This is a genomic window from Streptomyces sp. LaPpAH-108, from assembly GCF_000373625.1.
Classification (GTDB): Bacteria; Actinomycetota; Actinomycetes; order Streptomycetales; family Streptomycetaceae; genus Streptomyces.
In genome coordinates, this window is the sequence record NZ_KB891999.1 from 115,344 (window position 1) to 170,463 (window position 55,120).

At 72.1% G+C, this 55,120-nt stretch carries 54 protein-coding genes, 3 pseudogenes and 3 riboswitches (2 of these 60 only partly in view); of the genes and pseudogenes, 20 read left to right on the plus strand and 37 right to left on the minus strand.

Annotated elements, in window-relative coordinates:
* The 8 genes from B079_RS0129270 to B079_RS35355 form a co-directional block, all read right to left on the minus strand.
* On the minus strand, positions 1–613 hold the 5' portion of the coding sequence (locus B079_RS0129270; RefSeq protein WP_018549412.1) for an LLM class flavin-dependent oxidoreductase. Its footprint begins 596 nt before the window's first position; the window shows 613 of its 1,209 coding nt (coding positions 1–613); its start codon is at positions 611–613; the stop codon falls past the left edge of the window.
* Positions 614–737: 124 nt separating this feature from the next.
* Positions 738–902 carry a putative leader peptide gene (locus B079_RS36650; RefSeq protein WP_018549413.1) on the minus strand — a complete coding sequence of 55 codons (165 nt, stop codon included), beginning with the start codon at positions 900–902 and terminating at the stop codon, positions 738–740.
* Between the two features lie 84 nt (positions 903–986).
* Positions 987–2,009 carry an ABC transporter substrate-binding protein gene (locus B079_RS0129280; protein ID WP_018549414.1) on the minus strand — a complete coding sequence of 341 codons (1,023 nt, stop codon included), beginning with the start codon at positions 2,007–2,009 and terminating at the stop codon, positions 987–989.
* 80 nt (positions 2,010–2,089) lie between these two features.
* Entirely contained in the window at positions 2,090–2,878 is a 789-nt protein-coding gene (locus tag B079_RS0129285) for an amino acid ABC transporter ATP-binding protein (RefSeq protein WP_018549415.1), read from the minus strand.
* On the minus strand, positions 2,875–3,849 hold the full coding sequence (locus B079_RS0129290; protein WP_026249203.1) for an amino acid ABC transporter permease: 975 nt from the start codon (positions 3,847–3,849) through the stop codon (positions 2,875–2,877). The genes B079_RS0129285 and B079_RS0129290 overlap by 4 nt, the downstream gene beginning before the upstream one ends.
* Positions 3,850–3,999: 150 nt before the next feature.
* Entirely contained in the window at positions 4,000–4,146 is a 147-nt protein-coding gene (locus B079_RS35350) for a hypothetical protein (protein WP_018549417.1), read from the minus strand.
* A 35-nt stretch (positions 4,147–4,181) separates the two neighbouring features.
* Positions 4,182–4,291: riboswitch (SAM riboswitch) on the minus strand.
* Between the two features lie 77 nt (positions 4,292–4,368).
* Positions 4,369–5,271: a glutathione S-transferase C-terminal domain-containing protein gene (locus B079_RS0129300; RefSeq protein WP_018549418.1), complete on the minus strand. Its 903-nt coding sequence runs from the start codon at positions 5,269–5,271 to the stop codon at positions 4,369–4,371.
* A 103-nt stretch (positions 5,272–5,374) separates the two neighbouring features.
* On the minus strand, positions 5,375–5,515 hold the full coding sequence (locus B079_RS35355; RefSeq protein ID WP_018549419.1) for a putative leader peptide: 141 nt from the start codon (positions 5,513–5,515) through the stop codon (positions 5,375–5,377).
* A 132-nt stretch (positions 5,516–5,647) separates the two neighbouring features.
* On the opposite strand from B079_RS35355, the gene B079_RS0129310 reads away from it, so the two are divergent.
* On the plus strand, positions 5,648–6,502 hold the full coding sequence (locus B079_RS0129310; protein ID WP_018549420.1) for an alpha/beta fold hydrolase: 855 nt from the start codon (positions 5,648–5,650) through the stop codon (positions 6,500–6,502).
* 157 nt (positions 6,503–6,659) lie between these two features.
* Here the strand turns inward: B079_RS0129310 and B079_RS0129315 are convergent, their stop codons facing one another.
* From B079_RS0129315 to B079_RS36165, 3 genes and pseudogenes are all read right to left on the minus strand, one after another.
* Complete coding sequence (locus B079_RS0129315) at positions 6,660–7,373, minus strand: GvpL/GvpF family gas vesicle protein (RefSeq protein ID WP_018549421.1); 714 nt, start codon at positions 7,371–7,373, stop codon at positions 6,660–6,662.
* 3 nt (positions 7,374–7,376) lie between these two features.
* Positions 7,377–7,838: a gas vesicle protein GvpJ gene (gvpJ, locus tag B079_RS0129320; protein ID WP_018549422.1), complete on the minus strand. Its 462-nt coding sequence runs from the start codon at positions 7,836–7,838 to the stop codon at positions 7,377–7,379.
* Positions 7,839–7,886: 48 nt separating this feature from the next.
* A pseudogene (locus B079_RS36165) lies at positions 7,887–8,013 on the minus strand (gas vesicle protein); the annotation flags it as partial.
* A 153-nt stretch (positions 8,014–8,166) separates the two neighbouring features.
* Between B079_RS36165 and B079_RS35360 the strand changes: the two are divergent.
* On the plus strand, positions 8,167–8,349 hold the full coding sequence (locus B079_RS35360) for a hypothetical protein (protein WP_158685062.1): 183 nt from the start codon (positions 8,167–8,169) through the stop codon (positions 8,347–8,349).
* A gap of 1 nt (position 8,350) precedes the next feature.
* Here the strand turns inward: B079_RS35360 and B079_RS36655 are convergent.
* The 4 genes and pseudogenes from B079_RS36655 to B079_RS0129340 all read right to left on the minus strand — a co-directional run.
* Positions 8,351–8,434: pseudogene (locus B079_RS36655) on the minus strand (hypothetical protein); the annotation flags it as partial.
* A 301-nt stretch (positions 8,435–8,735) separates the two neighbouring features.
* Entirely contained in the window at positions 8,736–9,653 is a 918-nt protein-coding gene (locus tag B079_RS0129330; RefSeq protein ID WP_018549424.1) for an aminoglycoside phosphotransferase family protein, read from the minus strand.
* A 164-nt stretch (positions 9,654–9,817) separates the two neighbouring features.
* Positions 9,818–11,992 carry a hypothetical protein gene (locus B079_RS0129335; RefSeq protein ID WP_018549425.1) on the minus strand — a complete coding sequence of 725 codons (2,175 nt, stop codon included), beginning with the start codon at positions 11,990–11,992 and terminating at the stop codon, positions 9,818–9,820.
* A 112-nt stretch (positions 11,993–12,104) separates the two neighbouring features.
* A complete protein-coding gene (locus tag B079_RS0129340) occupies positions 12,105–12,698 on the minus strand; it encodes a TetR/AcrR family transcriptional regulator (protein WP_018549426.1) in 594 nt (197 codons plus the stop codon).
* 53 nt (positions 12,699–12,751) lie between these two features.
* Between B079_RS0129340 and B079_RS0129345 the strand changes: the two genes are divergently transcribed.
* Both B079_RS0129345 and B079_RS0129350 read left to right on the plus strand, forming a co-directional pair.
* Complete coding sequence (locus B079_RS0129345; protein WP_018549427.1) at positions 12,752–13,339, plus strand: GNAT family N-acetyltransferase; 588 nt, start codon at positions 12,752–12,754, stop codon at positions 13,337–13,339.
* A complete protein-coding gene (locus B079_RS0129350; RefSeq protein WP_026249204.1) occupies positions 13,332–13,823 on the plus strand; it encodes a YbaK/EbsC family protein in 492 nt (163 codons plus the stop codon). The genes B079_RS0129345 and B079_RS0129350 overlap by 8 nt, the downstream gene beginning before the upstream one ends.
* Before the next feature lie 4 nt (positions 13,824–13,827).
* On the opposite strand, the gene B079_RS0129355 is transcribed toward B079_RS0129350, so the two are convergent.
* Positions 13,828–15,060, minus strand: a complete 1,233-nt coding sequence (locus B079_RS0129355; RefSeq protein ID WP_018549429.1) for an MFS transporter — start codon at positions 15,058–15,060, stop codon at positions 13,828–13,830.
* A 60-nt stretch (positions 15,061–15,120) separates the two neighbouring features.
* Here B079_RS0129355 and B079_RS0129360 point away from each other — a divergent pair, with 60 nt between their 5' ends.
* Together B079_RS0129360 and B079_RS0129365 are read left to right on the plus strand one after the other, a co-directional pair.
* A complete protein-coding gene (locus B079_RS0129360; protein WP_018549430.1) occupies positions 15,121–15,630 on the plus strand; it encodes a MarR family winged helix-turn-helix transcriptional regulator in 510 nt (169 codons plus the stop codon).
* A gap of 30 nt (positions 15,631–15,660) precedes the next feature.
* On the plus strand, positions 15,661–16,074 hold the full coding sequence (locus B079_RS0129365) for a cytidine deaminase family protein (RefSeq protein ID WP_018549431.1): 414 nt from the start codon (positions 15,661–15,663) through the stop codon (positions 16,072–16,074).
* 28 nt (positions 16,075–16,102) lie between these two features.
* Here B079_RS0129365 and eno read toward each other — a convergent pair whose 3' ends face one another.
* Genes eno through B079_RS0129380 form a run of 3 tightly spaced genes read right to left on the minus strand, consistent with a single transcriptional unit; the run spans position 16,103 to position 18,657 of the window.
* A complete protein-coding gene (gene eno, locus B079_RS0129370; protein ID WP_018549432.1) occupies positions 16,103–17,377 on the minus strand; it encodes a phosphopyruvate hydratase in 1,275 nt (424 codons plus the stop codon).
* A 34-nt stretch (positions 17,378–17,411) separates the two neighbouring features.
* Entirely contained in the window at positions 17,412–18,167 is a 756-nt protein-coding gene (locus B079_RS0129375) for a 2,3-bisphosphoglycerate-dependent phosphoglycerate mutase (protein ID WP_018549433.1), read from the minus strand.
* Complete coding sequence (locus tag B079_RS0129380) at positions 18,160–18,657, minus strand: inorganic diphosphatase (RefSeq protein WP_018549434.1); 498 nt, start codon at positions 18,655–18,657, stop codon at positions 18,160–18,162. The genes B079_RS0129375 and B079_RS0129380 overlap by 8 nt, the downstream gene beginning before the upstream one ends.
* A 564-nt stretch (positions 18,658–19,221) precedes the next feature.
* Here B079_RS0129380 and B079_RS0129385 point away from each other — a divergent pair.
* Positions 19,222–19,566 (plus strand): hypothetical protein, encoded by a 345-nt coding sequence (locus B079_RS0129385; protein WP_018549435.1) that lies wholly within the window; start codon positions 19,222–19,224, stop codon positions 19,564–19,566.
* A gap of 22 nt (positions 19,567–19,588) precedes the next feature.
* On the opposite strand, the gene B079_RS33410 is transcribed toward B079_RS0129385, so the two are convergent.
* Both B079_RS33410 and ettA read right to left on the minus strand, forming a co-directional pair.
* Positions 19,589–19,915 (minus strand): hypothetical protein, encoded by a 327-nt coding sequence (locus B079_RS33410; RefSeq protein ID WP_018549436.1) that lies wholly within the window; start codon positions 19,913–19,915, stop codon positions 19,589–19,591.
* A 27-nt stretch (positions 19,916–19,942) separates the two neighbouring features.
* On the minus strand, positions 19,943–21,601 hold the full coding sequence (gene ettA / locus B079_RS0129395) for an energy-dependent translational throttle protein EttA (RefSeq protein WP_018549437.1): 1,659 nt from the start codon (positions 21,599–21,601) through the stop codon (positions 19,943–19,945).
* A gap of 478 nt (positions 21,602–22,079) precedes the next feature.
* Here ettA and B079_RS0129400 point away from each other — a divergent pair, with 478 nt between their 5' ends.
* Complete coding sequence (locus tag B079_RS0129400) at positions 22,080–22,571, plus strand: inorganic diphosphatase (protein WP_018549438.1); 492 nt, start codon at positions 22,080–22,082, stop codon at positions 22,569–22,571.
* Between the two features lie 91 nt (positions 22,572–22,662).
* Here B079_RS0129400 and B079_RS0129405 read toward each other — a convergent pair whose 3' ends face one another.
* Entirely contained in the window at positions 22,663–23,229 is a 567-nt protein-coding gene (locus tag B079_RS0129405; RefSeq protein WP_051095370.1) for a hypothetical protein, read from the minus strand.
* Positions 23,226–23,510 carry a DUF211 domain-containing protein gene (locus B079_RS0129410; RefSeq protein ID WP_018549440.1) on the minus strand — a complete coding sequence of 95 codons (285 nt, stop codon included), beginning with the start codon at positions 23,508–23,510 and terminating at the stop codon, positions 23,226–23,228. Before B079_RS0129410 ends, B079_RS0129405 begins: the two co-directional genes overlap by 4 nt.
* A gap of 62 nt (positions 23,511–23,572) precedes the next feature.
* A riboswitch (Fluoride riboswitch) is annotated at positions 23,573–23,635 on the minus strand.
* 135 nt (positions 23,636–23,770) lie between these two features.
* On the opposite strand from B079_RS0129410, the gene B079_RS0129415 reads away from it, so the two are divergent.
* Entirely contained in the window at positions 23,771–25,087 is a 1,317-nt protein-coding gene (locus B079_RS0129415) for a PP2C family protein-serine/threonine phosphatase (protein WP_018549441.1), read from the plus strand.
* Between the two features lie 28 nt (positions 25,088–25,115).
* A riboswitch (Fluoride riboswitch) is annotated at positions 25,116–25,193 on the plus strand.
* Positions 25,194–25,320: 127 nt separating this feature from the next.
* Positions 25,321–25,527: a DUF2180 family protein gene (locus B079_RS0129420; RefSeq protein WP_018549442.1), complete on the plus strand. Its 207-nt coding sequence runs from the start codon at positions 25,321–25,323 to the stop codon at positions 25,525–25,527.
* A 240-nt stretch (positions 25,528–25,767) separates the two neighbouring features.
* Here the strand turns inward: B079_RS0129420 and B079_RS0129425 are convergent, their stop codons facing one another.
* Positions 25,768–26,388, minus strand: coding sequence for a TetR/AcrR family transcriptional regulator (locus B079_RS0129425; RefSeq protein WP_018549443.1), 621 nt, complete (start codon positions 26,386–26,388; stop codon positions 25,768–25,770).
* Positions 26,389–26,591: 203 nt separating this feature from the next.
* On the opposite strand from B079_RS0129425, the gene B079_RS0129430 reads away from it, so the two are divergent.
* The 4 genes from B079_RS0129430 to B079_RS0129445 all read left to right on the plus strand — a co-directional run bounded on the left by B079_RS0129430 (position 26,592) and on the right by B079_RS0129445 (position 30,452).
* On the plus strand, positions 26,592–27,356 hold the full coding sequence (locus B079_RS0129430; RefSeq protein ID WP_018549444.1) for an SDR family NAD(P)-dependent oxidoreductase: 765 nt from the start codon (positions 26,592–26,594) through the stop codon (positions 27,354–27,356).
* Between the two features lie 66 nt (positions 27,357–27,422).
* Positions 27,423–28,466: an NAD(P)-dependent alcohol dehydrogenase gene (locus B079_RS0129435; protein ID WP_018549445.1), complete on the plus strand. Its 1,044-nt coding sequence runs from the start codon at positions 27,423–27,425 to the stop codon at positions 28,464–28,466.
* Positions 28,467–28,630: 164 nt separating this feature from the next.
* A complete protein-coding gene (locus B079_RS0129440; RefSeq protein WP_026249206.1) occupies positions 28,631–29,554 on the plus strand; it encodes an LLM class F420-dependent oxidoreductase in 924 nt (307 codons plus the stop codon).
* 73 nt (positions 29,555–29,627) lie between these two features.
* A complete protein-coding gene (locus B079_RS0129445) occupies positions 29,628–30,452 on the plus strand; it encodes a DUF1684 domain-containing protein (RefSeq protein ID WP_018549447.1) in 825 nt (274 codons plus the stop codon).
* Between the two features lie 71 nt (positions 30,453–30,523).
* Here the strand turns inward: B079_RS0129445 and B079_RS0129450 are convergent, their stop codons facing one another.
* From B079_RS0129450 to B079_RS0129470, 5 genes are all read right to left on the minus strand, one after another.
* Positions 30,524–31,543, minus strand: a complete 1,020-nt coding sequence (locus tag B079_RS0129450) for a LacI family DNA-binding transcriptional regulator (protein ID WP_018549448.1) — start codon at positions 31,541–31,543, stop codon at positions 30,524–30,526.
* A 79-nt stretch (positions 31,544–31,622) separates the two neighbouring features.
* On the minus strand, positions 31,623–32,708 hold the full coding sequence (rhaS, locus tag B079_RS0129455) for a rhamnose ABC transporter substrate-binding protein (protein WP_018549449.1): 1,086 nt from the start codon (positions 32,706–32,708) through the stop codon (positions 31,623–31,625).
* Positions 32,709–32,721: 13 nt separating this feature from the next.
* Complete coding sequence (locus B079_RS0129460) at positions 32,722–33,729, minus strand: ABC transporter permease (protein ID WP_018549450.1); 1,008 nt, start codon at positions 33,727–33,729, stop codon at positions 32,722–32,724.
* Positions 33,722–34,780, minus strand: a complete 1,059-nt coding sequence (locus B079_RS0129465) for an ABC transporter permease (protein ID WP_018549451.1) — start codon at positions 34,778–34,780, stop codon at positions 33,722–33,724. The genes B079_RS0129460 and B079_RS0129465 overlap by 8 nt, the downstream gene beginning before the upstream one ends.
* Complete coding sequence (locus B079_RS0129470; protein ID WP_018549452.1) at positions 34,777–36,273, minus strand: sugar ABC transporter ATP-binding protein; 1,497 nt, start codon at positions 36,271–36,273, stop codon at positions 34,777–34,779. The genes B079_RS0129465 and B079_RS0129470 overlap by 4 nt, the downstream gene beginning before the upstream one ends.
* Before the next feature lie 201 nt (positions 36,274–36,474).
* On the opposite strand from B079_RS0129470, the gene B079_RS0129475 reads away from it, so the two are divergent.
* From B079_RS0129475 to B079_RS0129490, 4 genes are all read left to right on the plus strand, one after another.
* Positions 36,475–39,726, plus strand: coding sequence for an alpha-L-rhamnosidase (locus B079_RS0129475; protein WP_026249208.1), 3,252 nt, complete (start codon positions 36,475–36,477; stop codon positions 39,724–39,726).
* Positions 39,727–39,760: 34 nt separating this feature from the next.
* Entirely contained in the window at positions 39,761–40,960 is a 1,200-nt protein-coding gene (gene rhaI / locus B079_RS0129480) for an L-rhamnose isomerase (RefSeq protein ID WP_018549454.1), read from the plus strand.
* Positions 40,961–41,025: 65 nt separating this feature from the next.
* Positions 41,026–43,062: a bifunctional rhamnulose-1-phosphate aldolase/short-chain dehydrogenase gene (locus B079_RS0129485; RefSeq protein ID WP_037802256.1), complete on the plus strand. Its 2,037-nt coding sequence runs from the start codon at positions 41,026–41,028 to the stop codon at positions 43,060–43,062.
* A complete protein-coding gene (locus tag B079_RS0129490) occupies positions 43,059–44,528 on the plus strand; it encodes a rhamnulokinase (protein WP_018549456.1) in 1,470 nt (489 codons plus the stop codon). Before B079_RS0129485 ends, B079_RS0129490 begins: the two co-directional genes overlap by 4 nt.
* A 12-nt stretch (positions 44,529–44,540) precedes the next feature.
* Here the strand turns inward: B079_RS0129490 and B079_RS36175 are convergent.
* The 3 genes and pseudogenes from B079_RS36175 to B079_RS0129500 all read right to left on the minus strand — a co-directional run.
* Positions 44,541–44,734: pseudogene (locus B079_RS36175) on the minus strand (hypothetical protein); the annotation flags it as partial.
* 96 nt (positions 44,735–44,830) lie between these two features.
* Positions 44,831–46,165 carry a diaminopimelate decarboxylase gene (gene lysA / locus B079_RS0129495; RefSeq protein ID WP_018549457.1) on the minus strand — a complete coding sequence of 445 codons (1,335 nt, stop codon included), beginning with the start codon at positions 46,163–46,165 and terminating at the stop codon, positions 44,831–44,833.
* Between the two features lie 13 nt (positions 46,166–46,178).
* Entirely contained in the window at positions 46,179–46,526 is a 348-nt protein-coding gene (locus B079_RS0129500; protein WP_018549458.1) for an SAV_915 family protein, read from the minus strand.
* A gap of 314 nt (positions 46,527–46,840) precedes the next feature.
* On the opposite strand from B079_RS0129500, the gene B079_RS0129505 reads away from it, so the two are divergent.
* Both B079_RS0129505 and B079_RS0129510 read left to right on the plus strand, forming a co-directional pair.
* Positions 46,841–47,359, plus strand: coding sequence for a hypothetical protein (locus tag B079_RS0129505; RefSeq protein ID WP_018549459.1), 519 nt, complete (start codon positions 46,841–46,843; stop codon positions 47,357–47,359).
* A 91-nt stretch (positions 47,360–47,450) separates the two neighbouring features.
* The gene (locus tag B079_RS0129510; protein WP_018549460.1) at positions 47,451–48,293 is read left to right on the plus strand and encodes a DUF4097 family beta strand repeat-containing protein; all 843 of its coding nucleotides are present in this window, start codon (positions 47,451–47,453) and stop codon (positions 48,291–48,293) included.
* On the opposite strand, the gene B079_RS0129515 is transcribed toward B079_RS0129510, so the two are convergent.
* The 5 genes from B079_RS0129515 to kdpA form a co-directional block, all read right to left on the minus strand.
* Positions 48,274–50,793, minus strand: coding sequence for a sensor histidine kinase (locus tag B079_RS0129515; RefSeq protein WP_018549461.1), 2,520 nt, complete (start codon positions 50,791–50,793; stop codon positions 48,274–48,276). The genes B079_RS0129510 and B079_RS0129515 overlap by 20 nt on opposite strands.
* Before the next feature lies 1 nt (position 50,794).
* On the minus strand, positions 50,795–51,478 hold the full coding sequence (locus tag B079_RS0129520) for a response regulator (protein WP_018549462.1): 684 nt from the start codon (positions 51,476–51,478) through the stop codon (positions 50,795–50,797).
* 131 nt (positions 51,479–51,609) lie between these two features.
* Positions 51,610–52,278 carry a potassium-transporting ATPase subunit C gene (locus tag B079_RS0129525; protein ID WP_018549463.1) on the minus strand — a complete coding sequence of 223 codons (669 nt, stop codon included), beginning with the start codon at positions 52,276–52,278 and terminating at the stop codon, positions 51,610–51,612.
* 5 nt (positions 52,279–52,283) lie between these two features.
* A complete protein-coding gene (gene kdpB / locus B079_RS0129530; protein WP_026249210.1) occupies positions 52,284–54,383 on the minus strand; it encodes a potassium-transporting ATPase subunit KdpB in 2,100 nt (699 codons plus the stop codon).
* A 29-nt stretch (positions 54,384–54,412) separates the two neighbouring features.
* Positions 54,413–55,120, minus strand: partial view of a potassium-transporting ATPase subunit KdpA gene (gene kdpA / locus B079_RS0129535; protein WP_018549465.1) — the 3' end only. 960 nt of this gene lie beyond the right edge of the window; only the last 708 of its 1,668 coding nucleotides appear in the window; the start codon falls outside the window, past its right edge; it ends in the stop codon at positions 54,413–54,415.

Genomic DNA, 55,120 nt, shown 5'->3' on the forward strand with positions numbered 1-55,120 from the left:
TGAAGCGCCCTGTGGCCGCGTCCCGGATCTCGGCGTCGTCCTCCCAGCTGTCCCAGAGCCTGCGGATCACCTCCACGTAGTCGGCGGCCTCGTCGAACAGGGGAGTCACCGCTTCCTGGGCGGCGGGGGTGTCGTAGGCGTCGAGGGGGTCGAAGACCCGGCGGCCGAAGTGAGCGGCTTCGTCCTGGCGGGCGCTGATCCGCACCCGGACGCCCGCGCGGCCGGTGCTGACGTAGTCGAGGGTGGCGATGGCCTTGGAGATATGGAACGGCTCCGTGTGGGTGACCACCACCGTCGGGACGAGACCTATGTGGCGGGTGACCGGGGCGACGCGCGCGGCGATGAGGACGGCGTCGAGCCTGCCGCGCACCTGGTCGGTGCGGTCGTCGGGGCGGAGGGGGTGCGCGGACTGCGGGGTGAGGCCGTCCTCGATGGTGACGAAGTCGAGCAGTCCGGCCTCGGCCTCGGCGACCTGGTCGGCCCAGTACGCAGCGGTGAACAGCTCGGCGGGGCGGGCGGCCGGGTCGCGCCAGGAGGCGGGGTGCCAGCCGGTGCCGTCGAGGGCGACGGCGAGATGGAGTGGGGAAGCGGGGGGCGCGGAAGCAGAGGGCACGAGGAACGCCTTCCTTGAGGGTCCTTGCGTGGGCGAGAGGAGAAATGCGGGGGCGGTGCGGGCGAGCGCGGACACACCGGCCCGGGGCGCGCGTGCGCGGTGGAGCGGAGGTCGGAGATACGCGTCAGGCGCGACAGAGCGCGCCGGCCACCCTCTGCAGGTCTATGTGCGGCCGGGAGTGCAGCAGGACGGAGCGGGCGGTCCGCAGCAGGCGCGGGCACGGCACGCGGTCGAGTCCCCGCTGCATGTCCCCCACCCCCTCCGGCTGTGGCTCTTCGCGTCTCGTCATCAGGGCCAACGCCCGGGTGCCGGAAGGTGTTCCCGACACGCCGGACGTCACCCGTTCGCTCTTCCGCAGCAGGTCGGCGGCGGGTCAGGAGTTGTCGAGCGGCAGCCCGGGCGGGTTGATCTCCGCCTTGGTGACGGACTCGTCGGTCAGGTTGTAGGCGGCGAGCCACTTGGCGTACTGCCCCGAGTCGATCAGATGGTTCAGGGCGTCCGCGAGCGGCTTCACGAGCCCGCTGTCCTTCTTCGTGGTGGCCGCGATCAGGCCCTGGAGCCGGGCGCCCGCACCGGAGAACGTGCCCGCGCTGCGGGTCGGGGAGGGCGACCCGGCGGACCGCTTCACGTGGTAGGCGATCCCGGGGTTGGCCGCGAAGTAGGCGTCGATCCGGCCGCCGGTCAGCGCGAGGTAGGTGGCGTTCTTGCTGGCGAAGTTCTTGACGGTGAGGGTCTTGCCCTCCTTCTTCAGTTTGTCCCGCCATTCGAGGAGGATCTTCTCCTGGTTGGTGCCGTTGTCCACGGCGACCGTCTTCCCGGCCAGGTTGCGGTAGTCACCGCCGAAGTCCCAGGTGCTCTTCTTCAGCACCTCGAAGCCGACGTTGTCCTTGCGGTAGGAGGCGAAGTCGTACTTCCGCTTGCGTTCCTCGGTGTCGGTGATGTTGGCGAAGCCCACGTCGGCCTTGCCGCTGTCGATGCCGACGAACATGTTCTCCCAGGTGTAGTTGCGGATCTCGGGCCGCAGTCCCAGCACGGCGGCGACCAGCCGGGCGAGGTCGGGTTCGGCGCCGGTGAGGGTCTTCTGGTCGGAGCCGACGAAGGCGAGCGGCGGGAAGCCGTCGGGCAGTGCGCCGACCGCGACCTTCAGCGTGCCGTTCTCCCGTACGACGGCGGGGAGTTCGGCGCGGATCGACTTCACTTCGGCGACCTCGAGCCGGGTCTCGGTGGCGGCGCCGTTGGACACCTTCCCCACGGTGACCGCGCCCCGGGCGTCGGTCGTGGTCGCGGCGTCGCTCTCCCCGCCGCAGGCGGCGAGCAGGGTGGCGAGGAGGGCGGCGGTGGTCGCCGCGACGGTACCGCGCACCGCACGGCGGCGGGAGAGAGGGTGACGGGGCATGGCTGTCCTTGTCGTTCGGGTGGGAGGGCATCAGTAAGGAGCAGGGACGGGAGACCGGACCGTCCGCGAAAGGGGAGGGTTCAGAGCACCTTGCTCAGGAAGTCGCGGGTGCGTTCGTGCCGTGGCTTGTCCAACACCTCAGCGGGCGGCCCCTGTTCGACGATCCGGCCGTCGTCGATGAAGACGATCCGGTCCGCGACCTCGCGGGCGAAGCCGATCTCGTGGGTGACGATGACGAGCGTGGTGCCGCTGGAGGCCAAGTCCTTGATGACGGCGAGGACTTCGCCGACGAGTTCGGGGTCGAGCGCGGAGGTGGGCTCGTCGAAGAGGATGATGCCGGGGCGCAGCGCGAGGGCGCGCGCGATGGCCACCCGCTGCTGCTGCCCGCCGGACAGCTGGCGCGGGTAGGCACCGGTGCGGTCCGCGAGCCCGACCCGGCCGAGGAGTTCACGGGCGAGTTCCCTCGCCTCGGGCTTGCCGAGGCGCCCGGTGGCGACGGGCGCGGCGGCGACGTTGTCGAGAGCGGTCAGATGCGGGAACAGGTTGAAGTTCTGGAAGACGAACCCGATCCGGCCGCGCTGCGCGAGGATCGCCCGCTCGCTCAGCTCCTTGAGCCGACCCCGGCTTCCGCGCCGTACGCCGATCAGCTCGCCGCCGACGCTGACATGGCCGATCTCGGGCTTCTCCAGATGGTTGACGACGCGCAGCAGCGTGGACTTGCCCGAGCCGGAGGGGCCGAGGATGACGGTCACCTCGCCGGGCCGTACGGTCAAGTCGATGCCGTCGAGCACGCGTTGGGCCCCGTACCACTTGTGCACGCCGTGGATCTCCAGCGCGGCGGGGGCGGTCTCCTGGGCGGCGGTGGTCATACGGCGCTCTCCTCACGCAGCTTGGCGCGGAGTCCGGCGAGGGCGGTGCGGGCTCTGCGCAGCGGGGTCGGGGGCAGGGCGCGGGTGGCGCCGCGCGCGAAGTACCGTTCGACGTAGTACTGCACGACGGAGACCGCGCTGGTCAGGATCAGGTACCAGACGGTGGCGACGAGCAGCAGCGGCACGATGTCGCCGGGGTAGGTGCTGCCCATGCTCTGCACGGTGCCGAAGAGGTCGAGCAGGGAGACGTAGAAGACCAGGGACGTGCTCTTGACCAGGCCGATGAGCTGGTTGACGTAGTTCGGCACGATGGAGCGCAGCGCCTGCGGGAGGACGATCCGGGTGAACTGGTAGCGCCGGGGCAGGCCGAGGGCGGCAGCGGCCTCGTGCTGGCCCTGGTCGACGGAGAGCAGTCCGCCGCGCACGACTTCGGCGGCGTAGGCGGCCTCGTTGAGGGCGAGTCCGACGACGGCGACCGTCATGTCGGTGGCGAGCCGGGACTCGTCGAAGGTGACGAACGCGGGCCCGAAGGGGACGCCGAGGCTCACCGTGCGGTACAGCGCGCTGAAGTTGTAGAGGAAGATCAGGACGACGATCAGCGGCACCGAGCGGAACAGCCAGACGTACGTCCAGCTCACCACCCGCAGCACCGGGCTCCCGGAGAGCCGTCCGAGGGCGAGCACGACGCCGCCCAACAGCCCCAGTACGGCGGCCAGTCCGGTCACTTCGAGGGTGACGAGGAGTCCGTCGAGCACGGCGGGCCGCAGGAACCAGTAGCGGAAACGGTCCCATTGGTAGAAGGGGTTGGTGGCGAGACCGTGCCCGATCTGGGCGACCAGCACGAGGACGACGGCGGTGGCGATCCACCGCCCCGGCCTGCGCAGGGGCTGAACTCGCTGCGCTTTCAGTTTACTTGATGGAGTGTCAGATATAGGCGCGGCGGTGACGACGACGCCTGGTGGTTCGCTCATGGGAGGGCGGCTCCGGCGGATTCGGGTGTCCCGGGGATGCGCGGGGCCGTACGGCGGTCACGACGGCGTACGGCACACGGCGAGGCGGACGGCACACCGGTGCGCGGGGTGCGTCACGAAGAAGCGCGAAGAGAGGGGGAAAGGGGGCTGTCAGCCCTGACAGCGGCCCGGCGCCGTACACAGCGCGCTGCTGACCCGGAGCAGATCGACGGCGCGGTCGGCGACGAGGAGCCCGGCGGACGCCGGGACGCGACGGCCGTGGGAGCGGCCGTCGGCCCTCCTGGGGGTCGCGTTCATGGCGTCACCTGTTCACTGTCCAGGCCCCGCGGGGCCCCTCGCGCTTACCGAAGTCGTCGTCGGTCCGGTCGTCACCTGGGGCACCCCACCGCGATGCGAGGGTTGCCGGTCAGCGAGCCAGGGCTTGGCGCTGACGCTCATGACCGTTCTGTGCGGCAAGTAAGGCATTCGGCCGCTCGAATGTCAACGGTTGTCCGGCAGTTGGACGCTGCCGGACCGCTCTCACCTGCGCGGAGTGCGCGGAAGGTCGGCCGAGTGCGCGGCCCAGTCCAGGATCTGGACGGCCGCGCCGGCCGCTTCGAGTCCCTGGCAGTGGCCATGGTGCCTGCGGGCGATGCCGTCGAGATCGAGGTGGGTGCCGAAGGCGGGGTGGGCGGCGAGTCGGCGGGCGTACGACCACAGGGCCGGGTGGTCCGCGATGCGGTGGACGGCGGAGGCGTCGAGATGGCAGCGGTGCACGGTGTCGAGCTGGACCAGGCAGACCCAGAGGTGGAGGTCGGCGGCCGTGATCCGGCCGTCGACCAGGTACTCCTCGCCGGTCAGCCAGCGCTCCAGGCGTCCGAGGGCGTCCAGCAGGACGTCGAGCGCGGCGGTGCGCGCGGCGGGGTCCGTGTCGGCGGCGCCCGCGTACTGCGCGCTCTGCTCGATCTCCTCGGCGCAGAGGCGTTCGACGGCCTCGATGGTGGACTCCCAGCCGACGGGGTGGAGGGGGCCGCCGTGGTGCGGGAGGTGGTCGAGGTCGCGCAGGATGTCGGGGGCGTGGGCGCTGACGATGCGGCCGGACCAGTCGTCGCTGAGCACGGGGGCGTGGGCGGGGCCGGTGTAGCGGTGGGCGCTGGCGTCGTAGAGCGGGCGCAGCGCGGCGTGGCCGCCCCCGGGACAGTCGGGGACGGCGGCCAGGAGGGTGACCGGACAGGCGTCGCCGAGGCCGAGGAGGCTGTGGCCGATGGCGAGCCGGAGGCCGTCGGCGCAGGCGGTGGACAGATGGAGCCGGTAGCGGTGCGCGACGGCGTAGTGGCCGCTGCGCGCGTCCCGGCCGATACGGCCCCGGAAGGGCGCGGCGGCGGTGCGGTGCGCGGCCGGGACGGCGGCGAGCGCGGTGGAGGACAGCGGAGTGATGGACATACGTCTCCCCTGGATGGATGGGCACGCGGAGAAGCGCGCGACGGCGGAAACGGCGTCGGTTGGGGGCGTCGTCGCCCCGGCTGGGACCGGCTGAGAAAGAGCGTCAGACCAGGCTGATCGCGCTGGAGACGCGCAGGAGGTCGATGTGCCGACGGGAGGTGAGCAGGGGGGAGTTGGCGATCCGCGGCGGCACGCACGACGCCCCGCGGCCCATCGGGCCGGAGACCGTCACCAGGCGCACCATGTTTCCCTACCTGTTCACTAGGCTTCCCTATGGGGAGTGTCGGGGCGCCCCGGCCCGGCGTCAAGGGGGCGTTCACACACCGAGCGGCACACTCATGGCGCCCGCCACCGGAGGCTTACGTAGCATCGCCCCATGAGCCAAGTCCTCACCATCGCCCGCCCGCCCGGTGTCCGGGGAGTCCGGCTGGAGACCGGGCGGGGTGTCTTCGCCGCGCTCACGGCCGCGCCGACCGGGTCCGCGCGGCGCGGTACCGCGCTGCTCGTGCCGGGGTTCAACGGGAGCAAGGAGGACTTCCTGCCGTTGCTGCCGGGGCTGAGCGAGGCGGGGTACGCGGTGTACGCCGTGGATCAGCGCGGGCAGTACGAGACGGGTCCGGCGTCCGCCGCCCCGGCCTACGACAGCGACTCCGCCGCAGCGGACGCGAGGGCGCTCGCCGAAGCGCTCGGCGCGGGTCCGGTGCATCTCGTGGGGCACTCGTACGGCGGGCTCGTGTCCCGCCTCGCCGTGCTCAACAGCGGTGCCCCTGAGGAGACTTGGGCCTCTCTCACGCTGATGAACTTCGGCCCGGCCGAGGTCGGGACGCCCACGCGGGAGCGGCTGGAGCTGCTGCTCGACGCCCTCGGCAGCATGGCCGTACCCGACCTGTGGCCGTATCTGCGCCCCGCCGAGGACGGCATCCCGGCGGACGTGCTGGCGTTCCTCTCCGACCGCTGGGCGCGCAACGAGCCCGAGGCGCTGCGGCTCGCGGCCCGGCAGTTGCTGACCGAACCCGACCGCACAACCGACCTCAAGGACAAGGGAGTTCCGCTCTCCGTCGTCTTCGGCACCCCGGACGACACCTGGGCGGAGCAGGAGGCCGAGGCCATGGCGAAGACTCTCGGCGCACCGTTCACGAGGATCCCCGAGGGGGGCCACTCCCCCAACGTCCAGCGCCCGGGGGCGGTCATCGAGGCGCTGACGGGCTTCTGGTCGTCACTCGCGAGGTAGGCGCCCGAAAGGAACCCTTCACGCACTCGTCGGCGGTTCCGGACGCCGCTGGTCGTACCTGCGCGCCGCCCGGTCGTTCAGGACGCTCCCGGCCGGGCAGCGCACCGGCGCGAGCGGCAGGGTCACGAGCTGTGTGGAGCGACCCGTCGGGCGGTTCTCAGACGAAGCTGTAGGGGGGCAGGGGGCCGTGCAGCCGCAGGTCGAGGTCGTCGCCCAGCTGGTGCGCGACACTCAACTCGGTGGTCAGGAAGACCTCTTCCTGATCTTCGGGCACCAGGAAGGACACGCTGAGGAAGTCCTCACCGGTCGGCTGGGTGGAGTCCACGTCCCGCGCGAACGGGCGCAGCGCCTCCACCACCCCGATGGCCAGCGCCTCCTGCCGCGCCTGGATCTCCCGCGCGATCATCTCGCCGAGGCGCACCGGGGCGCCCACGTCGGCGGTACCGGCGCGGATCGCGTCGTTCAGCTCCCGGGCGGCGCTCGATTCCTCCAGGATCAGCCGCAGCAGGCTGTCCTCGTCCTGCGTCGCCTTCAGGTGGTACTCGGCGCACCCTCCGAGTGCCCGCAGTCGCTCGGTGTACGCGTCGGCGCGCTCCTCGAGGGCGGCCCGTACGGCGTCGTCACCCTCCGCGACGAGCCCAAAACGCAGCGGCAGTACGGTGCCGTCGGCCATGAGCCGTTCCTGTACCTCCTGGTGCACACCGATGTCGCGGCACTCGGGGCGCAGATCGTCGGGCGCGTCGCTGACGACCGCGCACAGACCGCCCGCGGTCAGGGCGCGCAGGCCGGACGGGGACTCCCCGACGCCGCGCAGGCCGTCGAGACGCAGAGGATGCCGCTTCTCGGTGACGGAGTAGATGTATACGGCCATGGCTCATTCCTTCTCGCGGGCCGAACTCCGCTCCCGCGGGGAGGTCCACCGAGCCGGGTACCGCTCCCTCTCCACGGGCTGCTCCTCCGCTTCCTCGTCACCGTCGGTCACACCCTTGGAGGAGTCGGTGACCGCCTCTACGGCACCGGTGATCGCGCCCTTGGACTTGCCCTGAGCGCCGCTCTCCACCGAGTCGCCGACGATGTCGGTCGGCTGGGCGGGGGCCTTCCGGCCGGATTCGAGGTCGAGCCGGTTGCACGCCTCCGCGAACCGCAGATACGTGTCGACGCCGGCCACGACCACGCGGGCGTCGATCTCCAGGGTCTCGATCCCGGCCAGGGGCACCCGTACGAACCCGTCGATGACGAGTCCGCGGTCGAGGATGAGTTCCAGGACGTCGTAGAGGTTTCCGCTCCCGCCACCGCCTTGGGCGACCGGTCCTCCGCCTTGTGGCACCAGGCTCATGGCGCCTCTCCCTTCACCGGCCGCCTCGCCTCAGCCTCGCCGGTCGATCTATCCTCGGGTGTAGCGACGGGTCCTCTCGTACGCCATCAGAGGACTCGCCCGGTTCGAGTACCTCGACATCGGCTTCCCACCCGTCCTCCGCGGGTTTCCCTGCGGAGACCGACTCCGGGGGTCGGATCGCTCCGCTGGTTCGGAGGGGCGCCAGCATTCCCACGCGAACATATATTTTCATCATAACGGCGCATATGTCGCATGATCACGGGTTGGCCCCAGGGCTGTCGGCCGGGAGAGCGGGCACCCCGTCCTGCCGCTCTGGAGCGACCGTTTCATGAACGACACGACCAAGATCGCTCTCAAGAAAGCGCCGCTCGCCTTCGGCCTGGCGGCATATCCCGCCGGACGCCGCTTCGGGCTCAACCCCCAGCAGCTGCTGAGCCCGGGCCGCAAGGCCCTGGCCGCCACTCCTGGCGGTACTCAGGGTGCTCGGCATACGCCTGCGCGAGCACCCTGAGCGCGTACGTCAGCCCTTGGTGCCGAGCGTCCCCCGGGTCCATCCCCTCGTACTCCCTGGCCAGCATGTCGACAAGGTCGAGCATCGGCAGGTGACTGTCGAGAAGCGCGCCACCCGGCTCACCCTGGCGCACCCGCGTCCTTCCACCAAGTGCCTTTCATGGACGGCCAGTTCCTCCACGCTCCCCACGAAAGCCGGGCCGCAGTGCGGTGGCAGCCGTTCGGCCACCGTCGCCACCGCCATCCGCGCACTGTCCGTCTCGGCGATGCGCGGGCTGTTCCGACTCGGGTGCCCTTCCGGAGGGGCCGGTTCGCCGTAAGCGGTGCGCAGCGCGCGCCAGGCCGCTTCTGCAGGGCTTCATCTCTCGCCCCTCCCTCGGACCCTGCTCACCGACGCGCCGCCCCGGTGAGGCGTGCCAGTGACGCCCGACCCGGAGGGCCCCAGGTCGGTTTGCCGCCGGGGCGGCCCTCGTCGCCCGCGTGGCCGATGTGGAGGCAGGCCAGGGCGCGGAGGACGGCCCAGCCGCGGGCGCGGCGGAGGGTGGCGGGGTCCGGGGTCGGGTGGTACGCGGCGTGGAAGAGGTCGGTCGTGCCGTTCGGCAGGAGGATCCACGCGGCGGCGAGGTCGAAGGCGGGGTCGCCTGCGAAGAGGTCGCCGAAGTCGATGATGCCGCAGAAGGTGCCGTCGGCGGTGAGGACGTTGGCCGGGTGAAGGTCGCCGTGGAGCCAGAGGCGGGGGCCGGTCCAGGCGGGCGCGGCGGCGGCGTCCTCCCAGACGGCGCGGACGGCGTCCGGGTCGGGGACCAGGCCGAGGTCCGCGGCGGAGCCGAGCGCTCGGGCGAAGTGTTCGGCGGTGTCGGCCAGTCGGCCCCCTCGGTCGCGGCCCGAGGGCGCGTCGTCGGGGGCGGGCCGGTGGAGCGCGGTCAGGAAGGCGGCCAGGATGGACGCGGCCTCGGCGGGACGCGTCGCGGGGGCGCGGTCGGCGGGTTCGCCCGGTACCCAGGTGGTGACGAGCCAGGGGCGCGGGAACCGCTCGGAGGGCTCACCGAGGCGCTGCGGTACGGGAATCGGCAGCGGAAGGTGCGGTGCGAGCCCCGGGAGCCAGGTGTGTTCCTTGCGCAGCAGCGCGTCCGCCGATTCCGTCGCCCATGGCATCCGGACCGCGAGGTCGTCGCCGAGCCGCCACACCTGGTTGTCCCAGCCGAGCGCCCCGAGTTTCAGCGGGAGTTCCGCGAGGTCGGGGTGCTGCTCGCGCAGCAGTTCCCTGATCAGTTCCTCGGTGATGTCCGTCGGGGTGGCCGTCATGCGGAGCAACGGTAGCGGGACGGCGGCCGATCCGGGCCGCACCCTCGGCCGCCCGCTCACACGCAGCAGTGAAGTCGAGGACGAGGAAAGCGAAAGGGCTGGGTTCATTGAGAGTGAATGAGAAGGAAGCCCCTTCATGGCCTCGTCACCGGCGACTCTAACAGTCACGCCGGTATCAAGTCGCGCAGATTTTCCGGGGTGATGACCACCGAGTCCGGGTGCAGCCCCTCCGGCCGCTCCAGGCCGATGTACGTGACGGGCCCGGCGGGAGGCGCCGCCTCACCGTCCCACAGCGTGACGTCCGCCGCGCGGTCGGACATCAGGTCCACCACATGACGCACCGTCAACTGCGCCCGCTCGACGATGCCGCGCAGCAGCGCCGCCACCGACACCTGGTTGTCCTCCACCCGGTTGTACGCCGGGCTCCCCTTGAGGTACAGGTGCAGCCACTTCGCGCGCCAACTCCCGTCCGCCGCCCGCACGAACGCGAGCGGCAGCGCCACCCGCCCCGGCCCCCGCAGCTCCGACTTCATCCGTACCGTACGCGGCTCGAACGGACGCCCCGACTGCTCGGCGTCCCGCAGCATGAACCCGAAGAAGGACTCCTCGGCCTCCTCGAACCCCTCCCCCGAGTAGATGTGGACCTGCGGCACGATGAAGTCGCCGCGCACCGCGCCCAACCGCAGGTTGATGAACTCCGAGGCCCCGTACGGCGCGTCGATGATGTCACCGGAGTGCTCGCCCTCGACCTCCGCGAGCGAGGTGTACGACAGCCAAGTGACCGTCTCGTAGCGGGAGTTCAGCAGCAGGGCGGAGAGGTCGTAGTCCGTGCGGCGCCGCTTCTGCCTCCAGTGCACGAAGAAGCGCAGCAGATCCCCCTCCACTGCCGAGAGGGAGCCGCGCGGCAGCACCCCGAGCCCGGCGGCCGTCGCCCTGCCGCTGAGCGGGAGCGCCACATCGAGGACGGCCGGGTCGACGAGCAGCCGGCCCGGGTCGGGCAGACGGCGGCGCGTCTCGGTGTCCAGGACGGCGAGCAGGCGCTCGCGCGTGGACGCGGACAGCGCGGGCCGGGTGTCGGACTCGGCCCAGGCACCGCCGTACCGGTTGACGAACACCCGCTGCCCGTCCGGCTTCTCACGGTTGCCGATGTGCTCGCGCACCGACAGCAGGACCCGCCCCGAGACCTCCGGCGCGGCCGACTCGACGGCGGCCACCACGGCCTCCAGTTCCTCCGCGGTCGCGGCCGTACGCAGCAGCCGGTCCAGGGCACGGAACAGCCTGCCCGGCGCCGCCCCCAACAGCCGTGCCGCGCCGACGACATCACCCGCACCGAGCAGTTTCTCGACGCGGCCGTCGAACGTCGGTGCTTCCCGCTCGCCCCGCGCGACCGCGAACACCCCGGCGGCATACGGCCACCGCTCCGCGTACTCGTGCGCGTGCAGCCGCTCACCGAGCCGCTTCCACCGCTCGCGGTGCGGGTGCACGTCCGCGAGCTTGGCGGGGTCCGTCGCCACCACCGAGTCGAGCGCCGCGAGCAGCGCACGCCGTACGGGCCGGGACGCCGAGCGGAACCGGGTCGGCTCGGCCAGGGTCACATCACCGTCCGACAGCGCGCACGCCAGGCGGAGCACATCGGTGACGGTGTCCACGTCGAGATCCGCGCCCGCCTTCAGCCGGGCCCGGTTGACGACGGCCCGGTTCTCGCGGACCGGGATCGCCTCGGGCTGCGGCCCCGTCGCACAGCGCCCGGCGAGGGTGCCGAGGTCGCGCAGGCCCTCCTCGCCCAGCGGTGTGACGCTGCCCGCGAGGGCGAGGTAGAGCGCGGTGACCTCGTCGTCCAGCGGGCCACCGAGGTGCAGCACGGTCATACGGTCGCCCGCCGCGCCGATCAGTTCGTCGTGGGCGGCGAGCATCTCGGCGTATGAGTGGCGGTAGGTGCCGTACGCCGGGAGGGTCAGCAAGTCGACCAGACCGGTGCGGAGTTGAGTGAGCGTGTGCGCGCGGGACGCCTCGTCGGCGAGCGCGTCGGTGAGGCAGCGGGTCCAGAAGTCGTACGTGTCCGGCACGTTGGCCGGGAAGTCGACGAAGTAGACGTTGTGCCGGACGTGGTCGCCGACCCTCTCGCGGACGGTGCCCAGTGTGCGCCGCGCGATCGCGGTGACCGTCTTCGCCTCCAGCTCCGACAGCCGGGCCAGCAGCTCCGCCGAGAGCTTGAAGCCCACGGACATCAGCGCGGCGTCGAACTGCCGGGCCACGACGTCCCCTTGACCGGCCGGGCCGGTGGGGGCCGGGAGTCGGAGGGTGTGCCGGACGACCAGGGATTCGAGGCGGTGGATCATCGGAGCATCATCGCAGCGCCCACCGGACCGGGTCATGGGAGTTTTCCCGCACCAGCACCGGCACCCGCACCGCCATCAGACCGGGCCCGGCACCGAAACCGCCCCCGCCGAATCAGGCCGTCACGAGCGACGCGAGAAAGTCGTCCAGCATCGCCACCTGCACCCCCTCCGGAAACCGTCCGGGATCGAAGAGCGCCTGGACGACAAGCCCGTGCGTGAACGCGACGGCCGTGGCCGCGAGTTGGTCCGGATCGGCCCCGGCGGGAATCTCCCCCGCCTCCCGCGCGGCGTCGAGATGAGGACGCAGCGTCGCGCGCAACCGCGCGTAGCGGTCGGCCTGTTCGGCGGCGAGGGCGTCGTCGGCCAGCGACAGGTCCCACGAGCTGACCCAGATGCGGTTGCGGGCGGTGTCGTCGGGGGTCAGCGGCAGGATGTCGAGCAGCATGGCCCGGACGGTGGCGAGTCCGGGCGCGGGGTGCGCGCGGCGCGGGCGCCCGGCCGTGTTGCTCTCCAGCAGGCTCAGGGCGTGTGCGATCAGGGCGCGCTTGGCCGGGAAGTAATGCATGAGCATCCCGGTCGAGACGCCCATCGCGGTGGCCACGGCCCGCAGGGTCAGCCCGCCGAACCCCTTCTCCGCGAGCACCTGCCACACGGCACGGCTGACGTCCTCACGGCGGGATTCATGGTCGACGGGTGCGGGCGGCATGCTGTTACCTTACATACCGAACGTTTGTTACGTATCCAGGGAACGAGGTGCCCGTGTTCGCTCTGCCGCTCGGTGACGAGGCTCAGCTCCGCCCGCTGGAGCCCTGGCAGGCCCAGGAGTTCCTGGAGCACATCGACCGCGCCCGGCCCACGGTGGACCCGTGGATACCGTGGGCGTCCTTCAGCACGGACCTGGAGACCGCCACCGCCACGCTCCAGCGGTACGCCGACCGCCAGGCCGAGGACTCCGGCCGGATCTACGGCATCTGGCTGGCGGGCACCCTGGTCGGCGGTGTCATGTTCACCCACTTCGACAGCGCCTCCGGGGTGTGCGAGATCGGCTGCTGGCTGGAGGCCGCCGGGGAGGGGCGTGGCCTGGTGAACCGGGCCTGCCGCGTCCTGATCGACTGGGCCTTCCGTGAGCGCGGGATGAACCGTGTCGAGTGGATGGCCGCGTCGGGCAACACCCGCAGCACCGAGGCCGCGCGCCGCCTCGGCCTGACCCGCGAGGGCGTGCTGCGGCAGCGCTATCCGCATCGGGGGGTGCGCCTCGACAAGGAGGTATGGTCGGTCCTCGCCGAGGAGTGGCCTGCCGCCGCGGCCGGAACATCCGGGGAACGAGAGGAAGCCACCCGTGCATGAGCGAGTGGAACGCGTCCGTGCGGCCCTGCGCGCCTACGGCAGCACCGCCGACGTGGTCGAGCTACCGGCCCCCGCGCCGACGGCGGCGACCGCAGCCGCTCAGCTCGGCTGCCCGGTGGGGGCCATCGCCAACAGCCTGGTCTTCACCGCCGACGGCGCGCCCCTGCTCGTCCTGACCAGCGGTGCCCACCGCGTGGACACCCGGCTCCTGGCCCGCCTCCTCGACGTGGGCCGGAAGAAGATCCGCCACGCGGACCCCGCCTACGTCCTGACCGTGACCGGCCAGGAAGTGGGCGGCGTGGCCCCGGTGGGTCACCCGGCTCCCGTACGGACGCTGATCGACACCGCGCTGGCCGAGTACGACCACGTATGGGCGAGCGCCGGGATGGCGCACGCGGTGTTCCGTACGTCGTTCAAGGAACTGGTGGGCCTGACGGGCGGGGAGCCCGCCGTGGTCGCGGACGAACGGGACGCGTCGGCCTGACGGTTCAGGCCGCGCGGGCCACGTCGACGCCCCGGTCGGACCGCAGGTTGCGTACGCCCGGCACGAGGGCCGTACCGGCGCAGACGACGGCGACCAGGACGGCCGAGGCCGCGAACGGCACGCGTGCGCCCCACAGGTGCAGGGCGAGGGGGGCGATGATCACGCCGAGCGGCTGTGCGGCGAGGGAGAGCAGCCAGTCGTAGGAGCTGACCCGGGCGAGCACGTGGTGCGGGATGGCCTCCTGGACCGTGGTCTGCCAGGTGGGGCTGAGGAAGCCGAGGCCCGCCATGGCGATGCCGTATCCGGTGACCAGCAGCGGAACGGGGGCGTCGGCCGCGAAGAGGGCCAACGGCAGGGCGTACGTGGCCAGGACGAGGTTTCCGGCGAGCACCGGGCGCCGGGGGCGGGCCCGTCCGGCCAGCAGTGATCCGGCGAGCAGGCCGATGCCGCCCGCCTGGGTCACGGCGATCCAGGCGCCCTGGCCGCCGAGCCGGGTGACCGCGATGAGCGGGCCGAGGGTGAGCAGCACGTTGGCGACGAAGTTCCAGGCGGCGTGGGCGATGAGGCTCGTCCAGTACCAGTCCCGGGCCTTCACCTCGACCCAGCCCTCCACCAGCCCGGCGCGGATGGCCCGGCGCGCGGGCGCCGAACTCGCCTTCTGCCGCAGCCGGATGAACGGCATCAGGGACGCGCTGAGGGCGAAGGCGGCGGAGTCGAGCACGAAGACCCAGCCGATGCCGACCGCCCAGATCAGCAGGCCCGCGAGGGCGGGACCGGCGAGCAGGGAGACGCTTTTGGCCACGCCCATCAGCGAGTTGGCCTTCTGCCGCGCCGGACCGGAGTCCGGGGCCACGCGGGTGAGGAGCGGGGAGAGGTTGGACAGGCTGACGGCGGAGGCGGCGCCCGCCACCGCCTGGGCCGTGGCGATCACCGCGATCGAGGCGTGGCCGGTGAGGAGTTGGAGGGCGACGACGGCCTGGGTGAGGACGCGGGTCGTGTCGGCGGCGAGGGCGACCCAGCGGGGGTTGTAGTGGTCGGCCAGCACTCCGGCCACGGGCAGCAGGAGCAGCCGGGTGCCGAGCGCGCAGCCGAGCACCAGCGCGAGGGAGGTCGCCGATCCGGTGAGCTGGACGACGGCGAGACTCAGTGCGGTCGGCACGAGCGCGTCGCTCAGGGTGGACAGGGTGCGGCTGATCAGGAGCAGACGGAAGCCCGGAAGGCGTAGTGGATGCGTCACGCCCGCATGGTATTTCGGCTCCGTAATATTTGGCACCGTAGTTTACGGCAAGGAAGTAAAATGGCCGCCGTGACCGCACAGGACTCCGTGGACGAACACCTCGACCGCTGGCTCAAGGTGCTGCCCTCGCTCGACCCCGTGGTCGAAGGGGTGGTGAAGCGTATGTGGGTGCTGGTCAGGCATCTGGGCGCGGTCAAGGAGGAGTCGCTGGCCGCCCACGGCCTCCAGAGTTTCGAGTACCTGACGCTGCACGCGCTGGCCGGCCGCGCCGGTTCGGCCTCTCCGACCGAGCTGGCCGGCGATCTCAAGCTCTCTCCGTCCGCGATGACCGGCCGCCTCGACGGCCTGGAACGGCGCGGCTTCGTCCGCCGCCGCCCGAGCAGCGTCGACCGCCGCAAGCTCGACATCGAACTCACCGACGAGGGCCGCGCCGCGTGGCGGTCCGCACTGGAGACCCAGGGCGCGGAGGAACACCGCATCCTGAGCGGCCTGAGCCCGGCGGAACGCGACCAACTGACGGACCTGCTGCGCCGAGTCCTGATCGAGGCCGAGCACCGCGACCCGCACTGACCGGACGAACAGCCCCCCTGAGGTGGAGAGTTGAGCACACAGACCCCTGACGTCGACCACGAACTCGTCCAGGCCGCGACCCACCTCGCGCGCACCCGCTGCCACGGCGACAACCACACCGTCGCCGCCGCGGGCCGCGCCCCGGACGGCCGGATCGTCACCGCGCTCAACGCCTACCACTTCACCGGCGGCCCCTGCGCCGAACTCGTCCTGATCGGTACGGCCGCCGCCCAGGGCATCTACGCCCTGGACACCGTCGTCGCGGTGGGCGACCGCGAACGCGGCGTGATTCCCCCCTGTGGCCGCTGCCGCCAGGCCCTCCTCGACTACTTCCCCGCCTCCCACGTCATCGTCGGCACCGGAGCCGACCTGCGCACCCTCCCGATCACCGCCCTGCTTCCCGAGAGCTACGTCTGGTCGGACCACCAGCTCGACGCCGACTGAGCACGCCGACCAGTGAATTGATGATCCGTCAGAGATCGGCCAGTCCGAACGGCAGTCCCGGATTCGCCTCCGCGATCTCCAGGAGCCGGTTGTACTTGGCGACCCGCTCGCCCCGGGCCGGGGCGCCGGACTTGATCTGGCCGCAGCCGGTGCCGACGGCCAGGTCGGCGATGAAGGAGTCGTCGGTCTCGCCGGAGCGGTGGGAGACCATCTGGGTGTACCCGGCCTCGCGGCACAGGCGCATGGCGTCCAGGGTCTCGGTGACCGTGCCGATCTGATTGACCTTGATGAGGGCGGAGTTGGCGATCCTCCGGCCGATCGCCTCGGCGATGACGAGCGGGTTGGTGACGAAGATGTCGTCCCCCATGATCTGCGCGCGCTCCCCGAGGCGGGCGGTGAGCCGGACCCAGCCGTCCCAGTCGTCCTCGGCGAGACCGTCCTCGATGGACCACACGGGGTAGTGGCCGACGATCTCCTCGTAGCGGCCGATGAGTTGGTCGCTGGTCAGCGACTCCCCCACCACCCGGTAGCGGCCGTCCGGGGCCCGGAACTCGCTCGCGGCCGGGTCCAGGGCGATCGCCACGCCCTCCCGGCCGGGAACACGGCCCGCGTCCGCGATGGACTCCACCAGCAGGTCAAGGACGTCCTCCGGGCGGCTCACCGCGGGCGCGAAACCGCCCTCGTCACCCAGGCCCGTCGCGAACCCCTCCGCAGAGAGGCGGGACTTGAGCCGCGCGTACACCTCGGCGCCCGCGCGCACCGCCTCCGGCAGGCTCGGTGCGCCGAGCGGGGCGAGCATGAACTCCTGGAAATCGAGATCGTTGGCGGCGTGCGCACCGCCGTTGACGACGTTGAAGTGCGGTACCGGCAGGCGGGGTCGGGTGCCCGCCACGTCCGCGATGTACTGCCACAGCTCCCGGCCCGCGAGCACCGCCGCCGCGCGCCACACAGCCAGGGAGACACCGACCACCGCGTTGGCGCCCAGCCGGGACTTGGTCTCGGTGCCGTCCAGTTCGCGCAGCGCCCGGTCGACGTCGGCGGGCGAGGCGACGTCGCGGCCGGTCAGGGCCCGGGCGATCTCGCCGTTCACGTGCCCGACGGCACCCAGCACCCCCTGCCCGCCGTACCGCCCCGCGTCCCCGTCCCGGAGTTCGGCGGCCTCCCGGGTTCCGGTGGAGGCCCCGGCGGGGACACCGGCCCGCACCCGGGTGCCGTCCTCGGTGGTGAGCGTGACCGCGAGGGTCGGCCGGGCGCGGGAGTCCAGGATCTCCACGGCGTGCAGGTCGGTGATCCGCAAAGTCATGAGCTTTCCCAACTCGGTTGTCGTACGGCGGGGTTCATGAATGGCCTTCGGCCGCGACCGCCGCCGCTCCCGCCCGGGCGGCCACGGGGTCCAGATAGGTGCCGCCGCGCACACACGGGCGCAGGGCACGGTCGAAGTCGTAACGCAGGGGTGCGCCGGTCGGGATGTCGAGTCCCCGGACCTCGTCGTCGGTGAGCCGGTCGAGGACGGTGGCCAGCGCGCGCAGGGAGTTGCCGTGCGCGACGACCAACACCGTGGCCCCCCTGCGTACTTGGGGTGCGAGGACGTCGGCCCAGTACGGCGCGACCCGTGCGGTCATGTCGGCCAGGCTCTCCGTGGCCGGTACGCCGCCGGGGCGCAGGGCCGCGTAGCGGGGGTCGGCGCGCAGCCGGGCCAGCTCGGCGGCGGCCAGCGGTGCGGGCCGGGAGTGCAGGGAGCGGCGCAACCACCGGTAGCGCTCGGCGCCCTCGCGCGCCCGGACCTCGTGTTTGCGGCACCCGGTCAGCGCGCCGTACTGCCGCTCGTTCAGCCGCCAGCTGCGCCGTACGGGTACCCAGAGCCGGTCCAGTTCGGCCAGCGCCAGGTCGGCGGTGCGGATCGAGCGGCGCATCACCGAGGTGTGGACCGTGTCGGGCACCAACGCCGCCCGCGCGAGCAGCCGGGCGGCCCGTACCGCCTCGTCCGCGCCGCGCGGGGTCAGGGCCACGTCGCACCAACCGGTGAAGCGGCCCTCGGCGTTGGTGGTGCTCTGGCCGTGCCGGAGCAGGACCAGACGGCCCGGTTCAGGCACGCTGGTGTGCCGGTTCGGCGGCGCGGGCGCGGGAGGCGGCGATCTCCGCGTACGCCTGCTCGCGGCCCTCCCAGTGCGAGCCCTCTACGGACTTGCCGGGCTCCAGGTCCTTGTAGACCTCGAAGAAGTGGGTGATCTCCATCCGGTCGAAGTCGGGGATGTCACCGATGTCCTGCACCTCGGCGTAGCGCGGGTCGTGCGCGGGGACGCAGAGGATCTTCTCGTCGGGGCCGTGCTCGTCCCGCATGACGAACATGCCGACCGCCCGGCACTCGACGACACAGCCGGGGAACGTCGGCTCGCCGGTCAGCACGAGCGCGTCCAGCGGGTCGCCGTCGCCGCCGAGGGTGCCGTCGATGTAGCCGTAGTCGGCCGGGTACTGCGTGGAGGTGAACAGCATGCGGTCCAGGCGGATGCGGTGCAGTTCGTGGTCCATCTCGTACTTGTTGCGCGAGCCCTGGGGGATCTCCACGGTCACGTCGAGTTCCATCGTTTCCTCCTGGTGGCAGGGGCTGGTGGGAGTGGTCGCCCGGCACGTACCGGCGGGCATAGGTATGTGGTCACCCGACACGTGTGTACGGCCGGGCACGAGGGCGTGGCCATGTGGCGCGGGCGGATGGCGACCGCGACGGGGAGTCTCGCCAGAGGTCGGCGGAGCGGGGAACGGCGGCGCCGAGGGCGGCGGAGCGGCGGATGCGGGCATGGTTCCTCCTGGTCGCTTCGTTGGACCAGGGACCGTCAGCGGCGGATGCCGCGGTTCGCGGTGAGCCCCATCACCGGCGCGCTCGGCGCATTCGTAGTATGCCCGGCGTGATGCCGTGGCAGGCATTCAGCCTACGCCGAACGGGGCGGTCCGGCCGCACGGCCCCCGCCACGGCCCGCTCCCCCGGCGTACGCTCGACAGTGCGCGAGACGCTCGGCGCTGGACCCCGCCGAGGCCGCCCCCTCACCGGGTGGCCGACCCGCCGTACCGGCCGATGGTTCCTGTTCACCGCACTTGTCGCACCCACCGCGCGCACCGCGTCGCGAGGGCCGCGAGAACCGGGAGGACACCATGACCGGCGCCGCCTACAGCGCGCACGACAGCACCCGACTCACCGTCTCCACCGGCCTGTTCGCCCCCGCGTGGCTGCCGCCGGGCGGCCGGGACAACGGCCTGCGCGCCACCGCGTGGGCCCCGATCGCCGACCTCCCCGCCCGGCACGTCGACACCGTGCTCGACGCGCTGCGGCAGGCGGACGTAGCGGCACACGCCGCCCCCGCCCCGCGCCCCGTACGGGTCGTCACCCCGGACCGGCGACGTGCGGCCGAGCCGGTATGGCGGCTGCGGGTGGGCTCGACCTCGTACGCGCGCGCCGAGGACATCCTGATGCGCCTGCTGCGCACCCTGGACGACTGACGTCGCCAGGCCCTGGCCCTCGTCAGGCCGTCGGGCCGTACCGCGCCAGCGCACGCGCCGCGCCCCGCAGGGTGCGGTACGCGCCGATCTCGTGCGCGGTGCGGGCGGGTACGGCGATCCAGCGGGCGCGGCGGCCGTCGCGGTGGCGGCGGGCGCGGCCGAGGAGCCGTCCGTCGCGGGCGACGACCTGGATGACCGGGTGCCCGGCGAACAGCGGGGTCCACGCGAGGCCACGGGTGCGGGCCAGCCGCCGCAGGGCCTGTTCCTCGCGCAGCCGCCACTCGGCATTGACGACGGTGTACCGCGCCACGCGCAGCACGGCCGCCGCCTGCCGGTCGGGGTGGGTCATCGCGCGGACCTCCTGTCGCGTGCGCGGTCAGCCGTGGACCAGCCGACGGTGGGCGGCCCGGTGCGGACGGGCCGGGTCGGGGCCGGAACGTTTGCGCCGGTCGGTCTCGTAGTCGGTGTAGTTCCCCTCGAACCAGCGCCAGTGCGCGTCGCCCTCCCAGGCCAGGATGTGGGTGGCGACGCGATCGAGGAACCAGCGGTCGTGCGCGCTGACGAGCACACAGCCCGGGAAGCCGAGCAGCGCGTGCTCCAGCGCGGCCAGCGTCTCGACGTCGAGGTCGTTGGTCGGCTCGTCCAGCAGCAGGAGGTTGCCGCCCTGGCGGAGGGTGAGGGCGAGGTGGAGCCGGTTGCGTTCGCCTCCGGAGAGCACGCCGACGGGTTTGTGCTGGTCGGCGCCCTTGAAGCCGAAGGTGGCGAGGTAGGCGCGGGCGGCTGTTTCCGGTCCGCTCGCGGGTGTCTCCTCGCCGCCGGACACCGCCTCCCACACCGACGCGGCGGGATCGAGTCCGGCGCGGTTCTGGTCGACGTAGGAGATCCGTACGGTGTCGCCGAGGCGCAGGGTTCCCGCGTCGGGGTGCTCCTCCCCCGCGATCATCCGGAACAGGGTGGTCTTGCCGACGCCGTTGGGGCCGAGCACGCCGACGATGCCGCCGCGCGGCAGGGAGAAGGACAGGTCCTCGATCAGGGTGCGTCCGCCGAGGGACTTGGTGAGATGGCCGGCCTCCAGGACCAGGCTGCCCAGGCGCGGGCCGGGCGGAACGGAGATCTCTCCGGGCTCGTGCGTCCGGGGCCGCGCGGCCTCGGCGGCCAGGTCCTCGTACCGCCGCACGCGCGCCTTGGTCAGCGCCCGCCGCCCCTTGGCTCCGGAGCGCGCCCACGCCAGTTCGTCCGCGAGCCGTGCGCGCCGCCGGGCGTCCTTGCGGCCCTCGATCCGCAGCCGGGCGGCCTTCGCCTCCAGGTACGCGGTGTAGTCGCCCTCGTGGACATGGGCGCGGCCCCGGTCGATCTCCAGGATCCACTGGGCGGTGTGGTCGAGGAAGTACCGGTCGTGGGTGACGGCGACGACGGTGCCGGGGTAGTCCGCGAGGTGCTGTTCGAGCCAGGTCACGGACTCGGCGTCCAGGTGGTTGGTCGGCTCGTCCAGCAGGAGCAGGTCCGGCTGGGACAGCAGCAGACGGCACAGGCCGGTACGGCGCCGTTCGCCGCCGGAGAGGTCGGCGACGGGCGTGTCCGGCGGCGGGCAGCGCAGGGCGTCCCTCGCCTGGGCCAGCCGGGAGTCCAGGTCCCAGGCGTCCGCGTGGTCCAGGGCTTCCTGGAGGGCGCCCAGCTCGTCCAGGAGTCCCGCGTCGCCGTCGTCCCGCGCGAGCCGGGCGGTCACGGCGTCGTAGCGGGCGAGCAGCGCGCGGGTGCCCGCGGCGCCCTGCTCGATGATCTCCCGGACGGTGACCGTGTCGTCGAGCCGGGGCTCCTGCTCAAGGAGCCCGACGCTGCTCCCCGGCGCCGCGAACGCGTCCCCGCCCACCGGCCGCTCCAGCCCCGCCATGATCCGCAGCACGGTGGACTTGCCCATGCCGTTGGGCCCGACGACACCGACCCGGGCGCCGGACCGGAACGCGAGCGTGACGTCGTCCAGAACGACCTTGTCACCGTGGGCCATGCGGGCCCTGCGCATCGTGTACGCGTACATCCGCGAGCCTCCGTCCCCGGGCCGCCCGGTGTGGGCGGCGCTCTCGGCAGAGGCCATCAGCACGACTCCGTGCGATCGAGGGCGAGCCTCATCGCCCGTCCCTTCCATGGTGCGCCTGGGCGGGGGCGGGGCCAAATGGCGGGCGGGCGTGGCTCTGGTGGGAGCGCCGGTTCGCCGGGCCTGGTGCTCGGTGGGTGGGGCGGCGAGATCCCCTCGGCAGGGTGGTCCAGGGCGGACGACCTGGCGCAGGTCGGCTCGGCAGGAGTGGCGCGGGCCGGGTTCGGCGACTCGCCGGAGGGGCTGTCGGGGTGGCTCGGGCGGGATCGGCTCTGTCGAGTCCCCTCCACATGGTTGGCCCCCACATGCCTGCGGGAAGAATGGTGGTGCCGGGGGCGATGGGGCTCGCCCTGTGACCGCACGGCCGACCGTGCTGATGGCCTCTGCGTGGATGGTGTGCGCATCACGGGAGGTGCCTGCGATGGAGTTCCTGGTCACGGTGGACGCGACGATCGGATCGCCGTTCGCCCCGCCCGACGGCTCGGACGGGTACGACCTGGTGAGCGCGGGCTCGACACGCGTCACCGGTTACCCGGTCGGCTCCGGCCGGGTCGGCGACACCCTCACCGGGCAGGGCGGTACGGTCCCGGTCCTGCTGCTCATGGAGGAACCCGCGCTGCCGGACCGTACCGTACGGGCGCGTCCCGTGGCCCTGGTGCACGCGCTGGTGGACGGCCGCCCGGAGACCCGGGTGCTGTGCGTGCCCGCGCACGACGCGAACTTCGCGTCCCTCGCCGACGCGAGCGCCCTGCGCACCTGGCACGCCGACGAGGACACCCTCGCCACCGTGCTGCGCCGCTTCGACCGCTCCCACCGCTGGCGCGTCATGGACTTCGAGGGGGCCGCGGCGGCGGAGGAGTTCCTGACGGAGGCGCGGGCGGCGTACGAGCAGCTGACGGGGCGGCTGGAGTGAGGGGGCGGAGCGCCGAGGGGTACGGAGCGCCGAGGCCCGAGCAGGCGTAGCGCCCGCACTCCGGCCCTGGCGCCCGTACGCCCGCGCCGCCTCACGTGATGTGCAGCCACACCCCGATCCACGTCACCGCCACTCCACCCACCCCCAGCACCCCGGCCCACCGCACCACGCTCCCCGCGAACAGGCGCCCGAGCGCCGCCCCGAGCACCGCGAGGGCGACGACGGCGAGCACGGCCACGATCCAGGAGAAGCCGGGCAGCGCCGCACCGGCCAGCAGGGGGAGCGTCGCCCCGCCGAAGCTCGCGGTGCAGGCGATCACGGTGGCCAGCAGCGAGCGGCGCATCGCGAGGCGGCCGAGCCGGGTGGTGGCCAGCTGGCCGCGCCGGGTGAGGTTCAACTGCCGTGAGGCGCGCATGAGATACGCGCGCCGGTCGGCGTAGTCGGCGACGAAGACCGCGAACGCGGCGGTCGTGAGCGCGGCGAGTCCCACCCGGACCGCGAGCCCGGCGGTGACCGGCGTACCCGAACCGACCAGTGAGGCCGCGGCGAGGGTGAGCGCGTTGAGGAGGCCGTCCACCAGACCGAGGACGAGCGGCAGCGTGGACCGTGCGGCCAGTTCGCGGAACTGCCGCTCCACCGTTCCCAGTTGGGGTGTCATCGCGACCGGGGCTTGTTCTCCACCGTGTACACACCGGCCACGACCTCGTCGATGCTGTGCACCACGGCGCCGGTCCGCTCGATGGCCCGGGTCAGCTCCGCGACGTCGATGTCGTCGCCCTCCACGGTGACGTTGGTGCCGACGGTCTCGATGTCGATCTCCGTGACCGCGATGTTCACGGCCTGCACCCCGGGCGCGGCCTCGATCACGAGCGCGAGGTGGATCAGATCGGGTTCGGCGACCGTCTTGTCCACGTCGAGGACGAGTCTGCGGACGGGCATGGCGGGCTCCTTGACGGTCAAGCGGCTGTCGGTCCGCGGGCGGGCGCGGTGGCGCCCGTCGCCGTTCGGTAGAGGCCATCAGCACGGGAGTGCGGTCAAGGGCGAGCCTCATCGCCTCTTCCATGATGCGCCCGGCGGGGAAGACCGGCGAGAGCAGGACCGGCGGGGGCCGGACGCCGAACCGCCGGAGGCCAACACGCTGAGGTTTCCGAACCACCGGCGACAAAGGTTACAAAGGAGACACGAGGAGAGGGAGTGCGATGAAGCGGGACGACGACCCACCCCAGCCGGAAGCCGTGTCCGACGCGTCCGCTCCGGAGGCCTCGGCGGCGCGGCTGCGGCTGCTGGCCGAGGCGAGCCGCGCGCTGGCGTCCAGCCTGGACGCCGGGGAGGCGCTGCGCCGACTGGCCCGGGTGGTGGTGCCCAATCTGGCCGACGCCTGTGTGATCGACGTGATCGAGGGCGACGGGCTGCGGCGGCTGACGGTCACGGACCGTGACCCGGAACGGGCGGTACAGGTCCTGTCGGGCGCGTCCCTGCCCGCGCCGGGCGAGTCGGCGGCCGAGCTGGCCAAGGTGCTGCGCGGCGCGAGCCCCCTGGTGATCGACGACTTCGGCGGCCCCCAGCCGGACGACCCCCTGCGGGCCGCACAGTGGCGGCTGTACCGGAGCCTGGGCGCGCAGACCGCGCTGATCGTGCCCCTGCGCGCCCGACGGCAGGCGCTCGGCGCGCTGACCTTCGTCCGGCGTGCCCCGGCGACCCCCTTCGACGAGCAGGAACAGGCGCTCGCGGCCGACCTCGGACACCGGGCGGGCCTCGCGCTGGACAACGCCCGGCTGTACGCGCTCCAGCAGCACACCGCCGAGCAGTTGCAGCTCTCCCTGCTGCCGGACCTGTCCGGCGTCGGCGACGTCGAGCTGGCCGCGCGCTATGTGGCCGCGCGCGAGCGGGCCGAGGTGGGCGGCGACTGGTACGACGCGTTCCGGCTGCCCGACGGCTCGCTGATCCTCGCCATCGGTGACGTGGTCGGCCACGACCTGACCGCCGCCGTCCGCATGGGCCAACTGCGCAACATGCTGCGGGCGCTGGCCTACGACAGCGGGGACGACCCGGCGGGCACGATGGGCCGCCTGGACCGGGTGATGCAGGGCCTGACCGCCGTCGAGCTGGTCACGGCGGTCATCGCCCGCGTCGAGACACCGCCGGACGCGCCCTGGCGGCTGCACTGGACCAACGCCGGGCATCTGCCGCCCCTGCTGGTCTGCCCCGATGGCCGCAGCGACCTCCTGGAGGAGGGGCACGCCCCCATCCTCGGCGTGGACCCGGACCTGGACCGCGACACCGCGACGGTCACCCTGCCGCCCGGCTGCACGTTCCTGCTCTACACCGACGGGCTGGTGGAGCGCCCCGGCGAGGACATCGGGCGCGGTCTGACCCGGCTGCGCCAGTGCGCGACGGCGTTCGCGGGCGAGCCGCTGGAGGTCTTCCTGGACGAACTCCTCGCCCGGATGGGCGACGACCGACAGGACGACATCGCCGTACTGGCCATGCGCGTTCCCTCCGGTTCGTCCGGCTGACTTGACCGCCGTCGCGCGGAGCGGTTCACTCGACTTCGGCGATGGAGCCCGCCTGGACCTCTCCGGTCCGAACCGCCCACCCCGGGCTGATGGTTCCTGACTCCGTCAGGAAAGCCATGCCTTCGGGAGGTACGCCGGGTGAATACGTCGCCGGTCCCCATCGCGGAACACGCTCTCGCGTCGTCGTCCGACTCCGCCCGCTCGTCGGCCACTTGCCGGAACGGAGCGCGGCGATGAACTGCTTCGACTGCCAGGCCCTGGACACCGCCACCGCCGCTGTCGCGATCTGCCGCTCGTGCGGAGCGGGGCTCTGCGACCGGCACGCGCATCCGCACCCTCAGGCGCTCCACCGGGCGGCGGGCATGGGCACCGCGACCAGACGTCACGCGGCACGGCGCCTGCTGTGCGAGACGTGCGCGGTGGCCGAACGCAGCGACTGACGGCCGCCCCCGAGACGGCCGCGGCAGCCTCCCCGCGCTTCCCCGGCCTCCCCACCCTTCCGGCGCGCGTCCCTCCGAGCCGTACACCCGCACGGCCCGGGCGCCCGGAAGGCCACGACCGGGGGTGCGTCGCCCACCTGGGCGACCGCCCCCGGTTCGTCGATCCCCCTGTCGACAACGGAAGTTGCCGTACTCCTCCCCACGACCGGCACCGAGGTGACGGACACCGGCAGCCCGTTCTCAGTCCGCCTGTTCCGCCCGGCGGGCGTCGTTCGCGAGGCTGCGCGCGATGGCGGCGGCGCCGGAAGCCACGTCCTCCACGGTGGCGTGGCGGCGGGCGAGGAAGTCGCTGCGGAGCAGGGCCGCATAGCCGTGGGCGGCGGCGATCTGACGCTCCAGCAGCTGGAGGGCGCTCTTGGCGTCCTCGCCGGTGACGGCCAGGGCGGCGGGCAGCAGGACGTCCATGACGCCGCGTCCGGCATCAAGCAGTTCCTGGCTTCCGGCGTCGCGAAGTTCCTCGGCGTAGATGAGGTCGAAGCCCGAGCCGTGTTCGGCGGCGAAGCGGGTGTAGACGGCAGCGGCGGCGGCCAGGGTCTCGACCGGGTCGCCGGGGTCGGCCGCCCCCGCGTGCGCGGCGCGCAGTTCGCCGGTCAGCCGGTGTGCGGCGGTGATCGCGCACGCGATCAGCAGGTCCTTGCGGCTGGCGAAGTGCCGGTAGGGGGCCGCGCTGCTCACCCCGGCCCGGCGGGCGACCTCGGCGACGGAGAGCGCGCCGACGCCCTGTTCGGCGATGACGTCGAGGGCGGTCGTGACCAGCGTGGCCTTGAGATCGCCGTGGTGATACGTGCTGCGCCGGGGCATCCGCCGTCCCTCCCTCACTGAATGTAAGAGACATCTTACATCAAGACGGCCCAAGCCGACCCGGCATGCACGGCCACATGTGCGAGCGCCACATGATCCCACCCTTCCCGGTGTTTGACTCAATGAGAGAGGGCTCTTACATTGATGTGAGAGGCCACATACATAGGTCACTGAACTGCCCTTATGCCCAGAAGGAGCGAAGTATGTCCGCGAAGCTCGAAGCCACGGTGGCGGTCGTCACGGGAGCCAGCAGCGGCATCGGCCGCGCCACCGCCGTACGGCTCGCAGAGGAGGGCGCCGCCGTGGCGCTGGTCGCACGGCGCCGTGAGCGGGTGGAGGAACTGGCCCGGGCCATCGAGGCGAAGGGAGGCCGGGCCCTCGCGGTGGAGGCCGACCTCACCGACGCGGAGGCCGCGAACGGAGTCGTCGAGCAGGTCGTCGACCGGTTCGGACGGCTCGACATCCTGGTCAACGCGGCCGGTGTCATGCTCAACGGCGACACCCTGCGCGCCCGGACCGAGGAGTGGGACCAGATGGTGGACGTCAACCTCAAGGGGCTGATGTACGTCACCCAGGCCGCGCTCCCCCACCTGCTGGAGGCCGCGAAGAGCGCCGACCGCCAGGTCGCCGACGTGGTCAACATCAGCTCCGTCGCGGGCCGCCAGGCCCACCCCACCGTGGCGATCTACAACGCCACCAAGTTCGGCGTCACCGCGGCCACCGAGTCCTGGCGCCAGGAGTTCACCCGCCGCAACGTCCGCTTCTCCGTGATCGGCCCCGGCGCCGTCGACACCGAACTCTTCGGTCACCAGCAGCCGCACGTCCAGGAGAGCGACGAGCAGCTCTTCGCCGGTATCGAGAAGCTGCACCCCGAGGACATCGCGGACGCGGTCGCCTACGTCACCACCAGCCCGCGTCGCCGCGCCATCAACGAGATCGTGATCCGCCCGACGGACCAGGCGTTCTGAACACGGCTTGCGCGCCTGCCGGTTCACGTCCGTTCAAGGCAATCCCCTCCGCACAGGAAGACCCTCATGACCCCCACCGCTGCTTACGCGGCACCCGCCGTCCACGCCCCGCTGGAGCCCACGACCATCGAGCGCCGTGCGGTCCGGGGCACCGACGTGCGCATCGAGATCCACTACGCGGGCATCTGCCACACCGACCTCATCCAGACCGCCGACGGCTGGGGCAAGGGGATCTACCCGATGGTCCCGGGCCACGAGATCGCGGGCGTCGTCGTCGAGACGGGGCCTGAGGTCACCCGGTACGCCGTCGGCGACCGCGTCGGCGTGGGCACCTACGTCGACTCCTGCCGCACCTGTGACCAGTGCCGCCAGGGCGAAGAGGTCTACTGCGCCCAGGTCAACCCCACCTACAACGCGCTGGGGCGCGACGGCAGCCCCAACCACGGAGGCTTCTCCCAGGAGATCGTCGTGGACGAGCGTTACGTCGCCCGCATCCCCGACAGCCTCCCCCTCGATGCCGCCGCTCCCCTGATGTGCGCCGGTGTGACCACCTACTCGCCCCTGGCCCACTGGAAGGCAGGCCCCGGTGTGAAGGTGGCCGTCCTCGGCATGGGCGGCCTGGGCCACATCGCCGTCCAGATCGCCCACGCCATGGGCGCCGAGGTCACCGTCCTCTCCCGCACCCTGAACAAGAAGGACGACGGCATCGCGCTGGGGGCGGACCACTACTACGCCACCGAAGACCCCGCCGTCTTCGAACAGTTGGCGGGCCGCTTCGACCTCATCCTGTGCACCGTCTCCGACGCGCTCGACTTCAGCGCGTACCTCGGCCTCCTCGCCAAGGACGGCACCCTCGTCAACGTCGGCGCCCCCGCCGACGACATCACCATGAACAACTGGGCGCTCATCCCCGCCCGCCGCTCCTACGCGGCCTCCTCGGCCGGCGGCATGAAGGACACCCAGGACATGCTCGACTTCTGCGCCGCACACCAAGTGGCCGCCCGTATCGAGAAGATCGAGATGAAGGACGTCAACGACGCCTTCGACCGACTCCACCACTCCCAGGTCCGCTACCGCTTCGTCATCGACATGACGAAGTTCAACGGCTGACGGACGACGGCGGCGACCGGGGCCGACCTGGCCGACGCGGCGCATCCATGGCTCGGTGCGGGCCGCCCACCCCGCCCCGGTCCCGGTGCCCGTACACACGACTGACAAGAAGCTGTCACAGAAGAACCGGAATGCGGCCCCCGCCGACGGCCGTTTTCACTGACATGACTGTTGGAGTAGCGCTCAACGCGGCCGACGCGCCGAATCAGGTGGACGCCACCGTACTGCTGGCCCGGGAGGCCGCGGCGGCCGGGCTGCGGTCGGCCTGGTTCGGCCAGACCTTCGGCGCGGACTCGCCCCAGCTCGCGGCGATCGTGGGGCGTGAGGTGCCCGGGCTGCAGGTGGGCACCTCCGCGATCCCCGTCTTCGGCCGCCATCCGCTGCTCGTGTCCAGCCAGGCGCTGACCGCCCAGGCGGCGACGCACGGCCGCTACCACCTCGGCCTGGCCCTCGGCACGAAGCTGCTCACGGAGACCGGGTTCGGGCTGCCCTTCGAACGGCCCATCGCCCGGCTGCGTGAATTCCTCACCGCGCTACGGCAGTTGACCGCGACCGGGACGGCCGACTTCCACGGTGAGCTGCTGACCGCCACCACCCCGGTCCCCGCGCGCGTGACCGGCGCCGAGGACGGCGTGCCCCTCCTGGTCGCCGCGATGGGACCGCAGGCGCTGCGGGTCAGCGGCGAGCTGGCGGACGGCATCCTGCCGTACCTGGCCGGGCCACGCGCCCTCGCGGAGCACATCGTCCCCGCCCTGACCGCCGCGGCCGAGGCCGCGGGCCGTCCCGCGCCCCGCGTCGTGGCCCTCGTACCCGGCGTGGTCACGGACGACGTGGACGCGGTGCGGCAGAAGGCCACGGAATACCTCGCCTTCTACGAACAGATCCCGTCCTACGCCCGTGTCCTCGAACTCTCCGGCGCCCGCCGCGCCTCCGACGTGGCCGTGATCGGAGACGAGAAGACGGTCGCGGCGGAGGTACGGCGCTACCGGGACGCCGGTGCCACGGAGGTCGTGTTCTCCGGCACGGAGATCGCGGGCGACGAGGACCGCCGCCGGACCTGGGCCCTCCTGGGCGAGCTGGCTTCCTGATCCTTTCGCCCCACCGCGCCGCACGCCCCCTGCCGCACCCCACATGGTGCTTCCCCACATCGAAGGAGCCCACATGACCACCGAAGCGACCACCACCGACCTCCGCGCCTTCACCGAGGACTGGCTGGAGTGGTACCGCGCCCACGAGGCCCGGCTCGCCGACCCGCACGGCTTCCTGGCGATCACCGGTCTGCACTGGCTGGACGACCGCCCGCAGCGCTTCCCGGACGCGCCGGGCACCTGGCGCACCGGCGCCGAGGGTGTCGTGGTGCACCTGGACGAGGGCGAGGAACTGCTGGTGGACGGTGTGCCGGTCCACGGCGAGCACCACTTCGGCGTCCTGCCCGAACGCGGCGGGGTCGACGCCGTGTGGGGCGACGCCGTCATCGAGATCGCCAAGCGCGGCGGCCACGACATCGTCCGCCCCCGCCACCCGGACGCACCGCTGCGTACGGCCTTCACCGGCACCCCCGCCTACGCCCCCGACCCCCGCTGGGCCGTCACCGGCCGCTACGTCCCCTTCGACGCGCCCCGCCCCACCACCGTGGGCGCCGCGGTCGAGGGTCTTGAGCACGTGTACGACGCGCCGGGCCGCATCGAGTTCGAACTCGACGGCCGGGCGCTCTCGTTGACCGCGTTCCCGGGCGCGGGCGAGGGCCGTCTGATGGTCCTGTTCACCGACGCCACCTCCGGGGTCACCACCTACGCCGCGAACCGTTCCCTCTCCCTCGACCCGCCCGCCCCCGACGGCACGGTCCTCCTGGACTTCAACCGCGCCGCGAACCTCCCGTGCGCGTACACCGACCTCGCCACCTGCCCGCTGCCCCCGGCGGAGAACCGGCTGCCGGTGGCGATCGAGGCGGGCGAGAAGATTCCGCGCGAGCGCGGGGGGTCGTGAGGTCATGAGCGGGGCCGGGACGGACGGCCTGGCAGCGGACACCGGCTACGGCCCGTGTGCACGCCCCCCGCTCATCGCGCCACCAGACTCGACCCCCGCACCACCAGCTCCGGCTGCAGCACCACCCGCCGGTGCGTATGACCACCCGCTCCCGCCTCCGTCTCCTCCAGCAGCAGTTCCGTCGCCAGGGCGCCCATGGTCACCGCGGGCTGCCGTACCGAGGTCAGGGGTACCGCCGAGGCCGCCGCGAACTCGATGTCGTCGTAGCCGACGAGGGCCATGTCCTGGGGGACCTTGACCCCGGCGGCGTAGAGGGCCTGGAGGACGCCGAGGGCGAGGAGGTCGTTGGCGCAGAAGACGGCCGTGGGGCGGTGGGCGAGGCCGAGGAGGCGGGCGCCCGCGTCGCGGCCGGCGGCGACGTCGAGGCGGTCGGTGGGGAGTTCGCGGAGGGCTTCGGGGGGCAGACCGGCCTGGGAGAGGGCGAGGAGGGCGCCTTCGCGGCGGTCCTTGACCTGGTTGAGCTGGGGCGGGCCGCTGACGTAGGCGAGGGAGCGGTGGCCGGTGTCGACGAGGTGGCGTACGGCGAGCAGTCCGCCCGCCACGTCGTCCACGGAGACCGAGCATTCGGTGGTGCCCTCGGCGACCCGGTCGACCAGGACGAACGGGATGCGGTGGCGGCGGAAGGCGTCGATGTTGCGGCCCGTGGCGTCGGCCGGGGTCAACAGGACGCCACGGACGCGGTGTTCGGCGAAGAGGGAGAGGTATTCGGCCTCTTCGGCGGGGTTCTGGCCGCTGTTGCAGACCATGACGCCGATCCCCGCCTCGCGCGCGGCCCGTTCGGCTCCGCGCGCGACGTCCACGAAGAAGGGGTTGCCCATGTCGAGGACGAGCAGCGAGATGATCCGGCTGCGTCCGGCGCGGAGTTGGCGGGCGCTCTCGCTGCGGACGTAGCCGAGCCGGTCGATGACGGACTGGACGCGCAGCCGGGTCTCCTCGGTGACCGTCTCGGGGCGGTTGATGACGTTCGAGACGGTGCCCACCGAGACCCCCGCGTGCCGGGCCACGTCCTTGATGCCGACTCTGCCTGCCATGCGCGCCTGTGCTCCGTTCCCCTGTCCCCCACCCCGCGTCCAGCCTATGCCGGGCGCGACGCACCGCCCTCGGCGCCGGTCAGAACTTGTACTTGTCGATGTTGCCCTTGTCGAAGACGGTGGGCTCGCCGAGGTCGATGACGCCCTGGTCGCCGATGGTGAAGCTGCCGAGGTCCCCGGCCTCGAACGTCTCGCCGCGCTGCCCGGTGATCTGCCCGGAGGAGAGCGCGACGGCAGCGTGCGCGGCGAGGGCGCCGAGCTTGGCGGGATCCCACAGTTCGAAGGCGCCGACCGTGCCGTTCTTGACGTACCGGCGCATGTCGTTGGGGGTGCCGAGGCCGGTCAGCTCGACCTTGCCCTTGTACTTGGAGCCGGACAGGTACTGCGCGGCGGCCTTGATGCCGACGGTGGTCGGGGAGATGATCCCGGCCAGCTTCGGGTGTTCCTGGAGGAGGCCCTGGGTCTGCTGGAAGGACTGCTGGGCGTCGTCGTTGCCGTAGGCGGTCGCGACCAGCTTCATGTTCTTGTACTTCGGCTTCTTGAGTTCGTCCTTCATGAACCCGATCCAGGTGTTCTGGTTGGTGGCCGTCTGCGCGGCGGAGAGGATCGCGATCTCTCCCTGGTAATCCAGCTGTTTGCCGAGGAGTTGGACCTGGGAGCGGCCTAGGGCCTCCGCGCTCGCCTGCGAGACGAACACGTCACGGCACCCGGCATTGGTGTCGGAGTCGTAGGTGACGACCTTGATGCCGTTCTTCATGGCCTGCTTGAGCGCGGTGCACAGGGCGCCGGGGTCCTGGGCGGACACGGCGACGGCGTCGACCTGTTGCTGGGTGAGGGTGTTGACGTAGGAGACCTGTCCGGAGGTGTCGGTGGCGCTGCTCGGGCCGACTTCCTTGAAGGAGGAGCCCAGTTGCTTCAGCGCGCGCTCTCCGCCCTTGTCGGCGACGGTGAAGTAGGGGTTGTTGACCTGCTTGGGCAGGAAGGCGACCGTGAGTCCCTTCCTGGTGGCGGCGTTCGGGTCGGCCTTGGCGTGGGACGCCTTCGCGCCGCCGTCCTCCTCCGCCACGGATTTCTTGGTGGTGCCCCCGCACGCGGTCGCGGTGAGGGCGAGTGTGATGACGGCGGCGAGTGCCGTACTCACCTTGCGGATCGCGGGAGTTGACATCGCGGGGTTCCCTTCAGGAGGCGTGCGTCGGGACGGTGGCCGCGGCGCCGCGCCCGGCCCGCGCGGCGGTGATCCGGCGGGCGAGGCGCGGGCCGAGCACGGAGACGACGAGCAGGACGCCGGTGACGACGATCTGGGACTGCGCGGAGACGTCGAGCAGGCTCATCACGTTCTGCAGGGTGCCGAGCAGGAAGACCCCGGCGAGGGCGCCCCCGAGCGTTCCCCGGCCGCCGTCGAAGGCGACACCGCCGAGCAACACGGCCGCGATGACGGAGAGTTCGAGCCCCGTGGCGTTGTCGTAGCGGGCGCTGGCGTAGTGCAGGGCCCAGAAGATGCCGGTGGCGGAGGCCATCAGGCCGGTGACGGTGAACAGGCACAGCTTCTGCCGCTTCACCCGAATCCCCGCGAACCGCGCCGCCTCTTCGTTGGCCCCGATGGCGAAGAGGGACCGGCCGAACGGGGTCGCATGCAGGGTGACGACGGCGAGCGCGAGCAGGACGAGGAAGGGCGGCAGGGCGTACGGGACGAAGGTGCCGTCGATGCGTCCCGCCGCGAAGTCGAGGTAGCGGGCGGGGAAGTCGGTGACCGCGTCGGAGCCGAGGACGATCTGCGCGATGCCCCGGTAGGCGGCCATGGTGCCGATGGTGACGGCGAGGGACGGCAGCCCGAGGCGGGTCACCAGGAGGCCGTTGACCAGCCCGCACACGACGCCGAGCAGCAGACAGAGCGGGATGATCGTCTCGATGGGCATTCCGGCGTTCCACAGGGCGCCCAGCACCGCCCCGGACAGTCCGGCGGTGGAGGCCACCGACAGGTCGATCTCGCCGGACACCACCAGCAGCGTCATGGGCAGCGCGATCAGCGCGACCGGCAGGGTGTTGCCGATCAGGAACGACAGGTTGAGCGCGTTGCCGAAGCCGTCCACGAAGGAGAAGGACAGCAGGAGCAGGACGAGCAGGAGGGCGCCGACCATGGTGTCCCAGCGGACAGCTCGCGACAGGGGCGTGGGCGTGTCACCCATGGTGGCCTTCCCTCCGGTTCGACAGGGACCGTTTCTTCAGCGCGCGGGCGACGCGCAGCGCCACGATCCGGTCGACGGCGATGGCGAGGACGAGCAGGACACCGTTGACGGCCAGCACCCACACGGAGCTGACGCCGAGGGCGGGGAGCACACTGCCCACGGTGGTGAGCAGCAGGGCCCCGAGCGCCGCGCCCCAGACGCTTCCCGCACCCCCGGTGAAGGCGACGCCGCCGACCACCACGGCGCTGACGACGGTGAGTTCGTAGCCGCTGCCGGTGGAGCTGTCGACGTTGCCGAACCGGGCGAGGTAGAGGGCGCCGGCGAGTCCGCTGAGGGCTCCGCAGGCGGTGTAGACGGCGAGGACGCGCCGTCGTACCGGGATGCCGGCCAGGCGTGCCGCCTCGGGGTTGGAGCCGAGGGCGTACAGCTCGCGTCCGCCGCCGTAATGGCGCAGGTAGAAGGCGGTGACGACCAGGACGGCGAGGGCGATCAGGACGAGCCAGGGGACGGCGCCGAGACCGCCGGAGCCGAAGTCGACGAAGCCGCCGGGCAGGTCGGAGGCGGTGATCTGGCGGGAGCCGACCCAGAGGGAGTCCAGGCCCCGCACGATGTAGAGGCTGCCGAGGGTGACGACGAGGGCGGGGACCTGGCCGAGGCTGACGAGGGCGCCGTTGAGCAGCCCGCAGCCGATGCCGAGGGCGACCGCGAGCAGGATCGCGACCGTGACCGAGCCGCCGCCCTGGAGGTGGTCACCGGCGGCGAAGGCGCACAGGCCGAGGACGGAGCCGACGGACAGGTCGACGTTGCGGGTGACGACGACGAGCGCCTGGCCGGTGGCGACGAGCACCAGGATCGTCGCGTTGAGCAGAAGGTCCTTGACGCCCTGGGTGGAGAGGAACGCGCTGTTGTCCGCCTGGGTGACCGCGATCATCACCAACAGGACGAGGAGGATGGCGAGTTCGCGCAGTCTCAGCACGCGGTCGACGAGCCGGGTGGCGCGGGAGCGCTGCGGTCCGACGGCCGGGGCCTGCGGGTGCTCGGTGACGGTCATGCCGCCCTCCCGGTGGCCGCCGCCAGCACGGACTCCTCGGTGGCGGACGCGCGCGGGATCTCGGCGGTGAGCCGTCCTTCGCGCATGACGACGACGCGGTCGGCCATGCCCAGGATCTCCGGCAGATCGGAGGAGATCATCAGGACGGCCACGCCGTCGGCGGCGAGCCCGGACAGCAGCCGGTGCACCTCGGCCCGGGTGCCGATGTCGATACCGCGCGTGGGCTCGTCCACGATGAGCACCCTGGGCCCGGTGGCGAGCCACTTGGCGAGGACGACCTTCTGCTGGTTGCCGCCGGACAGGGTGCTGACGGCGTCCGCGAGACGCGCGTGCTTGACCCGCAGCCGGACCGCCCAGTCGACGGCCCGGTCGCGTTCGGCGCGGCGGCTGCTCAGTCCGGCCCGCGTGGTCGCGCGCAGTCCGGTCAGACCGATGTTGCGCTCGATGGACAGGGCCATCACCAGGCCCTGCGCGCGCCGGTCCTCGGGGACGAGCCCGAGCCCGGCGGCCATGGCGGCGCTCGGGGCGCCCCCGGTCAGCGGCCTGCCGCACACCTCGACCGATCCGGCGTCCCACCGGTCGACGCCGAACACGGCCCGCGCGACCTCGCTGCGACCGGCGCCGACCAGCCCCGCGAGCCCCACGATCTCACCGCGCCGCACCTCGAAGGACACGTCGGTGAAGACACCCTCACGGGTCAACCGGCTGACCTTGAGCGCGACTTCACCGATCTCGGCGGTCTGCTTCGGATAGAGCTGGTCGAGATCCCGGCCCACCATGCGGCGCACCAGATCGTCCTCGGTCAGCCCTTCGACGGCCTCGCTCGCGATCAGCCTGCCGTCCCGCAGCGTGGTGACGTCCTGGCAGAGGGCGAAGATCTCCTCCAGGCGGTGGGAGATGAACAGGATCGCGGAGCCCTGTTCGCGCAGGGTGCGCACGACGCCGAAGAGGCGGGCGACCTCGCTGCCGGTGAGGGCGGCCGTCGGCTCGTCCATGATCAGCACGCGGGCGTCGAAGGAGAGCGCCTTGGCGATCTCGACCAGCTGCTGGTCGGCGATGGACAGACCGCGCGCGGGCCGCTCGGGGTCGAGGTCGACGGCGAGCCGGGTGAAGAGATCCCTCGCGGCCGTGTTCATGGCCTTGTGGTCGACGCGTCCGAGGGAGCGGCGGGGCTGGCGGCCCATGAAGATGTTCTCCGCGACCGACAGGTCCGGGAAGAGCGTCGGCTCCTGGTAGATGACGGCCACCCCGGCGTCGCGGGCGTCGGCCGGGCCGTGCAGGACGACCGGCTTCCCGTCGAGCAACAGGGCGCCGGTGTCGGGGCGGTGGACGCCCGCGAGCGTCTTGATGAGGGTGGACTTCCCGGCGCCGTTCTCGCCCGCCAGGGCATGGGCCCGGCCGGCGTACAGCTCCAGGGAGACGTCATGGAGCGCACGGACGGCGCCGAAGGACTTGCTCAGGCCCTGCGCGGCCAGGACGGGGGGCTCCGGCATGGTCACACCGATCGGTCGGGTGAAAGGTTTCAGTCAGTGCCCACGGAAGCTAGACCCGCCCCAACTACCGAGTCAATGGGCCGGAGTTGGATTTGTTTCCGACGGCGCGGGACCGGCCCGCACCCCTTGACGGGCCGCATCCGCACCCCTAGCTTCGCCTCCCGTGAAACGATTCACTGCCGAGTCGTTACGGAGCCGAACGTGATCAGCAGAAGACAGCTGTTGGGCACCACCGCCACCTCCGCGCTCGTGACCGCCGTGGGGACGGGAGCGGCTTCGGCCGCCGGGTCCTCCGAGACCACGGGGGCCGCTGGGGGCGCCGGGGCCGCCGGGCCCTCGGGGTCCGAGGTCGCCGCCGCCGTCGGGCACCGGCCACTGCGTGTCTCCCGTCCGACCGTGGAGTACGTGAGCAACCCCCTGGGACTCGACACCGCGCACCCCAGGCTCAGTTGGCCACTGGAACCGCAGGGCCGGGGCCAGGCACAGAGCGCCTATCAGGTCCGGGTGGCCACCTCCCCGGCCCGTCTGACCGCGCCGGACGTGTGGGACAGCGGCAAGGTCGTCTCCCGGGACTCGGTCCTGGTCCCGTACGCCGGACCGGAGTTGAGGTCGCGCACCCGCTATCACTGGCAGGTGCGCGTCTGGGACGCGGCGGACCGCGCCGGTGAGTGGAGCGAGCCCTCCTGGTGGGAGACGGGTCTGACGGCGCCCTCCGACTGGTCGGCGCGGTGGATCGCCGCTCCCGCACGCCTGGTCGGCGCACCGTCCCTGGAAGGCGCGTCCTGGATCTGGTTCCCCGAGGGCGATCCGGCCAGCAGCGCTCCTGCCGCGACGCGTTGGTTCCGTGGCCGCGTCGACGTGCCCGAGGGGGTGACCCGGGTCCGGCTGGTCATGTCGGCCGACGACGGCTTCACCGCCCACGCCGACGGCGTACAGCTCGCCCACGTCGAACCGGACGGCCCGGCGGACAACTGGCGGCGCCCGGTGGTGGTGGACGCGCAACTGGAGCCGGGCTCCGTGGTGTTCGCCGTCTCCGCGACCAACGCGACGACCGGGCCCGCGGGCCTCATCGGCCTGATCGAGCTGACCACCCCGGACGGCGTCCGCACCGTCGTGACCGACGCCTCCTGGAAGACCGTCGACAAGGAGCCTGCGGGCGACTGGCGTTCGGCCGACTACGACGACGGCTCCTGGGCCGCGGCCAAGGTGCTCGCGCCATGGGGCGGCGGCCCCTGGGGCAGGATCTCGGCCGCCTACTCCCCCGCCGCACAGCTGCGCCACGAGTTCCGCCTCCCGCCCGGGAAGAAGGTCGCGCGAGCCCGGCTGTACGCGTCGGCGCTCGGCCTCTACGAGGCTCACCTCAACGGCACCCGCGTGGGCGAGGACCGGCTCGCGCCGGGCTGGACCGACTACCGCGAGCGGGTCCAGTACCAGACGTACGACGTGACGAAGCAGCTCACCCGTGGCGCCAACGCGCTGGCGGTGACCCTCGCGGCGGGCTGGTACGCGGGCAGCATCGCCTGGTACGGCCCGCACCAGTACGGCGAACGCCCCGCGTTCATCGGCCAGTTGGAGGTGACGTACACCGACGGCTCGACGGAGCGGGTGCTGTCCGGCACCGACTGGCGCGCGGCGAACGGGCCCGTCGCGAACGCCGATCTGATGGCGGGCGAGGACTACGACGCCCGGCGCGAGACCCCGGGCTGGACCCGGCCCGGCCACGACGACTCCGCCTGGGCCACCGTGGAAGCGGTGGAGAAGGTGACGGCCGCGCTGGTCGCCCAGGTCGACGGCCCCGTACGCCTGGAACGCGACCTCCCCGCGAAGCGGGTGACCGAACCCCGGCCCGGCGTCCACGTCTTCGACCTCGGCCAGAACATGGTGGGCGCGGTCCGGCTGCGCGTCCGGGGCGAGGCGGGCACCACCGTACGGCTGCGGCACGCGGAGGTGCTGAACCCCGACGGCACGCTCTACACCGCGAATCTGCGCACGGCGCGGGCCACGGACACCTACGTCCTCAAGGGCGAGGGCACCGAGACCTTCGAACCGCGCTTCACCTTCCACGGGTTCCGCTACGTCGAGGTCACCGGCTACCCGGGCAGGCCGCCGCTGGACGCGGTCACCGGACGCGTGATCCATACGTCGGCCCCCTTCACGATGCCCTTCAGGACCGATGTCCCGATGCTCAACCAGCTGCACAGCAACATCACTTGGGGCCAGCGCGGCAACTTCCTCTCGATTCCCACCGACACCCCGGCCCGCGACGAACGGCTCGGCTGGACCGGTGACATCAACGTCTTCGCGCCGACGGCTACTTACACCATGGAGTCCGCGCGCTTCCTCACCAAGTGGCTGGACGACCTGCGGGACGGCCAGACGGCGGACGGTGCCTTCCCCAACGTGGCGCCGTACATGGACGTCGGTACGGGCACGGCGGGTTGGGGCGACGCCGGAGTGACCGTCCCCTGGGCGCTCCACCAGACGTACGGAGACGTACGGGTGCTGGAGCGGGCCTGGGCGTCGATGGTCCGCTGGCTCGACCACCTGAAGGCGCACAGCACCGGGTATCTGCGCCCGGCCGAGGGGTACGGCGACTGGCTGAACGTCGACGACGAGACCCCGAAGGACGTCATCGCCACCGCGTACTTCGCGCACAGCGCCGCGCTGGTGGCCGCCGCGGCCGAGGTCCTGGGCAAGGACCCGGCCCCGTACCGGACGCTCTTCGGGAACGTCCGCGACGCCTTCCGGGCCGCGTACGTCACCGGGGGCGGCCGGGTGAAGGGCGACACCCAGACGGCGTACGTCCTGGCCCTCTCCATGGATCTGCTCGCCGCGCCGGACCGCGCACCCGCCGCCGACCGCCTGGTGGAGCTGATCGAGGCACGGGACGGGCACCTCTCGACGGGCTTCCTCGGCACCCCGCGCCTGCTGCCGGTGCTCACCGAGACCGGCCACACGGACGTGGCCTACCGGCTCCTGACCCGGCGCACCTTCCCCAGCTGGGGCTACCAGATCGACCGGGGTGCCACCACCATGTGGGAGCGCTGGGACTCCATCAGGCCGGACGGCACCTTCCAGGACGCCGGGATGAACTCCTTCAACCACTACGCGTACGGCTCGGTCGGCGAGTGGATGTACGCCCACATCGCCGGGATCGCCCCCGCCGCACCCGGCTTCCGGAAGATCCTCGTACGCCCGCGCCCCGGCGGCGGCGTGACCGAGGCGCACGCCCGCTTCGACTCGGTGTACGGCCGCATCTCCACGGACTGGACGACGGACGCCCAGGGCTTCCGGCTCACCCTGACCGTGCCGCCCAGCACCACGGCCGAGGTGTGGATCCCCGACGGCCGGCGACCGGCGCACGTCACCGGCGACACCGCCCGCCTCCTGCGCCGCGAGGACGGCAGCACCGTCTTCACCGCACCCCCGGGTACCCACCACTTCGCCAACTGACCGACCGGGAACCACCCTTGAGAAGGGCTGCGCGATGACCTCCGGAACCAGCAAGGACGCCGCCGGTACCAGGACCCTGACGCGGGACGAGGTGAAGGCGGCGCTGACGGCCCAGGCCGTCGAGACACCGTCCTGGGCATACGCCAACTCCGGTACGCGCTTCAAGGTGTTCGCGCAGCCCGGCGTCCCCCGCACCCCCTTCGAGAAACTGGACGACGCCGCCCAGGTGCACGCGCACACGGGCGTGGCGCCGACCGTCGCCCTGCACATCCCGTGGGACCGCGTCGACGACTACGGGGCGCTGGCCGCCCACGCCGAGAAGCGCGGGCTGCGGATCGGGGCGGTCAACTCCAATGTGTTCCAGGACGACGACTACAAGCTGGGGTCGGTCACCAACCCCGATCCCGCGGTGCGCCGCAAGGCCGTCGCCCATCTCCTGGACTGCGTCGGCATCATGGAGGCGACCGGCTCCCGGGACCTGAAGCTCTGGTTCTCCGACGGCACCAACTACCCCGGCCAGGACGACCTCCGCACCCGCCAGGACCGGCTCGCCGAGGCGCTGCGCACGGTCTACGACCGCCTCGGCGACGGCCACCGGATGCTCCTGGAGTACAAGCTCTTCGAACCGGCCTTCTACGCCACCGACGTACCGGACTGGGGCACCGCCTACGTCCACTGTCTCCAACTCGGCCCGAAGGCCCAGGTGGTGGTGGACACCGGCCATCACGCGCCCGGCACCAACATCGAGTTCATCGTCGCCACGCTGCTGCGCGAGGGAAAGCTCGGCGGCTTCGACTTCAACTCCCGCTTCTACGCGGACGACGACCTGATGGCCGGGGCCGCCGACCCCTTCCAGCTGTTCCGCATCATGTACGAGGTGGTGCGCGGCGGCGGGTTCACGCCGGACGTGGCGTTCATGCTCGACCAGTGCCACAACATCGAGGCGAAGATCCCGGCGATCATCCGCTCGGTGATGAATGTGCAGGAGGCCACGGCGAAGGCGCTGCTGGTCGACGGGGAGGCCCTGGGCGAGGCCCAGCGCGCGGGGGACGTGCTGGCGGCCAACGGGGTCCTGATGGACGCGTTCAGCACGGACGTACGGCCGCTGCTCGCGGAGGTGCGGCAGGAGGCGGGGCTTGATCCGGACCCGCTCTCGGCCTACCGGCGGTCGGGGTGGCAGGAACGGATCGTGGCGGAGCGGGTGGGCGGGGAGCAGGCGGGGTGGGGGGCGTGAGCGACATGGGGGCAGAACACATGGCGGGGCACCACATAGCGGGGCACCACATGGGGGAATCGCACATGCCTGACCGGCATCCAGTGGTGGCCGACCTCCTGGACCGCGCCCACCGCCTCGGCGCCGACCCCCGCACCACCAACTACGCGGGCGGCAACGCCTCCGCGAAGGGCACCGCCCCCGACCCGGTGACCGGGGACGACATCGGCCTGCTGTGGGTCAAGGGCTCGGGCGGCGACCTCGGCACCCTCACGGCGGAGGGCCTGGCCGTGCTGCGTCTGGACCGGCTGCGGGCGCTCGTGGACGTCTACCCCGGGGAGGCCCGCGAGGACGAGATGGTCGCGGCCTTCGACTACTGCCTACACGGCAAGGGCGGTGCGGCGCCGTCCATCGACACCGCGATGCACGCTCTGGTGGACGCCCCCCATGTGGACCATCTGCATCCGGACTCCGGCATCGCGCTCGCCTGCGCGGCGGACGGGGAGAAGCTGACCGCCGAGTGCTTCGGCGACCAGGTGGTGTGGGTGCCGTGGCGGCGGCCCGGTTTCCAGCTGGGCCTGGACATCGCCCGGGTCAAGGAGGCCAACCCGCAGGCCGTCGGGGTGATCCTCGGCGGCCATGGGATCACCGCCTGGGGCGCCACCTCGGCGGAGTGCGAGCGCAACGCCCTGCACATCATCCGCACCGCCGAGAACTTCCTCACCGCACGCGGAAAGGCGGAGCCCTTCGGCCCGCTGCTCGCCGGGTACGCCCCGCTGGAGCCTGCCGCCCGCCGGGTCCGGGCCGCCGAGCTGGCCCCGGCGATCCGCGCGCTCGCCTCACAGGACCGCCCCCAGGTGGGACACTTCGACGACTCGCCCGAAGTGCTCGACTTCCTGTCCCGTACCGAGCACCCGAGGCTCGCCGCGCTCGGCACCTCCTGCCCCGACCACTTCCTCCGCACGAAAGTACGCCCCCTCGTCCTCGACCTCCCCCCGGGCACCCCGCTGGACGAGGTGAAGGCCCGGCTGCGGGAACTGCACACCGCCTACCGGGAGGAGTACGCCGCGTACTACGCCCGGCACGCGGGCCCCGGCTCCCCCGCGATGCGTGGCTCGGACCCGGCGGTCGTCCTCGTCCCGGGGATCGGCATGTTCTCGTACGGGAAAGACAAGCAGACGGCCCGGGTCGCGGGCGAATTCTACCGCAACGCGATCCGCGTGATGCGCGGGGCCGAGGCGGTGTCGTCGTACGCGCCGATCGAGGAGCGCGAGAAGTTCCGTATCGAGTACTGGGAGTTGGAGGAGGCCAAGCTGCGGCGGCTGCCCGCGCCCCGCCCGCTGGCCACCCGGATCGCACTGGTGACGGGCGCGGGCTCCGGCATCGGCCGCGCGATCGCACACCGGCTGGCCGCCGAGGGTGCCTGTGTGGTGGTGGCCGACATCAAGGGCGCGGCAGCCGTGGCCGAGGAACTGGGCGGTCCGGACAGGGCGGTTGCCGTCACGGTGGACGTGACGGACGAGGAGCGGATCGTCGATGCCTTCCGCCAAGCGGTGCTCGCGTTCGGCGGGGTGGACCTGGTCGTCAACAGCGCCGGGATCTCCGTCTCCAAGCCGCTGCTGGAGACGACGGCGCGCGACTGGGACCTCCAGCACGACATCATGGCCCGCGGTTCCTTCCTGGTCTCCCGCGAGGCGGCCCGGGTGATGACCGAGCAGCGACTCGGTGGCGACATCGTCTACATCACCTCCAAGAACGCGGTCTTCGCGGGCCCGAACAACATCGCCTACTCCGCCGCCAAGGCCGACCAGGCCCATCAAGTACGCCTCCTAGCCGCTGAGTTGGGAGAGCACGGCATCCGGGTCAACGGAATCAACCCCGACGGCGTGGTGCGCGGCTCCGGCATCTTCGCGGGCGGCTGGGGCGCGCGGCGCGCGGCGACGTACGGCATCGAGGAGGAGAAGCTGGGCGAGTTCTACGCCCAACGCACCCTGCTCAAGCGGGAGGTGCTGCCCGAGCACGTGGCCAACGCGGTGTTCGCGCTGACCGGCGGGGACCTCACCCATACGACGGGTGCGCACCTTCCGGTCGACGCGGGTGTGGCCGCCGCGTTCCTGCGGTGAGCGGCGCGGCCGGGACGCGCGCGTACGCCGCCGTCGACCTCGGCGCGTCCAGCGGGCGCGTCATGGTCGGCCGGGTCGGCCCCGGCACACTCCACCTGACCGAGGCACACCGCTTCCCGAACCGGCCGGTCCGGCTCCCCGACGGGCTGCACTGGGACATCCTCGCCCTGTACGCCGGGGTCCTGGACGGCCTACGGGCCGCCGGGCGCACGGCATCCCTGGCCTCGGTCGGCATCGACTCCTGGGCCGTCGACCACGGCCTCCTCGACGCCGACGGGGCGCTGCTCGGCAACCCGGTGCACTACCGGGACACCCGCACCGAGGGCGTGGCCGAACGGGTGTGGGCGCAGGTCCCGGCGACGGAGCTGTACGCGCGCACGGGAATCCAGTACGCCCCGTTCAATACCCTCTATCAGCTGGTCGCCGCCCGGGGCACGGCCCAACTCGGGGCCGCGCGCCAGGTGTTGCTGATCCCGGACCTGCTGGCGTACTGGCTGACGGGCACGCGCGGCACCGAACTCACCAACGCCTCCACCACTCAGCTGATCGACCCCAACACCCGTTCCTGGAATGGTGAGTTGGCCCGGCAGCTCGGCATCGACCCGACCCTCTTCGCACCCCTCCGCCACCCGGGCGACCCGGCCGGACACCTCCTGCCCACCGTCCTGACAGAGACCGGTCTGACCGGCCCGATCCCCGTCACCACGGTCGCCTCGCACGACACGGCATCCGCCGTAGCCGCCGTACCGGCCCGCACCGGGGAACGGTTCGCGTACATCTGCACCGGCACCTGGTCCCTCGCGGGCCTCGAACTCGACGCCCCCGTCCTCACCGAGGCGAGCCGTCGCGCCAACTTCACGAACGAACTCGGCTTGGACTCCACCGTCCGCTATCTCCGCAACATCATGGGCCTCTGGCTCCTCCAGGAGTGCCTGCGCGCGTGGAACGAGCCGGACCTGGCCCAACTCCTGTGTGAGGCGGCCGAGTCGGAGCCCCTGAGATCGGTGGTGGACGCGAGCGACCCCGCCTTCCTCACCCCCGGCGACATGCCCCACCGCATCGCCACGGCGTGCCGCACCACGGACCAGCCGCCCCCGAAGTCCCGGGCGGCCACCGTCCGTTGCGTCCTGGACTCCCTGGCCCTGGCCCACCGCCGCGCCCTCATGGACGTCCAGCGCCTCGCCGACCACCCCGTCGACGTGGTCCACCTGGTCGGCGGCGGCGCCCACAACCCCCTCCTCTGCCAACTGACCGCCGACGCCTGCGGCCTCCCCCTCATCGCCGGCCCCACCGAGGCCGCCGCCCTCGGCAACACCCTCGTCCAGGCCCGCACTTACGGCGACACCGGCGCCTCCCTGACCGAGATGCGCGCCCTCGTGGCCGACACCCAGCCCCTGAAACGCTACGAGCCCCGGGGCGCAACGGAGGCGTGGCGGAGGGCGGAACGACGACTCGCCGGGGCATGATCGTCAGCGCCCTCACGCCCGAGGCTTCCCCAGCAGCACCACGTGGCCCGACTCGACATCGAACCCCAGCACCGGCCGACTCCGCTCCCCGCCCCCTCGGACACCATCACCACCGGCTTGCCCAGCCGACGCCCGATGTCACGAAGAAACCCGCACAGCACATCCAGCCGCGCCGGCGCCTGCAGCTCCCGCAGATCCACGGAGTATCACTGCGCCAGCCACTCGCACCGCTCAGACCGAGGACCGCCTGCCCATCCTCCACCGCACGGTCATCATGGCCCCGGAGTCAGGAAGCGGGTTTCCTACAGGCCCACGTCCCGGTTGCGGATGTCCTCCAGGGATTCGCGGCGGATCAGGACGCGGGCGATGCCGTCGCGGACGGCGATCACCGGAGGGCGGCCGACCAGGTTGTAGCCGGAGGCCATGGAAAGGTGGTAGGCGCCGGCGACCGGGACGGCGAGCAGGTCGCCGGGGTGCAGGTCGGCGGGGAGTTCGATGTCGGCGGCCAGGATGTCGCCGGCCTCGCAGTGGCGGCCCACCACGGTCACCGGGGCGAGGGCGGCGGTGCTGTGGCGGCCGATCAGCCGTGGGGCGTACCGGACGCCGTACAGGGCCGGGCGCGGGTTGTCGCCCATGCCGCCGTCCACGGCCACGAACACGTGGTGGCCTGTGCGCTTCACGGACAGGACGCGGTACAGGGCGATGCCCGCGGGGCCCACGACGGCCCGTCCCGGCTCGATGATCAGGCGGGGGACGGGAAGCCGGGCCGCCGCGCAGGCTTCGGCCAGTTCCGTGCGGACCGCGCGGGCCAGCGCCGTCAGGTCGAGGGCTTCCTCGCCGGGCCGGTAGGCGATGCCGTGGCCGCCGCCGAGGTCGAGTTCGGGCAGGACCAGTCCGTGCTGCTCATGGAGGCGGCTCAGCAGCCCGGCCATGCGGCGTACGGCGGCCAGATACGGCTTGACGCTGGTGATCTGGGAGCCCAAGTGGCAGTGCAGGCCGGTGAGTTCGAGCTGCGGCTGGTCGAGGATGCGGGCGATGGCGTGCTGCGCGTAGCCGTCGGCGATGGACAGGCCGAACTGCTGGTCGTCCGTGCCGGTACGGATCTTCGCGTGGCCGCCCGCGCTGATGCCGGGGACGACCCGCACCATGACCTTCTGATGGCCGTCGGGCCCGACGGCCGCAGCGAGCCGGGCTATCTCCGAGGGGCTGTCGATGACGATGCGGCCGACCCCCAGACGCAGGGCCGTGTCCAGGTCGCGGGGGGACTTGGCGTTGCCGTGCAGCACGATGCGCTCGGGCGGAAAGCCGGTGGTGACGGCGAGCTGGAGCTCACCGGCGGAGCAGACGTCGAGGCCGAGACCCTCGTCGGCCATCCAGTGAACCAGGGCGCGGCAGAGGAACGCCTTGGCCGCGTAGAGAACTTCGGCGTTCGGGAATGCCTCCCGGTAGGTGCGGCAGCGGCTTCGGACCTCGGCTTCGTCAAGGACGTAGACGGGGGTGCCGAAGCGGTCGGCGATCTCGGCAAGCGGGACGCCGCCCACGGCGAGGTCGCCGGGCCGGGGCTCGGTGGCCGAGGCGGGCCACACCGACAGGTCGGCGGCCGAGGCGGGGACGGTGGGCTCATGGACCGTGGTCATCGTGCTGCCCCTCTCAGGCGGCCCGCAGGGCGGGGATGTCGTGGGCGGCCGGCGCGGCAGGTGCGACCGGCCCGGGAGCCGGGGCGGTGAACTGCGGGTCCACCGTGACGGTGGTGATGCCGAGCGGGGCGGTCAGCGCACGCAGGGCGGGTTCGGCGAGACGGATCCATGCCTGGCCGGGGCCGAGGACGGAGGTCAGCCCGCGCTCGGAGGTGAAGCCGACGGCCGTACGGTCGCCGAGCGGTGTGCGGAAGAGCCGGGCCGCACACCCGGAGGGGCCCGGCCGGACCGGGACGTACAGGGGTCCGGCCGGGTGGCGATCGGAGGGCTCGGGGTCGTCCTCGTAGAGGAGTGCGGACATGGGTGCCTCCTGGAAGGCGATCGGTGTGTGGCGCCCCGGGCGCGGGGAGGCGGACCGGGGCTCGCTTCGACGTTATGCCCGGCACCCCCGGCTTCCGGGGGTGCCCTGACGGAATGCTGACGGTGGCCCGTGGGACCTTGACGGCATACTGATGCGCCACGCGTGGGACTCCGTGGCACCGCTTGGCGCCATCTTGGCTCAAGCGCATGCATCGCCGCGTTTCCGCAGCTCAGGGGCTACGACGTCCGGATCGCCACACCCAAGGGCACCCTAAAGGCTTGCGTATGGCGCCACTATGGCACCATGATGACGCCATGGACCTCACTCCGTATGTCGAGACCCTTCGCCGTGAACTCGCGGTGGCCGCCGAGGCCGGCGGGGAAGATGCCCGTGAGCTGGCCGAGCGGCTGACCGCTCCGCTGGAGTCGGCGACCCGGCTGACCCTGCTCAACGTGCTCTCCGCCGCGATGGACGAGATCACCCGCGAACTCGCCCCCGGCTCGGTCGACGTACGGCTGCGCGGGCTCGACCCCGACTTCGTGGTGACGCTCCCGGCGACCGGCGGCGGCTATGCGGAAGCGGGCGACGTGCCCGTCGGACAGCTCAGCGCACCGGCACCCGCCGAGGGCGACGAGGGCGGCACCGCGCGGGTCAACCTGCGCCTGCCCGCCCGTCTCAAGGCGCGGGCCGAGGACGCCGCGAGCCGCGAGGGGCTGTCGGTCAACGCGTGGCTGGTACGGGCCGTGTCGGCCGCGGTCGACGGCGGTGCGCAGCCGCGCACCCCGCAGCGGACCCGCACCGTCGGACAGAGCTTCACGGGCTGGGTGCGCTAGCCGCGCCCACCCTCGCACCAGACGTCGCACCTCACCCACACCACGTCCCACCTGCGGGGACGGCTCAAGGACTCACAAGGACGGGACAGCCATGCCTTCTTTCGACACACCCGAACCGATTTCGGTCACCGCCCACGTGGGCGCCGGTTCCATCCGCTTCACCGCGGGCGACCGGCTCGACACCGTCGTCCAGGCACTGCCCCGCGACCCCGAGAGGGACAAGGACGTGCGGGCCGCCGAGCAGACCGAGGTCTCCTGCGCGAGCGGCGTGCTGACCGTCCGGACGAAGGAGCGGCGCATGCTCGGGCCCAGCGGAATCGTCGACGTGACGGTCGAACTGCCCGCGGGATCGCGCATCGACATGACCGGCCCCTGGGTCCAGGTGCTCGGCGAGGGGCGGCTCGGCGAGGTCCGGGTGAAGACCTCGGTCGGCGACGTCCGGCTGGAGACGACCGGCCCGCTGAACCTGGCCCTGTCGCACGGTTCGGTCGTCGTGGACCGGGTCGAGGGTGCGGCCGAGATCACCACCAGCTCCGGCACCGTGCGCGTCGGCGTCGTCGACGGCCCCGCCGTCCTGAAGAACTCGAACGGCGCCACGACCGTCGGCACCGTGACCGGCGAGCTGCGGGTGAGGGGGACCAACGGCGGCATCGACATCACCCGCGCCGGGGCGTCGGTCACCGGCACCGCGACCAACGGCTCCCTCCGCGTCGCCGAAGTCGCCAGCGGCGAGGTCCAGTTGGAGACCTCCAACGGTCCCATCGAGATCGGCATCCGCGAGGGCACCGCCGCCTGGCTCGACGTCAGCTCCCAGCGCGGGCAGGTGCGCAACGCGCTCGCCGAGGCCGAGGCGCCGGAGAAGACCGAGGAGACCGTCACGGTCCGGGCGCGGACCAACTGGGGCAACATCGACATCAGCCGCTCCCGGCTCTGAGCACCGGGGCCGTCGGTACCGCCAGCACCATGGTGAGGCCGCCGCCGGGGGTGTCCTCGGTGTCGAGGGTGCCGCCGACGGCCTCGGCGAAGCCGCGGGCGACCGCGAGGCCGAGGCCGACCCCGGCACCGCGGGGTGAGTCGCCGTACCGCTGGAAGGGTTCGAAGATACGCTCCTTGGCCTCGTCCGGTACACCGGGTCCGCGGTCGACGACCCGTATCTCGACCCGGTCGGGAAGGGCGCTCGCGGAGACCAGGACCTTCTCGTCCGGCGGGCTGTACTTGACGGCGTTCTCGACGACGTTGGCCACGGCCCGCTCCAGCAGCCCCCGGTCGACGTACACCATGGGCAGGGTCTCGGGGACGTCCAGCTCCACGCTGTCCTCGGGGACTCCGCCGAGTGCCATGGGCACGACCTCGTCGAGGTCGGTCTCCCGGATGAGAGGGGTGACGGTGCCGGTCTGGAGGCGGGACATGTCCAGGAGGTTGCCGACGAGGTGGTCGAGCCGGTCGGCGCCCTCCTCGATGGCCTCGAGCAGCTCGGCCTGGTCCTGCTCGGACCACTCGACGTCGGCCGAACGCAGCGAGGACACCGCCGCCTTGATCCCGGCGAGCGGGGTGCGCAGGTCGTGGCTGACAGCGGCGAGCAGGGCGGTGCGGATGCGGTTGCCCTCGGCGAGCGTGCGGGCCCGGTCGGCCTCGGCCTGGAGGCGGCGCCGGTCCAGGACGACGGCGGCCTGCGCGGCGAAGGCGGCGAGCACCCGGCGGTCGGCGGCGGGCAGCACCCGGCCGCGCAGGGACAGGGCCAGGTGGTCCCCGGCCGGTACGTCCACGTCCGCGCGCTCCGGCGTCTCGGCCGGCCGGGGCCCCACGCTGCCGACGCAGGTCCACGGACCCGTCTCGCCGGTCCGCTCCAGCAGGGCGGCGGACTCCATGCCGAAGGTCTCCCGGACCCGTTCGAGAAGTTCCTCCAGGCCGGTCTCGCCGCGCAGGATGTTCCCGGCGAGGAAGGACAGGATCTCCGACTCGGCACGCAGCCGGGCCGCCTGATGGGTGCGCCGGGCCGCGAGGTCCACCACCGAGGCCACGGACAGGGCGACCCCGACGAAGATCGCGATGGCGACGATGTTCTCCGGGTCGGCGACGGTGAAGGTGTGGACGGGCGGGGTGAAGAACCAGTTGAGCAGCAACGAGCCGACCACCGCGGAGGCCAGCGCGGGGAGGAGACCGCCCACGAGGGCCGCCGCCACGGTCAGGCTGAGGTAGAGCAGCATGTCGTTGGCGAGGCCGACGGCCGGAGCGGCGCCGGCGAGCAGCCAGGTCAGCAGGACCGGGCCCAGCACACCGACGAGCCAGCCCCAGACGACCCGGGCACGTCCCAGGCGTGCACCCCTGGCCACCGGCAGTCCACGGCCCTTGCCGACCTCGTCGTGGGTGATGAGGTGGACGTCCAGGTCGGGGCCCGACTCACGGGCGACCGTGGCACCGACCCCCGGCCCGAAGACGTACTGCCAGCCCCGGCGCCGGGAGACGCCGAGCACGATCTGGGTGGCGTTGACGCCGCGTGCGAAGTCCAGCAGGGCGGCGGGTATGTCGTCGCCGACCACATGGTGGAACGTGCCGCCCAGATCCTCCACCAAGGTGCGCTGGAGAGCGAGTTCCTTCGGGGAAGCGGCGGTGAGACCGTCACTGCGGGCTATGTAGACCGCCAGCACCTCACCGCCCGCACCCTTCTCCGCCAGCCGGGCAGCCCGCCGGATCAGCGTGCGGCCCTCCGGACCACCGGTCAGACCGACCACGATGCGCTCACGCGAACCCCAGATCCGGGAGACCTCATGCGCACTGCGGTACTCGTTCAGATACTCGTCGACCCGATCGGCCACCCACAGCAGCGCCAGCTCCCGCAGCGCGGTGAGATTGCCGGGGCGGAAGTAGTTGGAGAGGGCCGCATCTACCTTGTCCGGCTGATAGACGTTCCCGTGCGCCATACGGCGGCGCAGCGCCTGCGGCGACATGTCGACCAGCTCGATCTGATCGGCCCGCCGCACCACCTCGTCCGGCACCGTCTCACGCTGACGCACCCCCGTGATCGACTCCACCACNTCACCCAGCGACTCCAGATGCTGGATGTTCACCGTGGAAACCACATCGATCCCGGCCGCCAGCAGCTCCTCCACGTCCTGCCACCGCTTGGCATTCCGCGAGCCGGGCACATTGGTGTGGGCCAGTTCGTCCACGAGGGCGACGGCAGGAGCCCGGCGCAGCACGGCGTCGACATCCATCTCGGTGAAGAGAGCGCCCCGGTACTCCAGTTCGTTGCGCGGCACCTGTTCCAGGCCGTGCAGCATCACCTCGGTGCGCGGCCGGTGGTGGTGCTCCACGAAGGCGACCACGCAGTCGGTGCCCCGCTCGATGCGGCGGTGCGCCTCCGACAGCATCGCGTACGTCTTGCCGACGCCGGGTGCGGCGCCGAGGTAGATCCGAAGCCTGCCGCGTCCCATGTCATCCTTCGAAGCGGTAGCCCATGCCGGGCTCGGTGATCAGATAGCGGGGGTGCGAGGGGTCCGTCTCCAGTTTGCGGCGCAACTGGGCCATGTAGACGCGCAAGTAGTTGGTCTTGTCGCTCCGCGAGACCCCCCAGACCTCCTGGAGGAGGTGCTTCTGTGTGATCAGCCGGCCCGGGCTGGTCACCAGGATCTCCAGCAGGTGCCACTCGGTCGGCGTCAGCCGCACGTCCCGCCCGTCCCGGACGACCCTCTTGGCGAGCAGATCGATGCTGAAGACGTCTGTCTCGACCCGGGCGGCCTCCGGCACCAGCGGCAGGTCCTCGGTACGGCGGACCGCCGCCCGCAGCCGGGCCAGCAGTTCGTCCATGCTGAACGGCTTGGTGATGTAGTCGTCGGCGCCCGCGTCCAGCGCGGCCACTTTCTCCTCGGACGCCTGCCGGGCGGACAGGACCAGGACCGGTACGCGGGTCCAGCCACGCAGCGCCCTGATCACGTCGACGCCGTCCATGTCGGGCAGTCCGAGGTCGAGCAGTACGACGTCCGGTCGGCATGCGGCGGCGAGCCGCAGGGCGGTGACACCGTCCGGGGCGGCGTCCACGCCGTATCGACGTGCCTGGAGGTTGATGACGAGGGCTCGTACGAGCTGGGGGTCGTCCTCCACCACGAGCACCCGGGTCATGAGTGTGTGCCCTTTCTGTCGTACGCCGGGCCGGCTGGGCCGAGCAGGGGACAACCGGTTTCACGATCAAGGGAGTTGACGGCTCGGGAGGTCACCCGGCCGCCAACTCCCGCTCGTGTGGCGTAGGCCCGTCAGTGCTTGGCCACAAGCTCCTTGAGCGCGATGTTGAGTTCGAGGACGTTCACGCGGGGCTCTCCGATGAAGCCGAGGGTGCGGCCCTCGGTGTGGTCCTCGACCAGCCTCGCCACCTGGGTGACGGAGACGTCGTTCTGCGCCGCGACCCGGTGGACCTGGAGTTCGGCGTAGGCCGGGGAGATCGCCGGGTCCAGGCCGGAGCCGGAGGAGGTGACGGCGTCGGCGGGCACCTGGGAGGGCCTGACGGTGTAGCCGGGCACCGAGTTGTCCTTGACGACCGCGGCCTTGGCGTCCTTCACCTGCTGGACGAGGTCCTTGTTGTCGGCGGCGAGGTTGGTCGCGCCCGAAAGGATCAGCTTGTACTGGGTGTTGACGCTGTTGCTGCCGAGCCCGTCGGCCGGACGGCCCTGGAACCACCGCAGGTCCGGGTCCGCGGTTTCCTGGCCCTTCTTCAGCGGGAGGTCGTAGGACTGCCCGATCAGGGACGAGCCGACGACCTTGCCGTCCGCCTTGATCTCGGAGCCGTTCGCGTTGCCGTGGAAGGCGGCCTGGGCGATGCCGGTGACGACCAGCGGGTAGACGATGCCCGTCACCACGGTCAGCACGAGCAGCGCCCGCAGGCCCGCCCACAGCAACCGGGCGGTGTTGGTTACGGAGTTGTTCATGGCGATCAGCCGATTCCGGGGATGAGGGAGAGGAGCAGGTCGATGATCTTGATGCCGATGAAGGGCGCGATCAGGCCGCCGACGCCGTAGATCCCGAGGTTGCGGCGGAGCATCCGGTCCGCGCTCATCGGCCGGTAGCGCACGCCCTTCAGGGACAGCGGCACCAGCGCGATGATGATCAGCGCGTTGAAGATGACGGCCGACAGGATCGCGGAGTCGGGCGAGGCCAGGTGCATGATGTTCAGCCTGTCCAGGCCGGGATAGACCGCCGCGAACAGCGCGGGGATGATCGCGAAGTACTTCGCGACGTCGTTGGCGATGGAGAACGTCGTCAACGCGCCCCGGGTGATGAGGAGTTGCTTGCCGATCTCGACGATCTCGATGAGCTTGGTCGGGTTGGAGTCGAGGTCGACCATGTTGCCGGCCTCCTTGGCGGCCGACGTACCGGTGTTCATCGCCACGCCGACGTCCGCCTGGGCCAGCGCGGGCGCGTCGTTGGTGCCGTCGCCGGTCATCGCGACGAGCTTGCCGCCCGCCTGCTCCCGCTTGATGAGGGCCATCTTGTCCTCGGGGGTGGCCTCGGCGAGGAAGTCGTCGACGCCCGCCTCCTCGGCGATCGCCTTGGCGGTCAGCGGGTTGTCACCCGTGATCATGACGGTCTTGATGCCCATCCGGCGCAGTTCCGCGAACCGCTCCCGCATGCCGTCCTTGACCACGTCCTTGAGGTGGATGACGCCCAGGACGCGGGCGCCTCTGTCGTCGTGGACGGCGACGAGCAGCGGGGTGCCGCCCGCCTGCGAGATGGCGGTCACGAGGGTGTCCGCGTCCTCGGTGACCGTGCCGCCCTGCTCCCGTACCCAGGCGATGACCGAACCGGCGGCGCCCTTGCGGACCTTCCTGCCGTCGACGTCGACACCCGACATCCGGGTCTGCGCGGTGAACGCGATCCACTCGGCGCCCGCCAGCTCGCCCTGGTGCCGCTCACGCAGCCCGTACGTCTCCTTCGCCAGGACGACGACGGATCGGCCCTCGGGCGTCTCGTCGGCCAGCGACGACAGCTGGGCGGCGTCCGCCACCTCGGCCTCCGTCGTACCGGACACCGGCACGAACTCGGACGCCCGGCGGTTGCCGAGGGTGATGGTGCCGGTCTTGTCGAGCAGCAGGGTGGAGACGTCACCGGCGGCCTCGACCGCGCGGCCCGACATGGCCAGCACATTGCGCTGCACCAGGCGGTCCATGCCCGCGATGCCGATCGCGGAGAGCAGCGCGCCGATCGTGGTCGGGATGAGGCAGACCAGGAGGGCGACCAGCACGATCATCGTCAGATGGGTGCCCGCGTAACCGGCGAAGGGCGGCAGGGTGGCGCAGGCCAGCAGGAAGACGATGGTCAGCGAGGCGAGCAGGATGTTCAGCGCGATCTCGTTGGGCGTCTTCTGCCGGGCCGCGCCCTCGACCAGGCTGATCATCCGGTCGATGAAGGTCTCGCCCGGCTTCGTCGTGATCTTGATGACGATCCGGTCGGACAGCACCTTCGTCCCGCCCGTGACGGCGCAGCGGTCGCCGCCCGACTCCCGGATGACCGGGGCCGACTCGCCCGTGATCGCGGACTCGTCGACCGAGGCGACGCCCTCGATGACGTCACCGTCGCCGGGGATGATGTCGCCCGCCTCGCAGACCACCAGGTCACCGATCCGCAGCCCGGTGCCGGGCACCCGCTCCTCGGTGGCACCGGTCAGCCGCCGGGCGACCGTGTCGGTCTTGGCCTTGCGCAGGGTGTCGGCCTGGGCCTTGCCGCGGCCCTCGGCGACCGCCTCCGCCAGGTTGGCGAAGAGCACGGTCAGCCACAGCCAGGCGCTGATGGTCCAGCCGAACCAGTCGCCCGGGTCCTTGAAGGAGAAGACGGTGGTCAGGACCGAGCCGATCCACACCACGAACATCACGGGCGACTTGACCATCACCCGCGGGTCCAGCTTGCGGCAGGCGTCCGGCAGGGACCTGATCAGCGCCTTGGGGTCGAAGAGGCCCGCGCCGACCCGGCCTTCGGCGGGCTTGTGCCCGGTGGGGACGTCGCTGTGCGGCGCCCGGGTGGGAGTGGCTGTGGACATCGTGTCCTCTTGCTTGTCCATACGAGTGGTCATGACGCCAGCCCTTCGGCGAGCGGACCCAGCGCCAGGGCCGGGAAGTAGGTCAGCCCGGTGATGATCAGGATCGCGCCCACCAGCAGGCCGGTGAACAGCGGTTTCTCGGTGCGCAGGGTGCCCGCGGTCTCCGGCACCGGCTGCTGCCCGGCGAGCGATCCGGCCAGCGCGAGCACGAACACCATCGGCAGGAACCGGCCGAACAGCATCGCGAGTCCGGTCATGGTGTTGAACCAGTCGGTGTTCGCGTTCAGCCCGGCGAAGGCGGAGCCGTTGTTGTTCGCCGCCGAGGTGAAGGCGTACAGCACCTCGGAGAAGCCGTGCGCCCCGGGGTTGAGCATCGAGTGCGGAGGGGTCGGCAGTGCCATGGAGGCCGCCGAGAAGACCAGCACCAGGGCGGGGGTGACCAGGATGTAGCAGGCGGCGAGCTTCATCTCGCGCGCGCCGATCTTCTTGCCCAGGTACTCGGGGGTGCGGCCGACCATCAGACCGGCGATGAACACCGCGATGATCGCCATGATCAGCATGCCGTAGAGGCCGGACCCGGTGCCGCCGGGCGCGATCTCGCCCAGCATCATGCCGAGCATCGTGATGCCGCCGCCGAGGCCGGTGAAGGAGGAGTGGAACGAGTCCACCGCGCCGGTCGAGGTGAGCGTGGTCGCCACGGCGAAGATCGACGAACCGCCGACGCCGAAGCGGACCTC

Excerpts from the sequence above, each read along its gene's own strand:
- B079_RS0129330 (WP_018549424.1), bottom strand. The coding sequence starts at position 9,653 with ATGACGGCCACCCCGACGGACATCACCGAGGAACTGATCAGGGAACTG.
- kdpB (WP_026249210.1), bottom strand. The coding sequence starts at position 54,383 with ATGTCCACAGCCACTCCCACCCGGGCGCCGCACAGCGACGTCCCCACC.
- eno (WP_018549432.1), bottom strand. The coding sequence starts at position 17,377 with ATGACTTTGCGGATCACCGACCTGCACGCCGTGGAGATCCTGGACTCC.
- B079_RS0129280 (WP_018549414.1), bottom strand. The coding sequence starts at position 2,009 with ATGCCCCGTCACCCTCTCTCCCGCCGCCGTGCGGTGCGCGGTACCGTC.
- B079_RS0129300 (WP_018549418.1), bottom strand. The coding sequence starts at position 5,271 with ATGTCCATCACTCCGCTGTCCTCCACCGCGCTCGCCGCCGTCCCGGCC.
- B079_RS0129420 (WP_018549442.1), top strand. The coding sequence starts at position 25,321 with ATGAACTGCTTCGACTGCCAGGCCCTGGACACCGCCACCGCCGCTGTC.
- B079_RS0129335 (WP_018549425.1), bottom strand. The coding sequence starts at position 11,992 with ATGATCCACCGCCTCGAATCCCTGGTCGTCCGGCACACCCTCCGACTC.
- B079_RS0129425 (WP_018549443.1), bottom strand. The coding sequence starts at position 26,388 with ATGCCCCGGCGCAGCACGTATCACCACGGCGATCTCAAGGCCACGCTG.
- B079_RS0129440 (WP_026249206.1), top strand. The coding sequence starts at position 28,631 with ATGACTGTTGGAGTAGCGCTCAACGCGGCCGACGCGCCGAATCAGGTG.
- B079_RS35350 (WP_018549417.1), bottom strand. The coding sequence starts at position 4,146 with ATGAACGCGACCCCCAGGAGGGCCGACGGCCGCTCCCACGGCCGTCGC.
- B079_RS0129510 (WP_018549460.1), top strand. The coding sequence starts at position 47,451 with ATGCCTTCTTTCGACACACCCGAACCGATTTCGGTCACCGCCCACGTG.
- B079_RS0129430 (WP_018549444.1), top strand. The coding sequence starts at position 26,592 with ATGTCCGCGAAGCTCGAAGCCACGGTGGCGGTCGTCACGGGAGCCAGC.
- B079_RS0129460 (WP_018549450.1), bottom strand. The coding sequence starts at position 33,729 with ATGGGTGACACGCCCACGCCCCTGTCGCGAGCTGTCCGCTGGGACACC.
- lysA (WP_018549457.1), bottom strand. The coding sequence starts at position 46,165 with ATGACCACGGTCCATGAGCCCACCGTCCCCGCCTCGGCCGCCGACCTG.
- B079_RS0129470 (WP_018549452.1), bottom strand. The coding sequence starts at position 36,273 with ATGCCGGAGCCCCCCGTCCTGGCCGCGCAGGGCCTGAGCAAGTCCTTC.
- B079_RS0129405 (WP_051095370.1), bottom strand. The coding sequence starts at position 23,229 with ATGACACCCCAACTGGGAACGGTGGAGCGGCAGTTCCGCGAACTGGCC.
- B079_RS0129400 (WP_018549438.1), top strand. The coding sequence starts at position 22,080 with ATGGAGTTCCTGGTCACGGTGGACGCGACGATCGGATCGCCGTTCGCC.
- B079_RS0129435 (WP_018549445.1), top strand. The coding sequence starts at position 27,423 with ATGACCCCCACCGCTGCTTACGCGGCACCCGCCGTCCACGCCCCGCTG.
- B079_RS0129360 (WP_018549430.1), top strand. The coding sequence starts at position 15,121 with ATGGCCGCCGTGACCGCACAGGACTCCGTGGACGAACACCTCGACCGC.
- B079_RS35355 (WP_018549419.1), bottom strand. The coding sequence starts at position 5,515 with ATGGTGCGCCTGGTGACGGTCTCCGGCCCGATGGGCCGCGGGGCGTCG.
- B079_RS0129465 (WP_018549451.1), bottom strand. The coding sequence starts at position 34,780 with ATGACCGTCACCGAGCACCCGCAGGCCCCGGCCGTCGGACCGCAGCGC.
- B079_RS0129505 (WP_018549459.1), top strand. The coding sequence starts at position 46,841 with ATGGACCTCACTCCGTATGTCGAGACCCTTCGCCGTGAACTCGCGGTG.
- B079_RS0129450 (WP_018549448.1), bottom strand. The coding sequence starts at position 31,543 with ATGGCAGGCAGAGTCGGCATCAAGGACGTGGCCCGGCACGCGGGGGTC.
- B079_RS0129500 (WP_018549458.1), bottom strand. The coding sequence starts at position 46,526 with ATGTCCGCACTCCTCTACGAGGACGACCCCGAGCCCTCCGATCGCCAC.
- B079_RS0129445 (WP_018549447.1), top strand. The coding sequence starts at position 29,628 with ATGACCACCGAAGCGACCACCACCGACCTCCGCGCCTTCACCGAGGAC.
- gvpJ (WP_018549422.1), bottom strand. The coding sequence starts at position 7,838 with ATGAGCCTGGTGCCACAAGGCGGAGGACCGGTCGCCCAAGGCGGTGGC.
- B079_RS0129290 (WP_026249203.1), bottom strand. The coding sequence starts at position 3,849 with ATGAGCGAACCACCAGGCGTCGTCGTCACCGCCGCGCCTATATCTGAC.
- rhaS (WP_018549449.1), bottom strand. The coding sequence starts at position 32,708 with ATGTCAACTCCCGCGATCCGCAAGGTGAGTACGGCACTCGCCGCCGTC.
- B079_RS0129485 (WP_037802256.1), top strand. The coding sequence starts at position 41,026 with ATGCCTGACCGGCATCCAGTGGTGGCCGACCTCCTGGACCGCGCCCAC.
- B079_RS33410 (WP_018549436.1), bottom strand. The coding sequence starts at position 19,915 with ATGACCCACCCCGACCGGCAGGCGGCGGCCGTGCTGCGCGTGGCGCGG.
- ettA (WP_018549437.1), bottom strand. The coding sequence starts at position 21,601 with ATGTACGCGTACACGATGCGCAGGGCCCGCATGGCCCACGGTGACAAG.
- B079_RS35360 (WP_158685062.1), top strand. The coding sequence starts at position 8,167 with ATGAACGACACGACCAAGATCGCTCTCAAGAAAGCGCCGCTCGCCTTC.
- B079_RS0129310 (WP_018549420.1), top strand. The coding sequence starts at position 5,648 with ATGAGCCAAGTCCTCACCATCGCCCGCCCGCCCGGTGTCCGGGGAGTC.
- B079_RS0129285 (WP_018549415.1), bottom strand. The coding sequence starts at position 2,878 with ATGACCACCGCCGCCCAGGAGACCGCCCCCGCCGCGCTGGAGATCCAC.
- B079_RS0129415 (WP_018549441.1), top strand. The coding sequence starts at position 23,771 with ATGAAGCGGGACGACGACCCACCCCAGCCGGAAGCCGTGTCCGACGCG.
- B079_RS36650 (WP_018549413.1), bottom strand. The coding sequence starts at position 902 with ATGACGAGACGCGAAGAGCCACAGCCGGAGGGGGTGGGGGACATGCAG.
- B079_RS0129385 (WP_018549435.1), top strand. The coding sequence starts at position 19,222 with ATGACCGGCGCCGCCTACAGCGCGCACGACAGCACCCGACTCACCGTC.
- B079_RS0129380 (WP_018549434.1), bottom strand. The coding sequence starts at position 18,657 with ATGGAACTCGACGTGACCGTGGAGATCCCCCAGGGCTCGCGCAACAAG.
- rhaI (WP_018549454.1), top strand. The coding sequence starts at position 39,761 with ATGACCTCCGGAACCAGCAAGGACGCCGCCGGTACCAGGACCCTGACG.
- B079_RS0129410 (WP_018549440.1), bottom strand. The coding sequence starts at position 23,510 with ATGCCCGTCCGCAGACTCGTCCTCGACGTGGACAAGACGGTCGCCGAA.
- B079_RS0129525 (WP_018549463.1), bottom strand. The coding sequence starts at position 52,278 with ATGAACAACTCCGTAACCAACACCGCCCGGTTGCTGTGGGCGGGCCTG.
- B079_RS0129340 (WP_018549426.1), bottom strand. The coding sequence starts at position 12,698 with ATGCCGCCCGCACCCGTCGACCATGAATCCCGCCGTGAGGACGTCAGC.
- B079_RS0129520 (WP_018549462.1), bottom strand. The coding sequence starts at position 51,478 with ATGACCCGGGTGCTCGTGGTGGAGGACGACCCCCAGCTCGTACGAGCC.
- B079_RS0129315 (WP_018549421.1), bottom strand. The coding sequence starts at position 7,373 with ATGGCCGTATACATCTACTCCGTCACCGAGAAGCGGCATCCTCTGCGT.